This window comes from uncultured Thiohalocapsa sp. (assembly GCF_913062725.1).
Lineage (GTDB): Bacteria > Pseudomonadota > Gammaproteobacteria > Chromatiales > Chromatiaceae > Thiohalocapsa.
On record NZ_CAJXWY010000018.1, the window covers coordinates 1 to 57,671 of the forward strand.

Below are 57,671 nucleotides of genomic sequence, written 5' to 3' on the forward strand. Positions count from 1 at the left end.
ACCTGCGCTGTGCGCAAGCGCTGCTGGCGTTCCAGCGCCTTGCCTTTCCAGCGATCACGCGCGTCGCGATAGAGACGCGCCAGCCGGGACACGGGGGTCTTCAGATCGTTCATGTGCGTCTTCTCCCCCGACGCTCACGACCACGGTCTTCAGCCAAGGCCGCTCGGGGGTGGTTTGGAGCCGACCCCTGCAGGCAGACTCCGGCGGGTCGGTTCCGCCATCGCTTCGGCAGCTTCTCATGCTGCCCGGTTAGCTCCTTGCCAACCGAAACCGCATTGCTGCGGCACACACACTTATCCTGGCACTGAGGGTCGCCGAGCTGGAAGTCTCACAACCCTCATGGGGATTTGGAGCTGGGCTTGCGCGCGGCGAGCTTGGCCTTGACCGAGGCCTCACAACCCCTCATGGAGATTTGGAACTGCTCGCCAACATGGCCGACGAGCTGCGTGCGCTGGCTCACAACCCCTCATGGAGATTTGGAACCGCCGACGCGGCATTCGATGTTGGCGCCTTCGCCTCCTCACAACCCCTCATGGGGATTTGGAACTAGTCAGTGCCGCTGGGGCCTAGCGTGACGACGGGGACTCACAACCCCTCATGGGGATTTGGAACCGAGGTGGGTCGCGACCATGATTACGACTGGGCCGTCTCACAACCCCTCATGGGGATTTGGAACGCTGTCGATCTCGAGGATGATGCGTTCGACCAAGGCTCACAACCCCTCATGGGGATTTGGAACCGATGGGGTCTTCAGTGTTGGCGATAGCCGTCGCGAACTCACAACCCCTCATGGGGATTTGGAACCATCGCTCAGGCCGTGCCCGGGCGCCCAGCCGCTCCACTCACAACCCCTCATGGGGATTTGGAACCTTGCGCCGTCTTCCCCTGGGGGGTTGGGGGGAGTTCTCACAACCCCTCATGGGGATTTGGAACAACATCTGGCTCGGTGAGCCTCGACGCACGGCCGACCTCACAACCCCTCATGGGGATTTGGAACGGGGCGCCACGGCAAGTCGATGTCGAATTGCGCCAACTCACAACCCCTCATGGGGATTTGGAACTTCGACAGGTGAGCCTGCCTGACACCATCACGACGTTCTCACAACCCCTCATGGGGATTTGGAACGATCGTCGCCATCGCGAGTTCGATCGTGGTGCGAATCTCACAACCCCTCATGGGGATTTGGAACCTAACCGGATGGCGATCGATGAGGACGACGACATCTCTCACAACCCCTCATGGGGATTTGGAACCTGGGCGTCGAGGGCGTCCAGATCGGATTGAGTGTACTCACAACCCCTCATGGGGATTTGGAACTAGCGGCACCCATCAACGCCATACCCAACCCAAAGACTCACAACCCCTCATGGGGATTTGGAACGGCGCTCGCAGCGCGGTGCCAGCGCTGCACGGCTTGTCTCACAACCCCTCATGGGGATTTGGAACGCACCGTGATGTCGATCGGCACCATAGACAAAGATCCTCACAACCCCTCATGGGGATTTGGAACGGGTTGGCTGTAGCCGTCGCCCGCCTCAGTGACATACTCACAACCCCTCATGGGGATTTGGAACCGCTGGTAATCTCGCTCTCGAGCATGTCCCGCACGCCTCACAACCCCTCATGGGGATTTGGAACCGGTGCGCAGCTCGCGCTCGCGCTGACGCCGGACGTCTCACAACCCCTCATGGGGATTTGGAACGCGGGCACGCCGCGGGTCTGGCCCTCGCGCAGGACGTCTCACAACCCCTCATGGGGATTTGGAACGCGCGCCGTGCGATGCCTTCTCAACGCCGGCCACCAGCTCACAACCCCTCATGGGGATTTGGAACGTCCTCGTCGTGGGTCCAGATATTGCGCGGTGCCATCTCACAACCCCTCATGGGGATTTGGAACGGCACCCATCGCGGGATGCCATAGCGGCTGCCCCACTCTCACAACCCCTCATGGGGATTTGGAACGCAGACGCGATCAGCCTCGATATGCTGCAGGCAGAACTCACAACCCCTCATGGGGATTTGGAACCGCCGTGCACCTGATCAGTAAGTCCGGCACTGTCGACTCACAACCCCTCATGGGGATTTGGAACGGCAGGGCACCCACCACAAGCGCTGATCGCCGTCAACTCACAACCCCTCATGGGGATTTGGAACGCGGGAGTGGTTCGAGCAGCTGACCGCCGAGAAGCTCTCACAACCCCTCATGGGGATTTGGAACCTGGCAGGGCACCCACCACAAGCGCTGATCGCCGTCAACTCACAACCCCTCATGGGGATTTGGAACGTATGATCCAGTCACCGACACTGGGTATTACGGCGACTCACAACCCCTCATGGGGATTTGGAACTGCCTAATCGCGCTTCATGGCGCGCTTCATGGCGCCTCACAACCCCTCATGGGGATTTGGAACCCGGGCCCATCTTCCGCCGCGCCAACCTGCTGACCGACTCACAACCCCTCATGGGGATTTGGAACCGTGCTTGTAGGCGTAGTCGGTGCGGCCCAGGACGTCTCACAACCCCTCATGGGGATTTGGAACAACCCTCGGTCAGCACGCCGACGTTGCACAATGCCGCTCACAACCCCTCATGGGGATTTGGAACCTTCCAGTCGCGGTGCGCCCGGACAGGCCGCCCAGCCTCACAACCCCTCATGGGGATTTGGAACCGGCGGCGGCACGACATGCCGGCGCGCGCGCGCCATCTCACAACCCCTCATGGGGATTTGGAACACACGTTTCAACGCAATCACATCGTCTATAGCGAGCCTCACAACCCCTCATGGGGATTTGGAACTCAGTGCGTCAAGAATGCCTCGCTGATAGGGCGCCCCTCACAACCCCTCATGGGGATTTGGAACCATCGCGCATCGGTGCGTCCATGTCGATAATCGTATCTCACAACCCCTCATGGGGATTTGGAACCCGCTTCGCCCGGCTCTTCCCAAGGCTCGCCGAGCTTCTCACAACCCCTCATGGGGATTTGGAACGGCTGGCCACCTTGGCGCCGTCTGGCACCACAAGGCCTCACAACCCCTCATGGGGATTTGGAACGGCCTTCGAGCGCCATGGCTTCATCTTTCATTCTGACTCACAACCCCTCATGGGGATTTGGAACCGGGCACTTCATCGGTGCCGGCGTCGCCCCAGTCGGCCTCACAACCCCTCATGGGGATTTGGAACGCGCGGCGCCGAGTAGCCGGTCGGCGCCGAGCTGCTTCTCACAACCCCTCATGGGGATTTGGAACGATGCGGCGAATGAAGGGCTGAATCGCACGCTACTCCTCACAACCCCTCATGGGGATTTGGAACCTCGCGGAGATCCGCGGCCTGCTGCGTGCTGAGATACTCACAACCCCTCATGGGGATTTGGAACTCAAGCTGCGCTATGCGATAGTCCATTGATGCCTCCCTCACAACCCCTCATGGGGATTTGGAACCCGTTGGCGTAGTACACGACGTAAGCGGCGGCAGTCACTCACAACCCCTCATGGGGATTTGGAACGTAGAGCTTGCCGGGCAACGTCAGGCATTCGTCCTTCTCACAACCCCTCATGGGGATTTGGAACGCGAGGCCGCCGAGTACTGCGGCGTCAGTCTTCGCACCTCACAACCCCTCATGGGGATTTGGAACCTCGATGCGCATTTGCTTGCGGGCGCGCAAGCATTTGCTCACAACCCCTCATGGGGATTTGGAACTTCCGTCACGCAGAATCAAATCTCAGGCTTTGAATCTCACAACCCCTCATGGGGATTTGGAACAAAGATGTGACAGGCGCTGATGCGCCCATCAGCATTCTCACAACCCCTCATGGGGATTTGGAACCTCGACATCCCGCTCGACGGCAAAGTCTACGCGGTCACCTCACAACCCCTCATGGGGATTTGGAACAGGCCGAGGTCAATCGGCTGGTGGCGAATGCGCTCGCTCACAACCCCTCATGGGGATTTGGAACCCGCGACGCGGCGCTCGTGGTCGCGCAGGATGATGTCCTCACAACCCCTCATGGGGATTTGGAACCGCCGGCGGCGGTCTCGCTGCCGTCGGCGCCATCCTCTCACAACCCCTCATGGGGATTTGGAACCATCGGGCGGGCCGTTGGCCCATGTCTGCTCCCAGCCTCACAACCCCTCATGGGGATTTGGAACGAAGGCGCGGATGCCCTGCACCTCGTCGGCCATGATCTCACAACCCCTCATGGGGATTTGGAACGCGGGCACGCCGCGGGTCTGGCCCTCGCGCAGGACGTCTCACAACCCCTCATGGGGATTTGGAACGCTTGGCGACCGCCTCATGCTGGTGCGGCAGGAGGTCCTCACAACCCCTCATGGGGATTTGGAACCGGCGACCGTGGCGGTGAGCTCGTGCTTGGGCCGCACCTCACAACCCCTCATGGGGATTTGGAACGTGAGAACGTGCCCGCGCGAGCGGGCTTTTTGTTGGCTCACAACCCCTCATGGGGATTTGGAACCCTCGTTACAGCAGCGAAGTGGGTGCCCCGCGCTGGGCTGAGGGCACGGATGCTTACCGTTCGAGCCTATCACTAGGACGTCGGAGCCACTACATTTTGACTTCAGTGCCGACCGACGTCTCCTCAAAAACATCGTGTCTGTTCAGGTTCACTGGCCAAAGCCCGGACGATCTGCGTGACTTTATACCCAGCCTGAGGTTTCGCTACGTGCGCCCCGAGCGCTTAACGAGTTGCCGCCGGTTGCGGTCGCGGCTGGCGAAGCACAGCCGCAACACCAGCAAGCCGCCGTGCTCGGACCCGTCGTTCATGTGGCCCTTGGCGTGTCCGTCTCGGTATAATAGTGGACGTAAGCCCAGCAGCGGGCAAGGGCATCCCGACATCACACTGACAGTGGCTGACGTGGTGCGGCATACGGCGGTGGCCCCTCCGTGCGCGACAGTGCAGCCCTCCAGCACATCGACGAGCACAAACCGCACCGCTCACGTCATCGAGGCTAGCGCGGTGAAGGGAAGAAACCGCCCAACCTCAAGCATATCGAGAGGATTCAAACACTCTTAGAGTACGTCCGGCGCTCCCCCGCTGATCTGGGCGTACCATTCGATAACACTCAAGCCGAATACGATGTGCGTCTGCCTTAGCTCAAGCAGGAAGTCTCAAACTGCGGCTGTCCGGCCACCGGCGCGCTGGGCCCTTCGCTGTCATCCGCGCCTATCTCTCCACCTCAGGCAAGCAATCGGCCCGTCTTTCCTCCGCCATCCTCGTCACCTTCCACGATAGTCCACCGACGCCCCGGCTGGGCTTGGTGAATGGTTACAGCACATGGAAGTCTGAGCGATGCCTGCGATCCTCCTCGCGTCGAATCTCTCCTTTCCCAGACGCATGCTTGGTCAGATGTACGACATTGACATTGTGACGATTGGCGGCGGTGATCTCTGTGATCCGATCCTCAGGAATCATCAACCCACTCAGTTCTCGGCGCAGCTGAATAGCGGCAGCTTCAGTGATATCGCCCGAAAAAACCGAGTACTGTTCGTGATTGAGATAGCGCCGTAACAACTTCCGAAAGATGTTGGTTCTTTTTGCCTCGACATCATAGGTCACGAGCATGAACATGATCAGGCCTTCCGCTTAAATGCGGCGTACTCTGCAACTCCAAGCACATGTCGCTCGATGCCGAGCGCCTCCCGATAGATCCATTCGCGGTAAGTGCGACCGGAATAGGCCTCTTCGAGCCGCTGGGAGAATTGTTCAGACACATATCTGCGCCCCGTCTCCGTCAAAAGACAGACACCATCCTGCAGCTCAAACCAATTATCGGCGAGCATACGCCGGCGGGCCATCCGGAAAATCAGCATATCGACGATCACCGGCTTGAACGGCTCGCACAGGTCCAAGCCCAACGATGCCCGGCGGTGTCCCGGTGCATGCAGCACGCTGAAGGCCGGCTCCAGGTGGGTCTTGCTGGCCTCATGCCGTGTGACTGCATAAGTGAGCTGATTCAAAAATGAGATCAGGCAATTGACTGGATTATTCGGTGGCCGCCGGACTCGTGGCGTAAAGTCCAGCGCCAGATCAATATGCTTCCAACCGCTGTAATACCACTCGTGAAGGTTGCCCTCGATGCCCATCAAAACCGCAGTGGTCTGGGCGGGACCGATCTTCGGAACCAGTTTCTGCATCCCCGCGATGATGGCGGCCAACGACTCGGCGCCGCGATAACGGTAATACCGGAGGTTTGCGAGCATGTTGTGGGCGGCGCCGCGCACGACTTCGCGGGCAACAGCCATGCGCCGCTTGTCATCCAGCAGCAACTCCGCCTGCTTGAGCTTGACCAGACCCGCAGGGTTATTTTCGATAGGCTCAAAAGCACCTTTACAGTAACCGTAATAGTCAAAAACGGATACCCGCACGCCATGCTTACCGCAAAGGATCAGCAGTCGACTGTTCAACTGCGCCTCGCCGAGCAGCACCAGATGACCGATGGACTCGATGGGTATCGAGCGCGTGCGCTCGCCAATGGTGATTGATAATGTATTCTCCCGCTGTTTCAGCCGTGCCTCGCGTGTAACGAATAGGGTTTCCATTAGTCATATCCACAGAAAGCAACCAGCGAACAGCTGGCACAGAGTCCAATACGCGGGGCATCCGGCACCCGCTCGCTAAGGAACAGCCGTTCGAGCCTCAGACTGTCTTCCCAAAGCCCGTCGAGCAGTGTGTCGTCGAGCCGCACTTCGCGCCAGCGCCGGTTGGTGAGCACCTGTACGCGCCCCGTCCAGGCGCGCCCGGTCGCAATGGATAACATCAGCGCGTAGAAGCCCACCTGGTGGTCTACCGCGCCCTGCGCGCCGCCGGTGCCCTTGTTTTCGAACACGATGGCCTCGCTCCAATCGACGCGATCCGGCGCCAGGCCAAACAGGCCGATCGTCGAGCGGTCACGCTTGTAATGAGTCGCCTGATGCGCAGCACCGGTCGCGACGTGGCTGTTCCACTGCGCGAAGTTGACCCGGTGCAGATACATCCAAGCCCGCCGTTCGCAGAGGTTGACATGCTGGAAATGCAGGCCGTGCAACTCCAAGCGGTCGACCCGCTCAGAGAATGCAGCTGACCGATTCCACTGGAATCTCTGGGTCATGTCCTGGAACCAAACCTGTGAGTTGAATGAGTTTCTGAGCGGCTTCGAAGGCCTCCGGCTCGTCATCCCACTCGACGCGGTATTGGTCGACGTCCGCGAGTGCCTTGCACCAGGCCAACGCCAACCCTTTCAGCGGGAGCAAGCGTGTTTCGCCGGTATGGGGGAAGTAGCAAACCCAGGTGCGCTCGGCGGAGTGCTCCTTGTCCTCGCGCCAGTAGTCGTCGAGATTGCCTGTGATGTGAATTTCGTCGCCATCATGCGTGCCTCGCTCATGGATTGTGGTTTCGCGCTGCAGCCAGACTCGCCCGAATTCGAACGCCTGGCCCCGTTCGTTCACCACCCGCACCCTCGGCTCAATGGTGCGCAGATCGAAGACCTGTTCACGCAAAAGCTTCAGCCAGCGCTCGACGTGCGCTTTGCAACCGGGCTGCGCCTCTAGTCGGCGGACGTCCTGCTCTAGCCGATACAAGGTCTTGCACGCGTCTGGTCGGTGCTTGAACAGGTGATCGCGCCGATGTTTGGAATAGCTCGGATGCGCCATCAGTACGTTCCAGTAGAGCCCGGCGCAGAAGCCGGCGCGCTTGGAAAGCTGGCCGAACGTGCCGGCGGCAAGCGGTTCGTTACCGGCGGCCTGGGTGGCGCGGCTCAACACATCTGTCAGCGCATCGATGCCGACCCGCTCGCCGGCATGAGCCTCGATGAAGGCTTGCACCTGCCGGAGCCAAGGGCTGCGCATCTGCTTGGCGCTATCCACGCGCAGCATGACCCGACCAGCCTCGCCGCGGCGGGCGGCGCGGCCGTAACGCTGCAGGAAGTGCATCGGTTCCAAGCCCGGCTCCATGAGCATGAAGTTGGCTTGACGGAAGGTGACACCCATTTCCACGCTGGCGGTCGCCAGGATCAGCCCGAAGTCATGCGGATTCTGCTTGCGCCCGAAGGCGAGGCCGGCATCGGTCAAGCCACGCGGCACGCTATCGCGGATACTGTTGATCACCAACACGCGCGACAGATCGATACCGCCCTCCGCCAGCTTCCAAGCGAGTGCAGTCAGCTCGCGCTCCAGATTTGCCACGGAATCGAAGATGGCCACGACTTGCCGTCCCTGCTCAAGTTCGTTGGCGACCGCGGGGAGGTATTTCAGGAGGACGGCCGATAGGGTCGCCTCGCCCTCCAAGGAGAGCACGACATCGCCATGGAGCGCGCGACCGTCGTCGACCAAGGTCTCGCTCAACAGCGCCACTTGATGCTCTGGCACACCCACCTGCGTCAGCGTCGGCAGCAGATCCAACGGTGTTGCGGACAAGAAGCTCAGCTTGGCACTACCGTAGCCTCGTACCCCGTCCTCCCGTTCCGCAGTCAGCAGGCGCGCGAAGACCGTCGCGAGCCCGAAGCCGCGCTCCTCGATGGTGTGGAATTCGTCGAAAACGATGTGGTCGAAATTGTCCAGCAGGTCGAAAACACCTATGCCGGCGCTGCCCGCCTGGAGCCGACGGCGGATCAACAAGGCGCTGACCACCTCCGGTACCGCAATGATCATCTCGCCATGGCCGGCGTAGGGTGTCAGCTCCTGCATCTGACGGAGTCGGTGGCCGCTGATGTTCACGACCCCGGTTTCCTTTAATGCCAAGGTCTGGTCGGAACTCCATAGGGCCACGGCGCGCTCGGCGCGCTGCCGGGGCCAGTCGCCGTGTACCAACTCCTGCACCAGGGCGCCGGCGAGGTTCTGCGCGAGGCGCCGGGTCGGTACGATGAACAGGATGCGTGCGTCCTGATCGACCAGGGCGCGCTGAAAGGCATAGCTCTTACCGGCACCGGTGGGTGCGTCGGCCACACGGATGGGGCGCTCATCGTGCAACAACGCCTGTTGCAACGGCGAAAGGCCATCAGAACCCTTGGCCACACAATGGCGAGCGATAGTCAGTTCCATCGGCGTACCTCTTCGGCCGCATCTTTCAGCGGCATTGGCTTGGTCAACTGCAGCCCGTAAAGCAGGAAGCGCTCGACCGCCAGTTCCTGCCCGAACAGCATCGCCGTGGCAGCGTTCAGCCGAACCCTGTCCACGGCCTCGTCTCGCTCGAGCTTTACCATGCCGTTGCGGTGCAGTCCGACGCGAATCACGATCTCCTCAGCGCCCACCACTTCAAACGGGTCCGGGCCGAACAGCGCCCCACGGAACTCGACCGCCGGCGGCACCTCCTGAATACTCCAGAACTGCTTGAGGTTACCCTTACTCACCACGTCGCGGAGCTTCTTCTGGAAACCGCCTTCCTCCTCCAGATTCAACCGTCTGGCGATGGGTGGCAGCAGCCGCGGCTGCTTTGTGGTGAGCACCGAGGCGCGCCAGGGCATTGCCAACCAATCACGCCTGTAGTCCTTCGGCGGCAGAGCGCACCAGGCACGCGCGTGCCCCAACGCGTTGGCCAGCCCGAAGCACAGCGCACTGTCGCTGATCAGCTCCGGCAGGGTCGCGGTACCACCCTGCACCGCCAGCGAGTGATAAGCGAACGGCGTCAGCGTGGTGGCTTTGAGCCCAGTGGAGGAGGTCATTTCTTGCCGCTCTCGAACCAGCCGTCAAACAGCCTAACCATTGCCTCGGCGGCCGCCCGATATTCCTGCTCCAGTTCGCCGCCAGGTGCGTTGAAGCCCTGGATCAGCCCATCCACCCACGCCTGCACATCGGCCCCTGGAATCACGGTCGTGTGCTTGGGCCTGAGTACCTCATCCAGTGCGGTCTTGGTCCGCTCGACGTCAGTCGCGTCATGGCCACCGACCGTTTTCAGCAGTTCGTAGGGTGAAGTCTCCGCTTGCTCGAAATTGTCAGCGTAGATACCGACGAAGTGGGTACGCACGTTGATGCCCGTCACCGATGTCTGCCCGCCATAGCTGCCGGCGAGCCCCACCGAGAGCAACAGGTGCTTGAGCCCGATAGGCGGCAGCAGCTTGCCGCGGGTTGAGAGCACCTGCACCAGCAGCGCGCCTGGGCTGACGAAATGGCGGCTGAACAGGTTGTCGGTGTTCTTCTTCGACTCCGCATCCCACAGGGTACCGTGCTCGAAGCCGCGGTTGTGGAAGCTCTCGCCGACCACGTGATACTTAGGCCGTAGGCTGAGCGCGTCCGAGTAGTTCACGGCGGCGCGCACTGGGAGTACCTTGCTGTCGTGATTGGCCGAGTCGCCAAACACCAGCGTATTCAGATCGAACGCCTCGGAGGCCTTAGATCCTTTCGGAATGGCCGTGCGGTTCTGCGGATAGCGGCCACCGGCGTTCATCGCCCGCAGAATCTGCAAGCCGCGCCCGCGTTCCGGGTATTTGAACTTGTTTGGGATGGCGCGAACCCAAGTGTCTTGGTGGAACTCAATGTCCGTGATTTCCTGCTCCGCGTTGCGGATCACGAGCGGTGCGATGACCTCCCGCAGCAGTACGACCGCAACACAGCCGAGGTTCTTGCGCTTGGGATGCAGATAGCTGTCCTTGTCACCCTGGCTCTCTTCGAGCAGCTGGTCCAGTCGGGGCAGATAGTCGTTCAGGCTTTCCATGGGTTGGCTCCGGTCAGTCAGCGTTCTCGGTCGTGGTCTCGGGCTCGGCGTCGCTCTTTGGACGCGGTGCAGTGAGGAAGGACATGCGATAGATGCCAGCGAGCACCCGCCGGCTGGCTTGTGCGGGCGGACGGCCGTTGAGCACGTCGAACCAGACGGTCTCGACGAAACGCCGCGCGAACGCAACGAAGGCATCTTGAAGGGTTTCCCCGTCGCGATTCTTGGCCGCTGCGATCTTCTGCTTGCGCGTCAAGTTAGTCTCCAACTCGCCAGCAACGGCCATGGTCAAGGACTCGGCGTCTCGCTGACCGAGCTTCCAGGCGCCGATCGCCGTCTCGAGGCTCAAATTGAAGCTCAGCAGTTCCTCGTTGGCCGACGCTCCGCCACGCGGGCGCTGTTGGATGCGCGCCGCGGCGCGGCCCAGCTCGACCAAGGGTGCTTCGGTATCACTCATCAGGGGTTCCTCCATCAATTGCTCAAATTCCCGCCGGAAGCGACCGCTGCGGTCTGCTTGACCGTCCTTCGCGTCGTCGTGAAGTTGCGCCCAGGCCATGCAAACCGCGCCCAAGCGCGTCATCGGCCGGGCGTAGCGATCGAACACCTCAAAGCCGAGTCCATTAGTACTCAGGATCAGATTCGCGCTCTCCAGGCGCTCCAGCGCTGTCGGAATCTGCTCAAGCCGCAACCGGCTGCCGCCGATGAGGTCCGCTAGGCGGCGCGGCATGGCGTCGAATGCAAAGAAGGCACGTTCAGGGCTCGGCAGACCGCGAAAGAGGTGAATGGGTCGACCGAAGCGCAGTGTGGATTGCAGTAGCAATCGCAGTTGATCGACTTGGCCTTCTGTGCGCTCCGGCATGCGCTCAAAGCGGGCAACGCGATAGCGGTGGCGATAGGCGTCGAAGCCCCGATAGACCCGGCCCTTGGAGATTTGCTCTCTGGCTAGGTCATAGACCGAGAGACTGCCGAAGTCGGCCTCGTTGTCCAGCGCGAGCGCAGCGAACAGCCCGGTGGTCGAGGGCGAGGAAAGCAGCGTCGGGATGCCATCCGGCTTACCTCCCGCCGCGGCATGCATGTGCGACCGAAACCGGTGCTCGGCGTACGAAACCGGCGAAACTTGCGCCTCGCCCTGCGCGGAGTCGATGTCTTCCAGCCGTCCGTCTCGCCCGGAGAAGGCGGACTTCTTGACCTCGTAGAGCTTGTCCGCCGGGGTGAAGGTCGCTCGCTGCGTCAGCGGTTGATCGGTGAACAGGCAACGTTTGTTGCCGGCCCCCTCAGCGCAAACCAGGCGGTTCGCGATTGCGGCGGCAAAGTGCTCCGTCACCGCGTCCACAATTGGACCACCTTTACTCGCGATGGTGTCGCGCAGGCCGCGATCCCCCTCCGGCCCTTCAAGCCAGCGTTGAAGCAGACCCTCCTCACCCCAGACGCGCTGCAGGACCTCGGCATCTACGCTGGCGACTGCGACAGCCCAAAGTCCAGTGAAAACCTGCCGCGAGATGCGGTCCGATAGCGCGGCGATCCATTGCGGCCGCTCGGCGCCGACCGCCTCCAAGAGTTGCAGCTCTCGGGTTTCGTAGTCCGGCAACTCCTTAACCTGTTTATGATTGAGCAACACCAGCAGGTGTGCCGCACGCCGCAGGTGCAGCTGCGCCGGCGCCGGCAGCTCGCCCGGCGACGGAAACGGCGTCAGGGTCTGCCCAGTCGCTTTCGGCCACGCCGGCGAGAGACCCAATCCGCCGAGCAACTCATCGAGGTTTGCGGTGTGAACCGCATCGGCGAAGCTCGCCTTGACCAGGAACAGCCGGCTGAAGTCCCGGTCCAGGGACGCCTTCGCCATGTAATCCAGCAGATCCTCGTGATCCGGCTGGGCGTCCAGTAGCTCCGGTACCGCCCGCACCGACACATTGATCCGCAGCTGGAACAGCGCCCGAGTGAGCTTCCTTCCGAGCCGCTTGATTCCCTCTTGTTTGATCTCCTCGGCCTGCTCCGCCGGGATCAGCATCACCAGCCGCCCATCCTGATGGATCTCGATCAGCGGCGGAACCTCCGCCAGACGCTCGCATTGTGCCGACAGGTAGCGCTGCAGCTCATCGACCAAGAAAGGATGGTGTGGATCAAACAGGTCGATTGTTGCCAAGCTCTTCAGAAAATCGGCAGACAGCGTGTCATCCGTGCTCAGTCGCTCGAGTACGGCATCAATACCTTCTTTGAGCCAGAGTCCGTCCAGCTTATCGGCTAGGGCCACATAGCGCATCAGATGTCGGATAGTGCGCGACGGAGCCGTCACAGCGGGACTGCGGTGACCTTGGCTTACCTCGACATGCTCGATCAACGCCCGGACTTGATCCGGCTGCATGGCGTGATCCGGCCCGACAAAATCACCAAGGCCATAGTGACTCCAGCGCGCCGCGAGCGGCTCCAGCGGTAGCGCAGTGTCGCGGGCCAGCTCAAGATCCTTGTCCAGGTCGTGCAAGAAGGCGATGGCTGCGACAACGCGCAGCTGCGACCGGAAGATGTTTCGATCCAGCTCCGGATTGGCCGCCAGCGTATCCAGTGCTGCGAAGGTGACGGCGCCACGCACCACTGACAGCAGGTGATCGAGCAGCGTGACGTTGGTGCTCTCGGCATAGCGCGCGCGGATCTGCGGGTCCGCCGCCCAGCCGCCCTTACCGCTGAGGGTCATGAGCCGCACTGGGCGGACGTCGATGTCACGCGCGGCAGCGACTTTCTTGCGTTTCTGCTCCGATAAGGCACCGACCCGATCCATCAGCACATGCGCTTCGATGACATCCCGCATGAAGGCCTCATAGACCTCTGTTGCCAATGCAATCGCTTCCTGCCGTGTAGCGCTCATCGTCCCACTCCTTCTTCCGCCAGTCCGAGGCAGCCGAAGCCGTTGCGAGTCTTCTCGCCGAGCCCGGCGTACCAGGCCAACAGCAGATCCTCGCGACTCCCAGTCAGCACGAGCGGCGCCTGCATACCGATGACAAACGCAGCACGCCCATTGCGCATGCGCTTGGTGCTCACAAGCACCGAATGCCTGGGGTTGGCCCGCAAGTACAGGCTGTCTGGCTGCACGCTGAGCGCGACTGTGCGCCCGACGATCCTGCTCAGCCTGACGTTGGCTGCGGCGGATAAATCCACTTGGTCGAGTTGGGTCAACCAGCGTTTGCGCTGCGTGCCTGGCGCGCTGAGCGCGATGGGTGAGAGCGTCAGCACGCCGAGACTGCCTGGGTCAGTGCAGACCGGAGGCGGCTCGGTCGACACGGATGCAGCAGAGAAATCGATCAGCTCGCCAGTGGACGCCCGCGCGTAACGCACCGCCGCCGGCTGTAGCGCGGTCAGGGCGTCAGCCAGTACGGTGCTTGGCGTGGAAATCACAAGACCGTGTACTTGCCCCACATGCGCCCGATGGTAGCCCAGCGCTGCAAAGGTCCAGGGCTCCGCGGCGGCGCCGACAACCTGCGCTGATGTTGCACCAGCCGTAATCAGTGCGTTGACAATGGCGTCGTGTAACAGATCTTGGTGCTGGTAAGCGGCCCACCGCCCTCGTGGTAGCGACAGTCGGATCCGATTCATGGCTTCCCCCATCGGTGACTTGCGCTACACTGTAGCCCAGAACTTTCACCATGACGATGGTAGATCTGTCATGAAACATGACATGTTGCGACGATTTGCTTTTATCGAAGCACGCCTGCTCTGGGCCGGCGGGCTCACCGCGAACGAACTGGCGGCCGCGTTTGGCATCGCTCGACAGAACGCTCAGCAAACCATCAGCGCATACGCGAAGCAGCACCCTGGGCAGTTAGAGCACAGCACCCGACAGCGTCGCCAGGTGCCCACGGACGGTTTTAAGGCGCTGTACGTCCGCGAAGACGTCTGTCGGTTTCTCGACTACCAGCGGGCCGCGAGCTATACCGCCCGCTTCCACGATGAGCCTGATTGGGCTGACCTGCCCTTCACCGACGCCGATGCCTTCGCGCGGCCGCTCTACGATCAGCACGCAGCCCGAACTGCCCTCACGGCACTGAGGCGCCAGGCGGTCGTGCTTATCGGCTACTGGGCGATGTCCGGCGCCCGCACGCGACGCATCTCACCGCATCACCTCGTGCACGCCGACGCGCGCTATCACCTGCGCGCTTTCTGCCATGAGACGCAGCAGTTCCTCGATTTCAACCTTGCCCGAATCGTCAATGCTGAACTGTCGAAGGAGGACTGGGTTTCTGCCGCGAACGACACCCACTGGCACGAGCGCGTCGACCTGGAATTTGAGATCAACCCGCAACTGCCCAGCGAGGCACAAGCCGCGCTGAGACAAGATCATGTCAGAGCTGGGGAAACGACGATGAAGGTGCGGGGCGTGCGCAGAGCGATTGCCTACTACGTAAAGCGACGATTCGCGCGTATCGACGAGCGCTATGACATGCGGCTTTGGTGGCCAGTACCGAGGGAACTCGGTACGAACTAACTGGCCGGAGGCGTCTGGATGAACTTGCGCTATTCGTGAACCTTCCGAGCTTCACGCGATTGTCCGCGTTATCATCTCGACAGAAAATACATCGACCGCCAAACACAAACGGTCGATGGCTGTCACGCGCGCTAATCGCCGTGGCTCGCCCTGCCCCGGTTGCCGGCAGGCGACGGTGGCGGCTGGTGCTGCACGGCTTCGGCACAGGTGAGCACAAATCGCCGGGACGGCGCGTCGACCTGGCGGAAGACGTCGAGCAACAGCAATTCGTCTTCCGTAAAGGAGGTGGCTTCGTCTTCGTTCAGGCACAGCAGGTAGGCGGCGCTGACGTTGCCCAGCGCCCGGGCAAGGCTTTGTGCGCCCTCGACGCTGAGGCGTCGGATGCCCTGCTCGTAGTTGCTGATGCGGGATTTGCTGTAGACGCCGTCGGTCAGTTCCGCGAGCTCGGCGAGGCTGAGCCGCCGGGCGTGGCGGGCGGCCCGCAGTCGCAGGCCAATGCGGCGTGTCAGTTCTTGCTCTGAGTCGTTCATTGTCTGTTACCCATATTTGGTTTGCAGGGAGTGACTATTCTACACCAGAGGGGCGCGAACGTACACAATCTATTTTGCCACCGCGATGGCACAACGGTGTCTGGGCGCAGGCTGTCGCGTGCTCTGTCCAGGACTCCGGCTGCGCTCGTTTCGTGTTTCCTTGATGCAAGCGCCATCGGCAGCACTGGGCTGCCCTTCGGCGCTCACGCCCCCCGTGTGCACCCGCGGCGTCCGTCTTGTCCACCGACACCGCCCTCCGGCATTGGCCCCCGGCGACACGCGCACACGTGCACCAGGGCAGGTCAATGTGCACGCTTCATGCCTTGAGCGTAACGGTTCCCTGTTGATTTCAGTGGATTTTCGCCATTGCGCCTCACAGCCCCAGTCCGTACGGTGATATGCCTCCCATGTGTTTTGACCCTGAGAATGACCCATGAGCGATGCCGCCGTTGCCACGCTGGACGAGCCGATATCAGCCCCCACGCCGGTACGCACCATCGCCGCCGGCGCCATCGGCAACGTGATCGAGTGGTACGACTTCTCGCTCTACGGCTACATGGCCGTTGTCATTTCCCAGCTCTTTTTTCCGCACGACAACGCACTGGTCTCTCTGATTGCCACCTACGGGGTCTTCGCCGCGGGTTTCATCATGCGCCCCCTTGGTGCTTTTGTCTTTGGTCATCTTGGTGATCGCTTGGGGCGCAAGTCGGTGCTGGTGATTTCGGTACTGATGATGGTGATGCCGACGATCCTGCTCGGGCTGCTGCCCACCTATGCGCAGTGGGGCGTTTGGGCAGCCGTGGCGCTGGTCGCCATCCGCATGATCCAAGGCCTGTCGGTTGGCGGCGAATTCTCCGGATCTGCAACCTACCTGGCGGAGACGGCGTCACCCAACCGCCGCGGCTTTGCCGCCAGCTGGGCCAACATCGGCTCGCTGACCGGTATGCTCCTGGGCGCTGCCACCCCAGCCATTACCATGGCGGTGCTGAGCGAGACGCAGGTGCAGACCTGGGGCTGGCGTATTCCGTTCTTGCTCGGTGGCCTGATTGGCATCGTCGCGCTGTTACTGCGGCGCGGACTCCCGGAGCCCGAGCCGGGCGACATCGAGCCGAGCACGGATGAGGTCGGGGCCCGCAGCGGCGAGCATCCCTTGATGAGCCTGGTGCGCTCGGAGCCCTGGGTGATGCTGCGGGCGGTGATCTATGCCGCCGGCTATGGCGTGCTCTTCTACATCCCGATGGTCTATCTGCCTACCTGGTTGTCGATGTATACCGCCATCGATCTACATGAGGCCCTGTTCATTGCCACCGCCGCCATGGGCCTGCAGATCATCGTCATTCCCCTTGCGGGCTATGTTTCAGACACCCTGATCAAGCGCACGCATCTGCTCGCCGGCACCTTCGTTGTGATGGCAGCGGTGGTGGCCCCGCTCTACGTGCTCGCCGGCGGCGGCGCCTTGTGGGAAGCCGTCATCGCACTGCTGGTGTTCGCCGCCATCGTCGCCGTGCCGCTCGGGGTCACGCCCGCACTGATGGCCGAATCGTTCAGCCGGCGCCACCGGCTCACCGGCTACTCGGTTTCTTTCAACCTCGGCTTTGGTATCGCCGGTGGCACCGCCCCCATGGTGGCGACCTGGCTGATTCACAGCACCGGCCTCAGGCTGGCGCCGGCCTTTTACCTGGTGGCCTGCGCCGCCATCGGCGCGATAGCCCTATTAACCATGCGGGACTGGAGCCGATCACCGTTGCGCTGAAATCACGTCCCGCGCAGGTCACGAGACCGTGGCGCTGCGATTGGCGCCGCGGTGGCGGCGGGAGGGCAACGGTAACAGTTCCAGTTCTTCGGGCTGCACGGCGCGGGCGCAGGCGAGCACGCGCCGCTGCCAGTCGGCGTCGACCCGGCGAAAGGCGTCGAGGAGTTGGGCTTCATCCGCCGAGAGTGCGAAATCCCCATTGTCTTCGAGGCACAACAGGTGGGTGGCGCTGACGTTGCCAAGGGCCTTGGCGAGGGATCGAGCACCCTCCACGCTGAGCCGACGCAGGCCCTGCTCGTAGTTGCTGATGCGGGATTTACTGTAGAGGTCACCGGTCAGTGCCGCGAGCTCGGCGAGGCTGAGCCGCCGGGCGTGGCGGGCGGCGCGCAGCCGCAGGCCAATCCGGCGTGTGAGGTCGAGTTCTGAATCTGTCATGGTCTTGTCGATGTCTGCGCTAGTCGGCTATTCGGATTGCGGTCCAGTCGGATTGCGGTGGAGGCGGATTGCGGTGGGGGTCACGGAGCTTGCGCTGCCCCTAGGCCGCAAGCGGCACGGGCGGACCGCAGGCGCGTGCGTTCCGCGCTGCCCGGTATCGCCGTAGCCGCTCCCACACGCGTTCGTGAACGTGGTAACCCACGGTATTGACGGCGGGCTCGACGAGTGCAACAGCGCTGCCGACGACGATGTCGCCGGTGAGCGCATAGGTCACGCCGAAGGCAACGCTGAAGTGCATGATTGCGAAAGTGATGGTCTTGGTCATCGGTCGGCCCCATAGGCATCGATTGATCTGAATGCTAACGGTTCTCATCTAACTGAACAGTCGATTCTACCGACGATTCCAATCGCCTTCGCCGATCGTTGGTATTTTAGCCATCGCCTGCAAACATGTAAGCGCCCGTCCCAGGGTACGTTGGGGCGCATCGGGCGCACACCGGGCACAACGCGCCAGCCGCCAGACCTTGGCATCGAGGCGATCGTGCAGACATTGACGGGGATCAGGGCGGCGAGCCGGCGCAGCCGGTGGGGCCGCAATCTCCTCACGCCCCGCGTCCCCAAGCACGGAGGTCACCGCGATGATCGAGCTTCGCGTCAACGGCGAGACACACCAACTGGATATCGACCCGCAAATGCCGCTGCTGTGGGCGCTGCGCGAGCATGTGGGCCTGACGGGCACCAAGTACGGCTGCGGCATCGGCCAATGCGGCGCCTGCACCGTGCACCTGGGTGGTGCGGCGGTGCGCGCCTGCTCGCTGCCGGTGAGTGCCGCGGCGGGACAGGACATCACCACCATCGAGGGACTCGCCGCCGGGCCGCAGGGCCCGGTGGGCAGCGCTGTGCAACAGGCCTGGCAGGACCTGGACGTGGTGCAGTGCGGCTTTTGCCAGTCGGGCCAGATCATGCAGGCGACGGCGCTGCTCGCCGCCAACCCGGCCCCCGACGACGCCGCCATCGACACCAACATGGCCGGTAACATCTGCCGCTGCGCCACCTATGCGCGCATCCGCAGGGCCATCCACAAGGCCGCCCAGGCGCTGGCGTGAGCCCAACGGAGACACCAGCATGAGCAAACCCAAGATCGTCAACCTGAGCCGCCGCGCCTTCCTCACGACCGGCGCCGGCGCCGCCGCGGGCCTCACGCTCGGCGTCTGGCTGCTCACCCGCGGCCAGATGTCGGGGCCCGCCAAGCTCGCCGGCCCCGGCATGGCCGGCGGTGCGCATGCGGCGGCCGGTGACTTTGCACCCAACGCCTTCGTGCGCATCGGCACCGACGACAGCGTCACCGTGGTCTGCAAGCATCTGGAGATGGGCCAGGGCACCTTCACCGGCCTGCCCACCCTGGTGGCCGAAGAGCTGGACGCGCGCTGGGCGCAGATCCGGCCCGAAGGCGCGCCGGCGGACGCCCAGCGCTACAACAACCTGTTCTGGGGCAGCGTGCAGGGCACCGGCGGCAGCACGGCCATCGCCAATGCCTTCGAGCAGATGCGTAAGGCCGGCGCCGCGGCGCGGTCCATGCTGGTGGCCGCCGCCGCCGGCCAATGGCAGGTGCCGGCGGCGGAGATCACGGTGGTGGATGGTGTCGTCAGCCACCCCAAGTCTGGTCAGCGCGCCACCTTCGGCGAGTTGGCGGCGGCGGCGGCCGAGCAACCGGTGCCCGAGGCGCCGGTGCTCAAGGACCCCTCCGAGTTCAAGCTCATCGGTAAGGCCTTCCTGCCGCGCAAAGACAGCAGGGCCAAGTGCACCGGCGTTGCGCAGTTCACCCAGGATGTGCGGCTGCCGAACATGCTCACCGCCTGTGTCGCTCACCCGCCGCGCTTCGGCGCCACGGTGCGCAGCTTCGACGACAGCGCCGCCCGGGCCGTGCCGGGAGTGCGGCAGGTGCTGCAGATTCCCACCGGGGTCGCCGTGCTGGCGGACGATTTCTGGTCCGCGCAGCAGGGCCGCGATGCGCTGGTGGTGGACTGGGACGAGTCCAACGCCTTCAAGCTGGGCTCCAAGGAGATCCTGGCCGACTACCGCAAGCGCGCCGACGGCCCCGGCAAGACCGTCACCAGCACCGGCGATGCGGACGCGGCGCTGGCCAATGCCACCGCCGTCATCGAGGCGGAGTACAGCGTGCCCTTCCTGGCGCACGCGGCCATGGAGACCATGGACTGCGTCATCACACCGGATGCCGACGGCGTGCGCGTCATCAACGGCGAACAGTTCCAAACCATCGACCAGCAGGCGGTGGCCCGGGTGCTGAGGCTCAAACCGGCGCAAGTGCGCATCGAAATGCTGTATGCCGGCGGGTCCTTCGGTCGGCGCGCCAATCCGCAGTCCGACTACCTGGTGGAGGCGGCCCACATCTTCAAAGCCGCCGGCGGCGAGACCCCGGTCAAGCTCATCTGGACCCGCGAGGACGACACCCGCGCCGGCTTCTACCGGCCGCTGTATCTGCACAGGCTCAAGGCCGGTCTGGACGCCAACGGCCGGCCCGTGGCCTGGCAGCACCGGATCGTTGGCCAGTCCATCGCCACCGGCACCGCCTTCGAGCCGGGGCTGGTGGTAGACGGCATCGACCAGACCTCGGTCGAGGGGGCCCAAGAGATCCCCTACGCCATCCCCAACCGGCATCTGGACCTGCACTCCCCGAAGCTGGCGGTGCCGGTGCAATGGTGGCGCGCCGTGGGCTCCACCCACACGGCATTCGCGGTGGAATGCATGATGGACGAGCTGGCCGCCGCCGCCGGCGCGGACCCGGTGGACTTCCGGGTGGCGCTGATGGGCGAGCATCCCCGCGAGCGCGACGTGCTCAAGCTGGCCGCCCAGCAGGGCGGCTGGTACGAGCCGCCGCTGCCCGCCGGCCGCGGCCGCGGTATTGCCGTGCACAAGTCCTTCGGCAGCTATGTGGGCATGCTGGCGGAGGTGACGCTGGACGGCGACAACGGCTTCAGCGTGGATCGGGTGGTGATCGCCGTGGACTGCGGCACCGTGGTGAACCCGGATGTGGTGATGGCGCAGATGGAAGGCGGCATGGGCTTTGGCCTGTCGGCGGCACTCATGAGTGAGATCACCCTGGTGGATGGCGCCGTCCAGCAGTCCAACTTCCACGATTATCTGGTGCTGCGCATGGATAAGATGCCCGCGGTGGAAGTGCATCTCGTGCCGTCGACGGCGCCGCCCACTGGCGCTGGTGAGCCGGCGACCCCCGTCATTGCCCCGGCCGTGGCCAACGCGCTCGCGGCGGCCACCGGGCAGCGTTTCTACGCGCTGCCGCTCAAGCGCGCCGCCTGAGGTCTGCGCCACGGCCATCGCCCCAACGCCACACACGCCGGCGCTGGTGGCCGCCGCCGAGCTGCAGGCGCAGCTCGCCGGCACCCGCGAGCGCCGTCTGCTCTGGCTCGCCGGCGATGCACACTGGACGCTGGCGGCGGCGCAAGCCGTCGCCGGCACTTTGGCACCGCCGGATAGCCGCTGGCTCGGCGCCCGCGGGCGCGCCGCCGACCCAAACCGCCGAACCGCCGAGCTGGGCGCCGAGTGCGGTCTGCTGCTGGTGGATGCCTGGGCGGGGCTGGACCTGGATGCGCTCGGGGCCGCCGCCGGCACCCTGCGCGGCGGCGGCCTGCTGGTGCTGCTGACGCCGCCGGTGCGGGACTGGCCGGCGTGGACCGATCCCGCCGCCGAGCGCTTCGCGAGCTTTCCCCACGGCGGCGAGGCCGTCACCGGGCGGCTGATCCGCCGGCTGTGCGGGCTGTTGGATGCGAGCCCGGCGGTGCGGCGCGTCGACGGACCCGTGGCGCCTTCACCGGAGCCGCCCGCGGCGGCGGCTGCCGCCCGTTGCGGCGCGGCTGCGGCGCCGGCCGGCGCGGGGGCTCGTGCGGCAGCCCGGTCCGACACGGATGCGTCGCAGGTCGGGCCCGCCACCGCGGACCAGGCGCGCGCCATCGACGCCATCGTCGCCACCGCCAGCGGCCGCGCACACCGCCCGCTGGTGATCACCGCCGACCGCGGCCGCGGTAAATCCGCTGCCATGGGCCTGGCGGCGGCGCGGCTCGCCGGCGGTGGTGCGCACATCCTGCTCACCGCGCCCCGCCAGCGTGCAGCGGCGGCCGTGCGACGCCATGCCGGGCGCTTCGCCCCACGCTACCTGGCGCCCGATCAGCTGCTGGCGCAGCACCCGCCGGCGGATCTGCTGCTGGTGGACGAAGCCGCCGCCATCCCGGCGCCGTTGTTGACGCAGATGCTGGCGCACTACCCGCGCATGGTCTTCGCGACCACCGTCCACGGCTACGAGGGGACCGGTCGCGGCTTCGAGCTTCGGTTCCGACGGGTGCTGGACCGCGTCACCCCCGGCTGGCGGGCGCTGCGGCTGTCGCAGCCCATCCGCTGGGCGGACGATGATCCGCTGGAGGCGCTGCTGAGCCGGGCGTTGCTGTTGGATGCGGAGCCGGCGGCGGACGGCGACGCCGAGGCCGCACTGGCCGCCGCCGGTGCCGCCGATGTTCGCTTCGAGACCCCGGAGCGCGATGGCCTGGCCGGCGACGAGCCGCGGCTGCGCCAGGCGTTCGGGCTGCTGGTGCTCGGACACTACCAAACGCGCCCCTCCGACCTGCGCCAGCTGCTGGACGCCCCGGATATGAGCGTGCACTGGCTGCGCGCCGGTGAGACCCTGCTCGCGGTGGCCGTGACCGGCCGCGAGGGCTCACTGCCGCCGGTGCTGCACCAGCCCATTTTCGCCGGCCGCCGCCGCCCCCGCGGCCACCTGCTGGCGCAGACGCTCTCCGCCCACGCCGGTCTGCCCGCGGCCGCCGGGCTCGCCTGCCGGCGCATTCTGCGCATCGCCGTCCATCCCGCAGTGCGGCGGCGCGGTCTCGGTCGCCGCCTGGTGCGCGAGCTTGCGGCCAGCAGCGCCGCCGCCGGCACCGATGCGCTCGGGGCCAGCTTCGGCGCTACGCCCGGGCTGATCCGCTTCTGGCGCCGCTGTGGTCTGCGACCGGTGCACATCGGCAGCCGCCGTAATGCCGCCAGCGGCGCCCACGCCGCCGTGGTGCTGCGCGCGCTGACGCCGGCGGGCGGGCGTCTGCTCCAGCGCGGGCGCGAGCGGCTGGTGCCGCGGCTGACGGTGTTGCTCGCGGGTCCCCTGCGCGGCCTGGAGCCGGCGGTGGTCGCCGAGCTGTTCGCCGCCGCACCGGGCGCCGCCGCGCCGCTCGACGACCTGCAGCAGCGTGAGCTGCACGCCTTTGCCCACGCCGACCGCGGGCTGGATGCCACACGGCCGGCACTGCACCGGCTGCTGCAGGCGGTGCTGCCGGGGGCGCTGGCTGCACACCGCTTGTCTGCCAGCCAAAGCCATGCGCTCATCGCCTGCATCCTCCAGCACGCCGAGCCCGGCGCTTGCGCCGCGCCGCTCGGCCGCAGCGGCGCCGCCGCGGTCCTCGCCGAGCTGCGCGCCGCCACCGCGGTGCTGCTGGCGGCCGCCCCGCACCGGCCGTCGCCCCGCTGACACCGCGCGTGCGACAACAGGACATCCGATCGCAGCGCCGCGGGACATGGGTGAGCATCTGCCGTTAAGCTGAGGAGTTACCCGAAGTGTTGAGGCTCCCGCCATGCAATCCGTCCCGCTGCGTCTCAAGAAGGACCAGGAGCGCCGCCTGCTGGCGGGTCATGCCTGGGTCTACAGCAACGAGGTGGACACGGCGGCCACGCCGCTGACCGGCCTGGAGCCCGGTCAGGCGGTGGAGATCATCGCCCACCGCGGACGCTGGCTGGGCCATGGCTACGCCAATCCCCATTCCCTGATCTGCGCGCGGCTGGTGAGCCGGCGGCGCGGTCAGCCCCTGGGGGCCGCCTTGCTGGTGCAGCGCGTGCGGGCGGCGCTGGCGCTGCGCGAGCAACTCTACGCCGCCCCCTTCTACCGCCTGGTGCACGGCGAGGGCGACGGCTTGCCGGGCCTGGTGGTGGACCGCTACGGCGATCTGCTGGCGGTGCAGATCACCACCGCCGGCATGGAGCGCCTCGCCCCCCTGGTGCTGGCGGCGCTGGAGCAGGTGCTGCGGCCCACCCGCATTGTGCTGCGCAACGACAACCCCATGCGCGCGCTGGAGGGGCTGGCGCAGGGCGTGCACTGGGTGCTGGGCGATGACCCCGGCGAGATCACAGTCGCCGAAGACGACCTGCGCTTTGCGGTGGCGCCCGGCGGCGGGCAGAAGACCGGCTGGTTCTTCGATCAGGCGGACAACCGCCGCGCCCAGCGCCGCTTCGGCCCCACGCCGCGGGTGCTGGATGTGTGCTGCTATCTGGGCGCCTGGGGGCTGCAGGCGGCGGCCGCCGGTGCCGAGTCGGTCACCTTCGTCGACAGCGCCGACGGCGCCCTGGCCGGGGTCACGGCGAACGCCGAGCGCAACGGGCTGGCGGCCCGCATCGACACATTGCAGGGCGATGCCTTCGACGTGCTGCGGGCCTTGCGCGACGACGGCGCGCGCTTCGAGCGCGTCATCCTGGACCCGCCGGCCTTCATCAAGCGCCGCAAGGACGAGCGCGAGGGCGCCCGCGCCTACGAGCGCCTGAACCGCCTCGGGCTGGCGCTGCTGGCGCCGGGCGGGCTGCTGATCACCGCCTCGTGCTCCTTCCACTTGAGCCGGGAGGCCTTCCTGCGCACCGTCCAGTCCGCCGCGCGCCGCACAGAGCACGAGCTGCAGCTGCTGCTGACCGGTGCGCAGGGACCGGACCATCCGGTGCACCCGGCCATCCCCGAGACGGCTTACCTGAAGACCCTGTTTCTGCGCTCGCTGCCGACACCCTGAGGCCGGCGCCGGTCAAGCCAGCGCCCGCCGCCCGCCGAGCCGCACGACCACACTGAGCACGAGCACCGCCAGCACCAGAACCCAGGACGGCGGTCCGGCGCGCCGATCCCGGGTCCGGGTCTACTGCAATGAGCGGTAATAGTCCATCAGGATCTGTGCCACTTCCGGGCGGCTGAATTCCGGCGGCGGCGCGATGCCGTTGCCGAGCATCTCGCGCACCTTGGTGCCGGAGAGCAGCACGAAGTCTTCTTTGGTGTGGTCCGGCGCCTCGCACATCATCACCACCCGGCCGAGCTTCTTCGAGTAGGCGGTGTGGTCCGCCTTGAAGATCTCGATGTCCAGCGCGCCCGCGGGCACCTCCTCTTCGAAGATGGTCTGCGCATCGAAGGGGCCGTAGTAGTCGCCCACACCCGCATGGTCGCGGCCGATGATGAAGTGGGTCGCACCCATGTTCTGGCGGAAGTAGGCGTGCAGCACGGCCTCGCGCGGGCCGGCATAGAGCATGTCGAAGCCGTAGCCCGTCACCATGGCGCTGTTGGGCGGGAAGTAGAGCTCCACCATCTTGCGGATGGCCGCATCCCGCACCGGCGCCGGGATGTCGCCGGGCTTGAGCTTGCCGAGCAGCATGTGGATGACCAAGCCGTCGCACCGCAGGCGCTCCATGGCCATGTGGCAGAGCTCCTCGTGGGCGAGATGCATGGGGTTGCGGGTCTGGAAGGCCACCACCCGCTGCCAGCCGCGCTCGGCGATCTCGTGGCGGATCTCCACGGCGGTGCGGAAGGTGTCGGGGTAGTCATCCTGGAAATAGGAGAAGTGCAGCACCTCGATGCTGCCGGACAGGGCCATGCGGCCCTGGCCATTGAAGGCGGCGACACCGGGATGCTCGGGGTCGGTGGTGCCGTAGACGCGCTCGGTGAGCCGTTGCATCTGCGCATCGGTCACGGTCTCGATGGCATCCACGTCCATGACGGCCAGCACCGGCTCGCCTTCCATGTTCGGATCCCGCAGCGCGATGCGCCGGGCGCCGCCGATGGCTGCCACGTCCGGCACCAGGCACATGACCGGCACCGGGAAAAACAGGCCATCGGTGGTGCGCATGGTCTCGGCGACGCTCAGGGCGTCGGCGACGCCCATAAAACCGGTGAGCGGGCTGAAGTAGCCGCCGCCCATCATCACGGCATTGCCGGCCGCCTGGGAGCTGATGGTGATGGCGGGGAGCCCCTTGGCCTCATGCATCAGGCTGTGGTGGCGATCCGGGTCGTAGACGAAGCGTGGCTTGAGCTCGGTAGTACCGACGGGGTTGATCATGAAAGCCTCGGAGGTTAGCGCTGATGGGTGCCGACGCCGGCAATCTGAGCACTGCGCGGCCGGCGGCGGGCGCATGGTGGACTGCCGCCGCGGCGATAGCGCCCAGTAGGCTACCATAGGGCGCATAGTGGTTTTCCCAGGTTTTTCCTATGACCGTCACAGGAAATTTTTGGCCCGACCGGACTGCTCGCACACAGTCATCAGCGCGCTCAGGAAGCACGTCCGGCGGGCCGCCGCCGGCACCCTGCCTTGCGTTTCATCCGTGATTCTGCGACAACCCGCGCTCGAGTGGCGTCCGCGGCGGATGATGCGCGCCGGCGCTGATGCCGCGCCGTCCGGCATCCAGCGCAGCCGCCCGTCATCGACGCCAGCCCGCCCGTTGCCAAGGCCCCGAGGTGATCCGTATGCCCTATTTCGTCTATCGCGTTGCGCCCAATCTGGAACTGCGCTACATCGACACCAAAGACCGCTACCAAGAAGCGCGCACCCTGGTCAGGAGTCTGCGCGAGCAACGCGCCGAGGACGACGACGGTGACTATCGTCTGATCTTCGCCAGCCAGCAGGGCGAGGCGGAAAGACTGTTATCGACACCCAGGGACGAGCGGGTGATTGGCGAGGACTGACGACCCGGCGCCTCGCGACCGGGAGGTCTCTGGGGTCGCCGCGCGCCTGTTCGTGAGTGGTATTGCCGGTGACGCCCGTGGATGAGCGCCGGCGACGGACGCGATGTCTTCAGGACTGCGGCGCCAACTGTTCCGCCGCCAGGTGCCGCAGCACCTTGCGCACATAGTCCTGGGTCTCGCGATACGGCGGGATGTCGTAACCGTGCTTTTTCACGGCGTTTTCGCCGGCGTTGTAGCCCGCGAGCGCCAGCCGCAGGTCACCGTCGAAGAGGTCCAGCAGAAAGCGCAGGTAGGCCGAGCCGCCGCGGATGTTCTCGGCCGGGTCCCAGATATTGCGCACACTGAAGCGGGCCGCGGTGGCCGGCATGAGCTGCATCAGGCCGCAGGCGCCGGCATGCGACAGGGCGTTGGCCTTGTAGGCGGACTCGGTGCGAATCACGGCATGCAACAGCGCCGGGCGCAGCCCATAGCGCGCCGCATTGGCGTCGATGAGGTCTCGGTACTTGTCCCGGCGCACCGCCATGGAGGCACTCACCGGCGCCGGGGGCCGCACCGCCAGGGCATCCACGGCCGGTTCGTCGAGACGCGCCCGCACCCGCGCCAGGGCCTCGTCGCGGCGCTCGCGCGCCGCTGCGGATTGGGCTTGATTCTGTCTCACCAGGCGCTTGGCGCTGCGCTTCCACTCCAGCTGCAGGTGAGCACCCGACAGGGGCTCGTCGGAGAAATAGACGTTGCCGTCGTTGTCGACGTACTTGTAGACGTCCGCATGCGCCCCGGGCAGCAGGCCCGCGCAGACGACCGCGAGCAGCCACAGGCCGACGGCGCGCCCGCCCATGCTTCGATGCGATCCGATGCGATCGAGGGGTGACATCGCAGGTGTACGGGATTACCCTAGCAGGGTCGCCATAGGGCCAGAAGCCTACCACAAAAGCACGCACACGAAAGCGCTCCCTGCGTTGATTTCCTTTGCTGCAACAGCCGGTTGTGGCGCGGTGGTCAGATCCCGCGTCAGCAATGGCTTACAAGCCTGCAATTTCCGGTATCAAAGGCGTTGCAAATGCGCCGGGTGCGGCTATACTCAAGCTGCACAACAAGCCGATTACTTGGGGGAAATCAATGAATCGCCGATACTTTCTCGGCGCGGGCTTAGCTGTTGCCACCGCACCGGCTTGGGCACGGCGCAACGCCTCTGCCAACACCCGCACGCTGTCTTTGCATCATCTGCACACCGACGAACGGTTGCACATCGCCTATCGCATCGGCGATCACTATCAGCGCAGCGCCCTCGAGCGCCTGAATCATTTCCTGCGGGACTTCCGCACCGGTGACGAAATCCGGATCGATCCGCAGCTGTTCGACCTGCTGTACGACGTCAAGGAGCACCTGGGCCACTCGGATGGCACATTCGAGATCGTCAGCGGCTATCGATCCCCGCACACCAACGCCATGCTGCGCCGAACCTCCTCGGCGGTCGCGCGTCGCAGCCTGCACATGTCCGGCAAGGCCATCGATGTACGCCTCGCCGACCTGGGTAGCCGCAACATCCGCGATGCGGCGGTGACGCTGGGCCGCGGTGGCGTTGGCTATTATTCACGCTCGGATTTCGTGCATCTCGACACGGGCCAGGTACGGCGCTGGGGCGCTTAGGCTCGTGTGGGCGCGTCAGGGCCGCGCCGCCGCGGCCTTGGCGCGCGCCAGATCGTAGGTGTGGTGCCGGTAGGGCACCGCGCCGATGCGGACGCGCGCCGGCGGCGGCGGGTCAGTGGCAGTGCACTCAGGACTGGGCGGCGCGGGCGTCGATGAAGGCGAGCGCCCGATCGATGCGCCGCAATGTGGCCGCCTTGCCCACCAGCCGCAGGGTGACGTCGATGCCCGGTGACGCCGCCCGGCCGACGACGGCCACCCGCAGGGGCTGCGCGACCTTACCCATAGCGACTCCCAGCGCTTCGGCGACCCGCTCCACCACCCGGTGCAGCCCGGCATCCTGCCAGTCCGCCAGCGCCAGCATGTCGAGCTCGGCGCGCACCCGCTGTAAGGGCTCCCGGGCCACCGGGCGCAGATGCTTCTTCGCGGCCGTCGGCTCGTAGTCGTCGAAGTCTGCGTAGCAGAAGGCGCTGATGTCGGCGAGTTCCACCAGCGTCTTGGCACGCGCCGCCTGCGCTTCGACGACCGCCACCGGGTCTGGCCCGGTGCTGGGGTCGATGTCGAGGTGTCCGAGGTGCGGACTCAACAGCCGGGCGATGCGCTTGGCGTCAGCGTGCTGGATGTAGTGCTGATTCAGCCAATCCAGCTTGTCGGTGTTGAAGGTGGACGCGGACTTGTTGACGTCTGTGATATCGAAAAGCTCGATGAGCTCGTCGAGGGAGAAGATTTCCTGGTCGCCATGGGACCAGCCCAGGCGCACCAGGTAGTTGATCAGGGCCTCGGGCAGATAGCCCAGGTCGCGGTAAGCCACCACGCTGACCGCCCCATGGCGCTTGGACAAGCGCATGCCGTCGGCGCCCAGGATCATGGGCACATGCGCGTAACGCGGCGGCTGGTAGCCCAGGGCCGTGAGGATGTTCATCTGCCGGGGGGTGTTGTTGACGTGATCGTCGCCACGGATGACGTGGCTGATGCCCATGTCGGCGTCGTCCACGACCACGGTCAGGTTGTAGGTGGGCGAGCCGTCGCTGCGGCGCAGCACGAGGTCGTCCAGCTCTTCGTTGGCGAAGGGGATGCGCCCGCGGATCAGGTCTTCCACCACCACGACGCCGTCGACGGGGTTGCGAAAGCGCACCACATGCGGCTGCGCCGGGTCCACCTGGCGGGAGCGGCAGTGGCCGTCGTAACGCGGCTTCTGCTTGGCCGCCATCTGCATGTCGCGGACACGCTCGAGGCGGTCTTTGGGACAATCGCAGCGATATGCGAGACCGCGCTCCAGCAGCTCGTCGATGACGGCGTTGTATCGCTCGAAGCGCTCGGTCTGATAGAAGGGGCCCTCGTCGTAGTCGAGCCCGAGCCAGTTCATGCCTTCGAGGATGGCATTCACCGATGCCGCCGTCGAGCGCTCCAGATCCGTGTCCTCGATCCGGAGCACGAATTCGCCGCCGTGGCGGCGGGCGAAGAGGTAAGAGAAGAGTGCGGTGCGGGCGCCGCCGACATGCAGGAAGCCGGTGGGCGATGGGGCGAAGCGGGTACGGACGGTCATTTGGACGCTGGCGGTCTGGGGCTTGCGGGTTTGCGACTGGGGCTTTGGGGCATGCGGTGTGCACAGATCGCGGCGCGGACGACGCAGCGTGCCGGCATACTAGACCCGCCGCATCCGGTTTTTTCGGATCGCAGCGGCGCAGTCTTGGGCCACGACTATAGCAGAGGCCGCTACCCTTGCCCGGCGCATCGGCGAACGCTACATGCCACCCTGCCGCGGATATGCTGGGTGCCCGCATGGGTTGCTTCAGCATACGGCCGTCGCCCTTGCGATAATGGGCATGGCAGCACCCAAGGCGGCGCCGGCACGCCGGGCACCGCGCCTTCACGACTCAATTCAGCACCGAGGATGATCCATGAACACCAACCGTACGCTGGCCCTGGCCCTGGTGGCCGTTGGGCTGCTGCTCATCATCGCAGGGCCCTTACTGCCGGGCGGCGAGCGCGCGGTCGTCAATGACCCGCCGCGCACCGGCCATGTCACGGATCTGGCGCGCGCCGATGACGGCACCATCCTCGCCGGCACCCAGGACGGCGAGCTGTGGCGCCTCGCCGACGGCGTTTGGGGGCGGGTGAACATCGACCTGGACGGCGCACCGGTCACCGCCCTGGCGGCGGACCTGTCCGGCGACCCGAGCGAGGGCCCCATCGGCACCGGCAGCGGTCTGATCAACGCACCGAGCGGCCTGCCGCCGGTGACGGTGCGTATCAGCGATGAGGCGCCCACCGCCGGCGGCCTGGTGGTCGCCACCGGCGACGGGTTGCTGGTGCAGGGCGACAACGCCTGGCGGCGCCAGCTCGCGGGGGTGCACATCTATCGGCTCGAGGCACAAGCCACCGACGGCGGCGATTACCTGCATGCCGGCACCGTCGACAACGGCGTTTTCACGGCAGCGGTGGCCGATCTCGGAAGCTGGGCGCCGAACCGCGATGGGCTGCCGCAGCAGGGCAATGTGTTCAGCTTCGTCATCACGGCGGCCAACCGGCTCATCGCCGGCACCAGCAAGGGCCTGTACTGGCAGGCGGCGCCGATGGAGCCCTGGCAGCAGCTCAAGGTGGGCCTGGAGCAAAGTCGCATGCTGTCGCTGCACCTGGAGCCGCCAGCCGCTGGCACCCAGCGGCTGTGGATCGGCAGCGACGACGGCCTCTTCAGCGTTGCGCTGACCGAAGACGCCTCGGGGCCCGTGGCCACGACCTACGCGACGCCCGCTGCCGGCCCCGACGCCGGGCTACGCTACGGGGTGAGCTGGATCGTGCCCTTCGACGACGGGGTCATGTTCAGCGCCGGCGGGGTGTACCAGTTCGGCAGCTTTGGACTGCCCGGCTGGTACTGGATCTCGCTGCTCGGCGTGGTGTTGCTACTGCTGGGCGGCTGGCTGTTTCCCCCGCGCGAGGCCGCCGCCGGCGCCAGCGCCGGCGCGTGAAGGCCGCGGCGGTGGCGACGGGGCACGACGCGCCGGCGCACCGCACTGTCCCACGACAAAGCCGGCGTGGTATCCGCTGGCGAGTGCCAAAGCGAGGGTTTACACTCGCCGGGGCGAGCACTGTGACGCCGCCGCCGCAAGGCCGTCGGTCGTCTATTCACCGCAGTACACCCCCACCGCCGCACACTCGAGGAGGCCACCATGTCAGAAACAAAAATCTACGAAGTCCCCGCCGACATCGCCGCCAAGGCGCATATCGACGAGGAGCGCTATCGCAGCATGTACCAGCGCTCGGTGGATGACCCGGAGGGCTTCTGGGCCGAATATGCCGACACGTTCGTCACCTGGTTCAAGAAATGGGATCGGGTCATGGACTACAGCTACGACGCCGACGACCTCCACGTCCGGTGGTTCGAGGGCGGCAAGCTGAACGTCTCCTACAACTGTCTGGATCGCCACCTCGAAAGCCGTGGCGAGCAGACGGCCATTATCTGGGAGAGTGACAACCCGGACGAGGACAAGCACATCAGCTACCGCGCGCTGCACACCGAGGTCTGCAAGCTCGCCAATGCCATGAAGGCACGCGGGGTGCAAAAAGGCGACCGGGTGTGCATCTACCTGCCGATGATCCCCGAGGCCGCCGTGGCCATGCTGGCCTGCACGCGCATCGGCGCCGTGCACTCCATCGTCTTCGGCGGCTTCTCGCCGGATTCCCTGCGTGACCGCATCCAGGACTCCGAGTGCCGGCTGATCATCACCTCCGACGAGAGCGTGCGCGGCGGGCGCAATGTGCCGCTGAAAAAGAACGCCGACCAGGCCCTGAGCGAGTGCCCCAGCATCGACACCTGCATCGTCGTCAAGCGCACCGGCGGCGACGTCGCCTGGAGCGAGGGGCGCGACATCTGGTACCACGACGCCATCGCCGCCGCAGACGATGTCTGCGAGCCCGAGCCGATGGACGCCGAGGACCCGCTGTTCATCCTCTACACCTCCGGCTCCACGGGTAAGCCCAAGGGCGTGCTGCATACCACCGGCGGCTACCTCGTCTACGCCGCCATGACGCACAAGTACACCTTCGACTACCAAGACGGCGAGGTCTACTGGTGCACCGCCGACGTCGGCTGGGTCACGGGCCACACCTACATCGTCTATGGACCGCTCGCCAACGGCGCCATCACGCTGATGTTCGAGGGTATCCCCACCTACCCGGACGTTTCGCGCTTCTGGCAAGTGGTGGATAAGCACAATGTGGCCACCTTCTATACGGCACCGACCGCTATCCGCTCGCTGATGCGCGCCGGCGAAGAACCGGTGAAGCAGACCTCGCGCAAGAGCCTGCGCATCCTCGGCTCCGTCGGCGAGCCCATCAATCCCGAGGCCTGGGAGTGGTATCACAACGTCGTCGGCGACGGCCGCTGCCCCATCGTCGACACTTGGTGGCAGACCGAAACCGGCGGCCATCTCATCACCGCCCTGCCCGGCGCCACGGCACTGAAACCGGGCTCGGCGACGCGGCCCTTCTTTGGTGTGGTACCGGCGCTGGTGGATCCGGCGGAGGGCACCGTGCTGGAGGGCGCCGCGGAAGGGGCGCTGGTCATCACGCGTCCGTGGCCGGCGCAGATGCGCACCGTCTACGGCGATCACCAGCGGTTCATCGACACCTACTTCAAGCAGTATCCCGGATACTATTTCTCGGGCGACGGCGCCCGCCGCGACGAGGACGGTTACTACTGGATCACCGGGCGCATCGATGACGTGCTGAACGTCTCCGGCCACCGCCTCGGCACCGCCGAGATCGAATCGGCGTTGGTGCTGCACGACGCCATCGCCGAGGCCGCCGTCGTCGGCTATCCGCACGACATCAAGGGTCAGGGCATCTATGCCTACGTGACGGTGATGGCCGGCATCGAGCCCACCGACGACCTGAAAAAAGAGCTGGTCAAGCTGGTGCGCACGGAGATCGGCCCCATCGCCGGCATCGACATCATCCAATGGGCGCCGGGACTGCCCAAGACCCGCTCTGGTAAGATCATGCGTCGCATCCTGCGCAAGATCGCCGCCAACGAAGTCGACAGCCTGGGCGATACGTCCACGCTGGCGGACCCAACGGTCGTCGATGACCTCATCGAGAACCGCGCCAACCAGTAACCCCCCCTGCTACGTCAGGCGGCTACGTCAGGCGGCTACGTCAGGCGGCTGCGCCGATCCGCGGCGCCGCGCCGGGCAATGCCCGAGGGCTGGGGTCGGCCGGGCACTCAATCCGCCGCGCGCGTGCGCGTATTCGCGCCCGCCCGCAGCAGGTGCCCCGCAACCGACTGCCGCCGCAACCGCCGCCCCCGGGCGGCGGTTTTGCATGACTGCCCACACGCGCCATCCCAAACACCCGCCGCCGCACAACCGAGCCGTGCGGCCGCAGGTGCTCTTCCCCTATGGATAGAAGCGTTTCCAGCCCAGAGGAGCTCACAATCTTGCCATCCCTGCCGAGAGTCGGCGTCTATGTGGACGCCGAGAACATTCGCTACAACGGCGGCTACCAGATGCGCTATGACGTGCTGCGCAATTTCGCCGCGCGTCAGGACGGTATCCTGCAAAGACTCAATACTTACATTGCCTACGATGCACAGCGGGCTGAAGAAGACCCGGAGTACAAGAAGAAATCCCGCGCTTATCAGCAAATGGTTCGCGACTTCGGCTGGAAGATTACGGTCAAGTATGTCCGTCGCTATACCGACGAAGCCGGTAACATCTCCACCAAGGCCAATGCCGATCTGGATATGGCCGTCGATGCCATGCTGCAGGCAGAGAAACTGGAGCAGGTCATCCTGGTCACCGGCGATGGCGATTTTCTGCAGGTGGTCGACGCGCTGCAAAATCGCGGCTGCCGTGTGGAGCTCATCGGTTTCAAGAATGTATCCAGACTCCTGCAGCAAGAGGCCGACGCTTTCTGGTCGGGCTTTCTGATTCCAGACCTGCTGCCTGTGGCCTATGAGCCGCGCAACGAATGGGGCAAGCCCGGGTCCTGCGTTCGCGGCGTGTGCACCAAGTGGTTCCCAGAGAAGGGTTATGGGTTCCTGCGATTCATGAATCACATCTCGCCGAATCTCTGGACCGTCGACCCGCGTGACCCATCCTCGCCCTACGTCAGTGTGTTCTGTCATGCCAACGAAGTCGCCGAAGATGTCAGCGAAGACATGCTGCTGAACCGCGAGACCATCCTCGAGTTCTATCTCGCCGAGAGCGAGCAAAAGGACAATGGCCTGGTGGCGCAGAACGTGCGCCTCGCATTCGGCGTCAACCGCTAGGGCGCGCGCCCGATCACCGCTGCAGCCTCGCCCGCATCCCCCGTATGCCCAACGATCAGGCCCAGACCCTACCCGGCGGCTTGGCCGGACGCTTGATCAGAGACCAGCTGCTGAGCGCCCAGCAGGCACGGCGCGCGCAGACCGAATGCAGCCGCCGCCGCCAGTCGCTGATCCGCTACCTGCTCGCGGAGAAGGTCGTGGACGGCGGTCGTCTCGCCGCGGCAGCCTCCCAGGAGTTCGGCATACCGCTGCTGGACCTCGACGCCATCGACCGGCAGCACCTGCCCTTGTCCCTGGTGGACGCGAAGCTGATCCACAGGCATCGGGTGCTGCCCATCCACAGGCGTGGCAGCCGCCTGTTCGTGGCGGTCTCCGATCCCACCGACGACCGTGCGCTGGAAGAGATCCGCTTCCACACCGGCCTGGCGGTGGATGCCATCGTGGTGGAAGAAGCCAAGCTCGCCGCCGCCCTCGATCAGGCGATCGATGCCCAGGACAGCGCCATGACGGACCTCCTGGACACGGCGCTGGATCATCTGGAGATCAGCAGCGACGACGAAGACGACGTCGGCAACGACGACTCCGATTTCAACGTCGACGATGCACCTGTGGTGCGCTACGTCAATAAGGTGCTGCTGGACGCCATCAGCGCATCGGCGTCGGACATCCACTTCGAGCCCTACGAGAAGTTCTTTCGCATCCGTTACCGCCAGGATGGCCTGCTGCGCGAGGTGGCCAGCCCCCCGCTCAGCATCGCATCCCGGCTGGTGGCCCGCCTCAAGGTCATGTCGCGCATGAACATCGCCGAGCGGCGCGTGCCGCAGGACGGGCGCATCAAGCTCAAGATGAGCCGCAACCGCGACATCGATTTCCGTGTCAGCACACTGCCGACGCTCTACGGCGAGAAGGTGGTCCTGCGGATTCTGGACTCCGCCGCCACCACCGTCGGCATCGACGAGCTTGGCATGGAGCCCGAGCAGAAGGCCGCCTTCCTGGAGTGCATCAGGAATCCCTACGGCATGGTGCTGGTGACCGGCCCCACCGGCTCCGGCAAGACCGTCTCGTTGTACTCGGCCCTGAACATTGTGAACGCCCCGGACATCAACATCGCGACCGTGGAGGACCCGGTGGAGATCCAGGTGCCCGGCATCAACCAGGTCAACATGAACCCGAAGACGGGCATGACCTTCGCCGCCGCCCTGCGCGCCTTTCTGCGCCAGGACCCGGACATTGTCATGGTCGGCGAGATCCGTGATCTGGAAACCGCCGAGATCGCCGTCAAGGCCGCCCAGACCGGCCACCTGGTGCTCTCCACGCTGCACACCAACGACGCCCCCCAATGCCTGACGCGCCTGGCCAACATGGGCGTGGCCCCCTTCAACATCGCCGCATCGGTCTTGCTCATCATGGCCCAGCGGCTGGTGCGCCGGCTCTGTCTACGCTGCCGGGAGCCGGACCACCTGCCGCGGGAAGCGCTGCGCGAAGCCGGCTTCACCGAGGCACAGGTCGCGGCCGGCATCACCGTATACAAAGCTGTCGGCTGCGACCACTGCGTCGACGGCTACAAGGGCCGCGTGGGCATTTTCCAGGTGATCAAGGTCTCGGCTGACATGGGCCGCATCATCATGGAAGGCGGCAGCGCCATGGCGCTGGCGACGCAGGCGGACAACGAGGGCTACCTGGATTTGCGCCAAGCCGGTCTGCGCAAGGTTCAGGCGGGCGTCACCAGCCTGCTCGAGCTCAACCGCGTTACCAAGGATTAGTGCCCTGCCGTCGTGGCGGTCACCGTCGCCACGCATCGACGCAGCTACGCATCCACGTCTTCGCAAACCGAGCCGCCGCCAGAGCCCGCCATGGCCGTGACCACCGCCCGCAAGCCCAAGCCAGCAAAGGCCCATACCTTCGCCTGGGAAGGCATCGACCGCCGCGGCAACCGGGTCAAGGGGGACCTGCGCGCACCCAGTGTCGACCTGGTCCGCGCCGATCTCCGCCGCCAGGGCGTCGCTCCAACCAAGGTGCGCAAGAAGGCCCCACCCCTGTTCGGCACCGGCGAGCGCAGGATCACGAGCCAGGATCTGACCGTCTTCAGCCGCCAGCTGGCCACCATGATGAGCGCCGGCGTCCCCCTGGTGCAGGCATTCGAGATCATCGGCCGCGGCCACGAAAGCCCGGCCATGCAGACGCTGCTGCTCGCAATCAAGCAAGACATCGAAAGCGGTACGGCCATGGCCGCCGCTCTGCGCAAATACCCGCGCTATTTCGACGCTCTCGTCTGTAACCTGGTGGCCGCCGGCGAGAGCGCCGGTGTGCTCGATGTCCTGCTGGACAAGGTCGCCAGCTACAAGGAAAAGACCGAATCCCTCAAGGGCAAGATCAAAAAGGCGATGTTCTATCCGGCGGCGGTGATCCTGGTGGCCATCGTCGTCACCGTCGTCATCCTGCTGTTCGTCATCCCGCAGTTCAAGGCGCTGTTCAGCAGCTTCGGTGCCGATCTGCCCGCCTTCACCCTCGTGGTCATTGCGCTCTCGGATCTGTTGTGGGAATACTGGTGGGCGTTGGTGCTGGCGATCGGTGGCGTTGCCTGGGGCATCGGCCGGCTCAGCACTGGCTCGCAGCGATTCCGCGCCCTCATCGATCGACTGGTGCTGAAGCTTCCCATCATCGGCACTATCCTGCGCAAGGCCGCCGTTGCCCGCTTCGCCCGCACCCTGGCCACCGTGTTCGCCGCCGGCGTGCCCCTGGTGGAGGCCCTCGACTCGGTGGCAGGCGCCACCGGCAACAGCGTCTACGGTCAGGCCGTGCAGCAGATGCGCGAGGACGTCGCCACGGGCCAGAGCCTGCAGCACACCATGCGCCAGAGTCATCTGTTTCCGCATATGGTGATCCAGATGACCGCCATCGGCGAAGAGTCCGGCGCGCTCGACGACATGCTCGCGAAGGCGGCGGATTTCTACGAGGAAGAGGTGGATAACGCCGTCGACAGCATGAGCAGCCTGCTGGAGCCCCTGATCATGGTAGTCATCGGCGGCCTGGTGGGTGCGCTGGTGGTGGCCATGTACCTGCCCATCTTCAAGCTCGCGGCCGTGGTCTGAACAACCACGCCTGCTCCATGCACCGCCCGGCGGCGACACAGGCTCATGCAATTCATAGGCACTTTGCTGGATGCGATCACCGCCACACCCGGCCTGCTGTTCGTCACCGTGCTGCTGCTGGGCCTCATCGTCGGCAGCTTCCTCAACGTGGTCATTCTGCGGCTACCACGGATCATGGAGCAGGAATGGCGGCGGGAGTGCGCGGCGCTGGCCGCCGCCGAGGCCGACCCCGCGGCCAACCCGGCACCGGAGGCGGTGGGCGCCGATGCATCCGCCACCGCCACGCTCAGTCTCGCTCACCCGGCTTCCCATTGTCCCCACTGCGGCCATCGTCTTCGCCCCTGGGAGAATATTCCGGTGCTGAGCTGGCTGCTGCTGCGCGGTCGCTGCAGTGCCTGCTCGCGCGCCATTTCCTGGCGCTATCCCGCCGTGGAAGTCTTCACCGCCCTGCTCTCGCTGCTGGTGGTCTGGCATTTCGGGCCGACAGCCCAGGCGGCGGCGGCCCTGGTGCTCACCTGGGGACTGGTGGCGCTCGCCGTCATCGATGCCGACACCCAGCTCCTGCCGGACGATCTCACCCTGCCGCTGTTGTGGCTCGGGCTGCTGCTGAGCTTGTGGGACGTGTTCGCCGACAGTCAGGCCGCCATCCTCGGCGCCGCCGCCGGCTATCTCAGTCTGTGGCTGGTATTCCACGCCTTCCGGCTACTGACGGGCAAAGACGGTATGGGCCACGGCGACTTCAAGCTGCTGGCGCTGTTCGGCGCCTGGATGGGCTGGCAGACGCTGGCGCAGATCATTGTGCTCTCGGCGGTGCCTGGTGCGCTGTTCGGGATCGCGCTCTTGCTGACGGGGCGCGCCGAGCGCGGCACACCCCTGCCCTTCGGGCCGTTCCTGGCCATCTCCGGCTGGGTCAACCTCTTGTGGGGCCCGGACATCGCCGCCGCCTATCTCGGCTGGAGCGGGCTCGGCGCCTAGCGCCACCATGAGCGCGTGATAGTGTGCCGCCTGGCCCGTGGCGTGCGATGCCCTGGGCACCCCTGCACGATGAGAGGAAACTGATGATGAGCCAGCGCTCGAGCCCCGGGCCCACCGGCCGCACGCGTGCGTTCACCGTGGCGCTCACCGGCGGCATCGGCAGCGGCAAGAGCGCCGTGGCGGAGCTGTTTGCGGCACACGGCGTTACCGTCGTCGATGCCGACGTCATCTCCCATGCGCTGACGGCGCCCGGCGGCGCGGCCCTCGCCCCCATCAACCAGGCCTTCGGCGCGGCGGTCATCACCGCCGACGGCGCCCTGGACCGGGCCGCACTGCGCGAGCGGGTGTTCACGGACCCGCAGGCCCGCCGCCGACTCGAAGGCATCCTGCACCCGCTGATCCGCACGCGCATGCAGGCCGCGGTGGCGGCGGACGACGGCCCCTATGTGGTGCTCGCCATCCCGCTGCTGGTGGAGACGGGCCAGACCGACATGGCCGACCGCGTGCTGGTGGTGGACGCCCCCGAAGCCCTTTGCATCGAGCGCGTGGGCCGACGCAGCGGCCTCAGCCCCGAGCAGGTGCGTCGTATCATGGCGAGTCAGGCCAGCCGCGCCGAGCGGCTCGCCATCGCCGACGATGTCATCGAGAACACCGGCACGCGTGCCGACCTCGAGCCCGCCGTGCGCAGGCTGCACACCCGCTACCTCGCCCTCGCCGCCACCTGAGTCCCTGCCCCATCGCGCTCACCCCCAGCCCCGGGAATCCGCCGCCATGACACCCGCGGCCCCCAGCTGGCATCGGCGTCCGGTTAGAATGGCTGCGCATGGACCACGACCATGCCGCCTCACTGCGCCTCACCCTGCTCGGTGCCATCAGCGGGCTGCTCGCCGCCCTGGTGGTCCTTGCCTTCCGCAGCGCCATCGAGTGGGGGCACTGGCTGTTACTGCCGGGCGCCGCGGCCGACGGCTACGAGGCGCTGCCGGCGAGTGCACGCCTGGCGCTGCCGCTGGCCGCGGGCCTGCTGCTGGGCATCGCCTTCGACCTCCTGCCCCGCCGCCAGCGCGAGGTGGGAGTCACCCATGTGCTCAAGCATCTGCAGCCACCGGGCCGGGAGCGACTGCCGCTGTCCAACATGCTGGTGCAGTTCGGCGCCGCCGTGGTGGCCATCGTCGGCGGGCATTCCGTCGACCGCGAGGGGCCCGCGGTCCATCTGGGTGCCGGCAGCGCAAGCTTCGTCGGCTCCTGGCTGGGCCTCGACGCCGAGGAGGAGCGCACCCTGCTCGCCGCCGGCGCCGCCGCAGCCATCGCCGCCGCCTTCGACACACCACTCGCCGGCGTCGTCTTCAGCATCGAGGTGCTGCGCATCCGCTACCAGGTGACCCGCTTCCTGCCGGTCATCGTCGCCGCCGTCACCGGTGCCATGGCCAGCCGTATGCTGTCGCTGCAGCACCCGGGCGTGCCCGTGGTGCCCGAGCACCTGGGCGCACACTGGGAAATCCTGGCCATGCTCGCCCTCGGCGGCGGCATCGGCTTGCTGGCGGTGGCCTTCTCGGCATTGGCGATCCGCCTGCTGCGACGCACGGGTGGCTGGCCCTGCAGTGTCACCTTTACCCTGGCCGGTCTGGTCACCGGCATCCTGGCACTGGCAACCCCGCAGATCATGGGCATCAGCTACGACACCCTGGCGCTGATGTTACTGGGTCAGGCGGAGTTGGTCGTGGTATTGCCACTCGTGGCCACCAAGCTCATCGCCACCGCCGTGAGCATTGGCCTGCGGGTGCCGGGCGGCCTGATCGGCCCGACGCTGTTCATCGGCGGCGCCGCCGGCTCCACACTCGGCCTGCTGCTGGCCGCCACCGGTGTCGAGCAGGCCGCATCGGCGGGCTTCTACGCCACCATCGGCATGGCGGCCATGATGGGCGCCACACTGCGGGCACCGCTCGCGGCCCTGACGGCGCTGCTGGAGCTGACCGCCAATCCCAACATCATTCTCCCGGGGATGCTGGCCGTGGCCACGGCGGAGCTGGTCAGTCGCGCCTGGCGCGGCGAGCGATCGGTGTTCGAGCTGTTATTGAACGCGCAGCCGACGGATACCCCTAAACACTAGAAACTTCAAGGGATTACCGCTCAGCGGACAAGACTTGATCTGCGTCGGAAAACTGGGATAGGTTCTTTGTACACGTCGCTGTCTGTCACGGGATTCGACGTGTTCGGCCAACCACCGACAGGAGATGAAAGTCATGCACATCCCTCTCATCAGCCGGTCTCTCGTCGTGACCGCTGCCCTACTGCTCGGCGCAGTCACACCTGCCATGGCCGCAGAGTGCAAGGGCATGGAAAAGAACAGCTGCGAGCGCAATGAAAGTCGATGTACGTGGGTGAACGGCTATACGCGCGGTGATGGTGTCAAGGTGAGCGGTTACTGCCGCAGCAAGGGTGGGAAGAAATCCAGCAGCACCACCAGCAGTACCGAAAGCTAAGCATCGCTCCTGCCCATGGGCAGCGGCCCGGGCCCTGTGCCGGGCCGTCAATGCGCACCCACAAGGACCGCCGGAAGGGCGTTGCGCAGTCCGCGCGCCGCTGTCAACCGCCCCCGGACCCGGCGAGGGCATCGGCGAGTCGCTGCCCTTCGCCAAAGTCCAGCGTGCCCTCGTAAATGGCCCGGCCGGTGATGGCGCCGAGGATGCCTCCACCGGCGCCGCGGTCGGCGACGGTGGCCAGTGCCCGCACATCCTCCAGACTGGTAATGCCGCCGGAGGCGATGACGGGCACGGCGATGGCATCGGCGAGCCCGACGGTGGCCTCGACGTTTGGACCCGTCAGCATGCCATCGCGGCCGATGTCGGTGTAGACGATCGCCGCGACGCCGTCGCTCTCGAAGCGACGCGCCAACTCCTGTACGCGGTGGTCGGTGACCACGGCCCAGCCGTTGATGGCCACTTGTCCGTCTTTGGCGTCCAGCCCGACGATCACGTTGTTTGGGAAGGCGTGGCAGGCGCGGGCGACGAAGTCGGGCTCTTTCACCGCCTGGGTGCCGATGATGCACCAGGTCACGCCCGCGTCCAGATAGGCGGCGATGGTGCGCTCATCACGAATACCGCCGCCCACCTGGATGGGCAGGTCGGGACAGGCGGCGGCGATGGCGCGGATGGCGTCACCGTTGACGGGCGCCCCGGCGAAGGCGCCGTTGAGGTCCACCAGGTGCAGCCGGCGGGCGCCGGCATCGCGCCAGCGCACGGCGACGGCGACGGGGTCGTCGCCGAAGACCGTTTCGTCGTCCATGCGGCCCTGGCGCAGGCGCACACATTTGCCGTCTTTGAGATCAATAGCCGGGATCAGGAGCATGGCGGACTCGGGCGTTTGGGAGTAGGCAATCGGGCTAACGCCGGTGCTGGGCGTGGAGCGTGCTGCTTGTGCTGCGTGTGCTTTAGAGGGCGCCTTTCGTCGACGGCGTCATATCACCCATGCGTGGGTCCGGCTCCACCGCCATCCGCAGCGCCCGACCGAAGGCCTTGAACACGGTCTCGGCCTGGTGGTGGGCGTTGAGGCCGCGCAGATTGTCGATGTGCAGGGTCAGCGCCGCATGGTTGGTGAGCCCCTGAAAGAACTCCCGCAGCAGGTCCACATCGAAGTCACCGATGCGTGCACGCGTGTAGTCGATGTTGTAGGTCAGCATGGGCCGCCCGGAGAGATCCACCACCACCCGCGACAGGGCCTCGTCCAGGGGAACGTAGGCGTGGCCGTAGCGGCGGATGCCGCGCTTGTCGCCGAGGGCCTGCGCCAGCGCCTGCCCCAGGGTGATGCCGACGTCCTCGACGGTGTGGTGGGCGTCGATGTGCAAATCGCCGTCGGCTTCGATGTCGAGGTCCAGCAGGCCATGGCGGGCGATCTGATCCAGCATATGCTCCAAAAAGGGCACGCGGGTGCGGAAGCTCCCGCGGCCGCTGCCGTCCAGATCCAAGGCGACGCGGATCTGGGTCTCGAGGGTGTTGCGCTCGACTTGGACGGCGCGACGGGGCGCCGGGGAATGCGCGGTATGCTCGTTCATGGGGTGTCAGACGGCGGTTGCATCCGGACATTTAACCATAGCGGGCGGGCTGCCCGCAGCCGCTCGCCTGCGAGCACCGAAACCCCAGCGATCGCTTGTATATACTCAGGGAAAGGCTCGATAGAAGCAGACGACGAGGAGTGATCCAATGGCGATTGACGAGCGCCCGCAGACGTCATGCCCGCCGCTGCTCGTCGACTATCGCCAGGACGATGCCATCTTTACCCTCGACCCACAGGGCCGGGTGCAGAGTTGGAGCGCCGCCGCCCAACGCCTGCTTGGCTACTCGACGCGGGAAGCGATCGGTGCGCGCTGCGAGCGCTTCTACACCGCGGAGGATATCGCCGGCGGCGTGCCCGCCCGGGAACTGCGCCAAGCCCTGGCAACGGGCCAGGCGGCGCAGGCCCACTGGTACGTCCGCAAGGACGGCTCGCGTTGCTGGTGTGGCGACGTAACGACCCTGCTCGCGCGCGGCGATGGCAGTCCGCACGGCTTCGTGAAGTGCCTGTGCAGCTCAGCGGCCGCGGCGCAGCCGGCAGATCTGCGCGGCGACGCCATCGCCTACGCCGAGGGTATCGTGGAGACGGTGCGCGAGCCGCTGCTGATCCTCGACGGCCAGCTCAGGGTGCGCAGCGCCAACGGCGCCTTTTACCGAACCTTTCACGTCTCACCCCAGGACACCGAGGGGCGGCGCCTGTACGACCTCGGCAACGGGCAATGGGATATTGCGCGCCTGCACGCCCTGCTCGAAGAGATCCTGCCCCAGCACGCCACGTTCGACGACTTCGACGTGGAGCACGACTTCCCCGGCATCGGGCGCAAGATCATGCTGCTGAATGCCCGCAAGCTGCGCTACGCGGATGCAGCGCTGATCCTGCTGGCCATCGAGGATGTGACCGAGCGGCGGCGGGCGGAGACGCAGCGCCAGGCCCTCGAGACCCGCTTCACCGCCCTCGTGAAGAACGTCAAGGACCATTCCATCTTCACCCTGGATCCCGAGGGGCGAATCACCAGCTGGAATATCGCCGCCGAGCATGTCCTCGGTTTTACCGAAGCCGAGGTGCTCGGTCAGCACTTTGCCATCATCTTCACCCCCGACGATCGACGACGGGGCCTGCCCCAGGCGGAGCTGCGCATGGCGCGGGCGCAGGGCCGGGCCGAGGACGAGCGTTGGCACCTGCGCAAGGGCGGGGAGCGGTTCTGGGCGCTTGGAATCGTCAGCGCCCTGTACGACGTCGATGGCCGGCTCACCGGCTTCTCGAAGATCCTGCGGGACATGACCGAGCGTAAGCGGGCCGAGCAGGCGCTGCGCGACAGCGCGGCCAAGTACCGTTCCCTGTTCGAGTCCATCGACGAGGGCTTCTGCATCATCGCACTGATATTCGATGACGACGCGCAGCCGGTGGACTATCGATTTCTGGAAGTCAACCCGGCATTCGAGCGCCAAACCGGCCTCGTCGACGTGCCGGGCAAGACGCTCCGCGAGGTCCTGCCGGCGAGCGAGGCATATTGGATCGAGACCTATGCGCGCGTGGCGCTCACCGGCGAGCCGACGCGCTTCGTCAATTACGGCGCCCCCCTCGGGCGCTGGTTCGACGTCTACGCCTGGCGCCATGGCGAGCCGCAGGACCGCCAGGTCGCCATCCTTTTCAACGACATTACCAGCCGCAAGCGGGCCGAGGAGGCGCTGCGCGAGCGCGAGGAGCAGCTGCGGGCCCTGGCGAGCCGGCTCAGTGAGACCGAGCAGCGTGAGCGCAAACGGCTCGCGGCGATCCTCCACGACCATATCCAGCAGCTGATGGTGGCAGCGCGCATGCAAGTCGGTGCGCTGCGGCGCAACATCAGCAGCCCCGAGCGCGCCAGCACCATCGCGCAGGGGGTGGAGGATATTCTGAACGAAGCCCTGGAAGCATCGCGCTCCCTCGTCGTTGAGCTGAGCCCACCCGTGCTGGCAGAGGCCGGGCTGCTGGAGGCACTGAAATGGCTCGCCGCGCGGATGCAAAAGCAGCATGCGCTGAGCGTGCGCCTGCACACGCAGATGGCGGTGGAGCCCGTGGCAGAGGATGTCCGGCTGCTGATCTTCGAATGCGTGCGCGAGCTACTGCTGAACACCGTCAAGCACGCCGGTGTTACCGCGGTGGACGTCTCCCTCAGGCGCAGCAGCGAGACCGAAATCACCGTGGTGGTACGCGATGCCGGCAAAGGCTTCGATCCGGATCTCCTCAGCCAGCGCCGCGTCGACGAGCGCGGCTTCGGTCTGTTCAGTATTCAGGAGCGCTTGGCTCACCTCGGGGGCTACATGGCGATGGAAAGCACGCCCGGCCGCGGTACCCGGGTGACGCTGTGCGTGCCCGTGGCCAAAGCGGAGTCGCCGGCGGATGGGCCGGCGACCGGGGCCGCGACGACACCGGCGAAGACGCTGCGCATCACCCACCGGCCACAGGCGTGCCGGGTGCTCATCGTCGACGACCATCCGCTCATGCGCGAGGGCCTGGCGCGGTTGTTCGAAGGCGAGCGCGACATCGAGGTGATCGGCCAAGCCAGCGACGGGCCCGAGGCCATCGCCGCCGCTGCGGCCCTGGCGCCGGATGTGGTGCTGATGGACGTGAACCTCGGCGACATGGACGGCATCGAAGCCACGCGTCGAATCCTCGCCCGGCAGCCCGAGGTCAAGGTGATTGGCTTGTCCATGCACATCGATGCCGCCGTGGCCGCGGCGATGCGCGCGGCGGGCGCCGTGGCGTACCTGCACAAGGGCGAGCACGCAGAATCGCTCATCGCCGCCATCCGCGCTTGCCGGGCGGGGCCGGCGTCGGCCGAATAGACCACTTCAGCGCTTGTGATCGGCCATCATCCGATGATCGCCGCGACCGACGTCTACCCATTGATGGGCACTGCCTCAACCTTCCAGCCAGAAGGTCACAGGCCCGTCGTTGATCAGTTGCACCCGCATATCGGCACCGAAGCGCCCGGTGGCGATGGGCTCGTGCATGTCCTTGGCATGGGCCACGAGATGGTGGAACAGCCGCGCCGCCATCGCCGGCGGCGCCGCGGACGTGAAGCTGGCGCGGGTGCCCTTGGCGGTGCTCGCGGCCAGCGTGAACTGCGGCACCAGCAGCAGACCGCCGCCAACCGCCCTAAGACTCAGATTCATCTTGCCGGCGTCGTCGGGGAACACGCGGTAGCCCAGCAGGCGCGCGAGCAGGCGCTCGGCACGGGCTTCGTCGTCGTGGGGCTGCACCCCGACCAGCACCAACAGGCCACGCTGGATGGCGCCGATGACGACGCCGTCCACCGCCACGCTGGCCTCGCTCACCCGCTGCAGCAGGCCGATCATGCCGGCGCCGAAAGGCGGTCCGCAAAGCCCTGGGTGGCCGCCACCAAAGCGGCGGCAATCCCCGGCTCGAAGGCGGCGTGTCCGGCATCGGCGATGACCTGGAAATCTGCCTTGGGCCAGGCCTGGTGCAATTCCCACGCGGACTGGAGCGGGCAGATGGCATCGTAGCGCCCGTGCACGATGACACCCGGGATATCCGCCAGCCGCGGGGCATCCCGCAGCAATTGCTCGGGCGCCAGAAAGGCATTGTTGACGAAGTAGTGACACTCGATGCGCGCAAGGCTCAGGGCCAGGTGGTGGTTGGCGAAGGCGCCGCGGATGCCGGCGTCCGGCAGCAAGGTGGCGCAACGCCCCTCCCAGATGGACCAGGCCTGGGCGGCGCGGTGCATGGCCGCGGCGTCGTCGCCGGTGAGCCGGCGGTGGTAGGCCTGTACCAGATCGCCGTGCTCAGCCGCCGCAATGGGTGCCAGGAAGTCGCGCCAGTAGTCCGGGAACAACAGGCTGGCGCCATGCTGGTAGAACCACTGGATCTCCCAGGGCCGGCACAGGAAAATGCCGCGCAGCACCAGGGCCGTCACCCGCTCGGGATGGGTCTCGGCGTAGGCCAGCGCGAGCGTCGAGCCCCAGGAGCCGCCGAACACCAGCCAGCGCTCGAGGCCGAGATGGGCGCGGATACGCTCCATATCCGCCACCAGGTCCCAGGTGGTGTTGTGCTCGAGGCCCGCGTGGGGCGTGGAGCGTCCGCAGCCGCGCTGGTCGAAGAGCACCAGGCGCCAGCGCGAGGGGTCGAAGAAGCGCCTGTGGGTGGGCCCGCAACCGGCACCGGGACCGCCGTGCAGGAATACCGCGGGCAGTCCTTCGGGGTTGCCACACTCTTCCACATAAAGCGTATGGCCCTCCCCCACGGCAAGCCGATGCTGTGCATAGGGCTCGAGGGGCGGGAACAGCGGATTGGGTCGTGAGGCGTCTTGCATGCGAAGCTCGGGCTCGGCGACGAGGTGAGTATGAGAGTTGGGCCGTCGGCCACTGATCCCACCCCGCAAGCCCAGCGGTCCAGCCTTCCGCATAGTGGCCCTGCATCAGCAGCAGCATGCCCATCGGCGCCCGGTGATTGCCTTGGCGGCCGCAGTGCAGTCGCCCCCGCACCTGCTCGCCGGTCAGCCCCAGCGAACAGCGCCTCGCCGTAGGGCTAGCTCAGCCCGGGCAGGTTGCTGATCCAACCTGGGAACTCCTGCCAGGGAATGCACCGGTTGTTCCCCGGGAGTGAGCGAGATTCCGTGCTGGTGCAGACCAGGATGCCTTCGCTGGCGGCCTGCTCCCCTAGCAAGGTCTTAAGACGGTTGAGGGGCGCGACATGACGGACGGTGGGCGTGGCCGTGAGCTTGATCTCCACCAGATGCAACCGACCACCCGCCAGGATCAGCAGATCGACTTCCAGTCCGTCCTGGCTGCGCCAGAAATAGAGGTCGGGCTTGCGCCCCACCGCAGCAAAGGCCTTGATGGCCTCCGCGACCACCCAGCCTTCCAACAGCGCCCCACCCATGGGGCCGGCCAGGGCCGCGGTGCCGTCTGGCTGGCGGGTCAGGGTCGTGACCAGCGCCGAATCCAGAAAGTAGAGCTTGGGTGTCTTGATCAAGCGCTTACCGAGGTTGCGGAAGTAAGGCGGCAGCAGGCTGATGACGAATGAGGCTTCCAGCACGCCCAACCAGGCGGCCACGGTGGGCTGAGAAATCCCACAATCCCGTGCCAGTCCCGCCTTGCGACTCTCCTGGCCGTGCAGGGATGCGCACAGACCCAGGAACTGCTCGAAGGCACGCAAATCCCCTATGGTCTTGATTTGTCTCACATCCCGTTCCAGGTAGGTGCGAACGTAAGAACGCACCCAGAGATCACGCCGCGCAGGGTGCAGGGCGGGGATCGGGTAGCCGCCCAACCAAATCGCCTCGCTCAGGCTGGCGGGGGCATGTTCCCGGGCGCTCAAGGGATAGAGGTCCAGGATGGCAACGCGCCCGGCGAGGGATTCGGTCAGGTTGCGCATCAGCTCGAATTGCTGGGAGCCGGTGAGCAACCAACGTCCCAGACGCCCAGCGTTGTTCAGCAAGTCAGCGTCGATGCGCATCTTCAGGTAAGGCATCAACGCTGGCACATACTGGATTTCATCCAGGATCAGAGGCTTGCCTTCAAATTGGTCGAGGAAGCCGTTGGGGTCACTGAGGGCGAAATCCCGTTCCAGGGGATCATCAAAGGTGACATAGGCATAGGAGTCCCCGTAAACCTGGCGCAGCAGGGTGGTCTTACCGGACTGGCGCGGCCCCGTGAGTAACACGGCGGGGAAGGCGTTAACTGCCTCGCGGAGGATGGGCGTGAGAATGCGCTCGACATACATGTTGACCAAACTAAAATCGAATTTTCATTTGGTCAAGGATTCATCGCCCAGAAATCTGGGCGACGCCGCGCGCTGCGGCCTTGCCAGGTCATTCGGGACTGACACGCGTGACCGTCACTGCTCGCCTCAGCGCCACCGCCGCTGCCGCCAGGCGCCGAACAGCCCCAGCAGGCCCGCGCTGCCGAGCAGGGCCCAAACGGAGCATCCCTGGCGGCAGAAGAGATGAATGCTGACGAAAACTGCCACGCAAAACCTTGGGGGTCAGGTGCCACCCAAGAGCGGCTGTCACGCCCTGGATCTGCGCTCCCTGACGAGCGATGTCGATGATATGCCGCGGGCCAACGCCTCTGCCATCGCCTTGATCACGGGCGTCCAGTCCCCCAAACGCCGTTGGCGAAACAGCCGCAGGCTGGGATACCAGGGCGAGTCCGTGCGCTCAAGCCCCCAGCGCCAGTCGGCGTTGAAGGGCAGCAGCAGCCAGGTAGGCACGCCCAGCGCACCGGCCAGGTGCGCCACCGAGGTATCCACGCTGATCAGCAGATCCAACTGACTCAGCGCCGCGGCGGTGTCGCCGTAGTCCCGCAGCAGCGGGTCCAGATCGTGCAGGCGATCCGCGACGGCCAGCGTTGCCCGCTGCTGCGCCGCCTCGCCCTTTTGCAGGCTGCACCACAGGGTGTCGTCCCCGCTGGCCTCGATCAGCGGCGCCAGTGTCTCGAGGGCGATGGAGCGATGCCGGTCGTTACTGAAGGTGGGGCTGCCGGCCCAGACCAGCCCGATGCGCCGTCGTCCACCGACCCGGGGCAGTGTCAGGCGCGTGGGGTCGGCCTGCAGATAGGGCGTCTGGTTGGGAATCTCCGCCTCGGCATTCACCCCCAGCACCCGCGGCAGGCTCATGATGGGCAGATAGGCCACGAAGGCATCCGCCGCCAGAGGACCGGGTGGTATGACGGTGAGATTCGCCGCCAGTCCCTCGATGAGCGGATGCAGCGCCGGCGGCGCCACCACCAGGAGTTGCTCGCAGCGCGCGGCCACCGTCGGCAGAAAGCGCAGGCACTGGATGGCATCCCCGGCGCCCTGCTCGGTGTGGATCAGCAGGGTGCCCGCGGGTAGCGGCGCGCCGTCCCAGCGCGGGTGCGACTGGGGATCGAAGGGCGTGAAGCCGGCGGTCTTCCAGCGCCAGTCGAACGCGCGCCAACCTTCCGCATAGTGGCCCTGCATCAGCAGCAGCATGCCCAGGTTCAGATGCGCCTCGGCGAAGTCCGGGCGGATGCTGATGGCCTGGCGCAGGTGGTGGATGGCGGCCTCGATGTCGCGCAACTGGCTATGGGCGAAACCCAGCGCGCGGTGGGCGTCGGCGTGGCTCGCCTCGTCCGCCACCACCTGCTCCAGCTCGGCGATGGCCTCGGCGAAGTGCTCGAGGTCGTTGAGGGTGACGCCCAGGTTGTAGCGCGCCGGCAGAAAGTCCGGCTGTACCGCCAGCGCCTCGCGGAAGGCCGCGGCGGCCGCCTCCAGCTCGCCGGCCTGATGATGGGCGACGCCCTTATCCTGATGGGGCTGGGCCCTGGGCCGGGGCGTTGGCATGGCGGCGTCCTTGAGCGCCGCATCCGGCAGCGCATAGCTCAGGCCCATCAAGGTCGCATCGTGGTTGATGACATCCGGAAAGCGGATGCCGGGCAGGACCGAGACGGCGAAGATTTCCTGCACCGCGGCCTCGAAGCGCAGGAAGGCGACGATCTGGCCGTTGCGCAGGTCCACCACCCAGACGCCGCAGTTGCGCTCCTTGAGGGTGCGGGTCAGGGGGATGCCGCTGAAGGTGGCGCTCTCGCGGACCTGGGAGACGCCGACGAAGGCGAAGGGGCCGGCGAAGTCCAGCCCGCGGGTGAAGCCCGGCAGGGTGGTCAGAGTATTGAGCCTGCCGCCGTCGGGGTCCAGCCAGCCGATGCCGCCGCGGCCGGACTCCAGCACCCACAGCCGATCCTGATACCAGCGCGGGGAGTGGGGCATGGACAGCCCCTCCAGCAGCACGGCGTTGCTGTCGAGATCCATGAGCACGCCGCCGTCGGCCTTGCGTGCACGCCAGCCCTGCTCGGTGTCGGCGGTGCCGAGCGCGGTGACATAACGCGGGCGCCCGTCGCGCAGGGCCAGGCCGTTGAGGTGGCAGCGGTCGCTGGGGGCGTAGGCGCTGATGAAGGGCGGGCGCCAGTGCGGCACGAAGCTGTGCTCCGCATCGAGTGTGCAGAGGCAGGAGAAGCGGGTGTTGATGAACCAGAGCTGACCGTCGTCGGCGTAGTCCATCTCGTGGATGTCGATATCGCCGGTGACGTGGCTGCGCCGGGGCAGGAAGGCGGCATCGTGCTTGCCGGCCGGTTCGAGCTTGGCGGCGACGGCGGCCATGTTGCGAAATTCCTCCACCTGGCGCTGGGTACCGATGGCGAAACGCTCGCGCCGGGCGGCCAGGCCCATGGGGCGGGGGAAGACGCGGAAGTGGGTATTGATCACCTCGCCGTCGGCGCGCACCACCACCAGCTTGCCGGCCTGGTAGGTGGTGACCAGCAACGAGGCGCCGAGTTGGCGCAGCAGCGGCGGGAAGCTGCCGGTGTGGACGCTGCGCAGGGGTTGCTCGGCGGTGGTGGCGGAGGCGTCGGCGGGTGGTCCAGCGGGGTCTGTCGGGCTCATGGGGTGACGTGGGGCAGCGATGGGCCAGCGCGCAGTCTAGCCCATCGGCGCCCGGTGATTGCCTGGCGGCCTCAGTGCAGTCGCCCCCGCGCCTGCTCGCCGGTGAGCCCCAGCGAACAGCGCCCCGGCGTGGGGCCAGCTCAGCCCGGGCGCACCGCCGCGCGCGGCACTCACTGTGCGGTGAGCGCGCTCAGGCGGGTCACCGGCGGCTCGCAGCGGTTGCCGCGGCAGCGGTACGCCAGGGCGCCGACCTCCGCCGGCGCCATGGCGCCGAGATTGCCGGGCAGGTTCGGCGCGGAGCTGGGGATGGCCAGCACCAGTCGCCGCGGCTGATAGCCCTGTTGGGCGGCGGCCTGCCAGACACCGAGATCCGGCGGCTCGGCGCGGATGATGATGGTGTCCGGCGGCGCGTGATACTCGTCCAGCGCCGCCAGCAGCGTCGCATGGGCATAGGGGACCCGCCGCATGGGCTCGGCGGCAAAGCGCAGGGTCGCCGCGGCCGCGTCCAGGTAGCGCGGCTCGCCGAGCAGATGTCCCAGGCGCTGCAGGGCGTGGGCGGCGATGCCGTTGCCGGCGGGGATGGACTCGTCCCCCAGGGGCTTGGGGCGGGTGATGAGCGCCTCGTGGTCGGCGGCGGTGAAGAAAAAGCCGCCGTGCTCGGCATCGAAGAATTGGCTCAGCAGCAGCTCTGCCAGCGCCACGGCCCAGTCCAGATCCTGACGCCGCCAACGCACCTGCAGCAGCTCGAGCAGCGCGTCCAGCAGCATCGCATGGTCGTCCAGGTAGGCGTTGAGATGGCCGCGGCCGTCTTTGTAGGTGGCAAGCAGCCGGCCATTGCGCCAGAGCTCGGCATGCAGGAAGCCCAGGGCGCGCTCCGCGGAGCTCAGCAGGTCCGGGCGGTCCAGGGTGCGGGCGGCGCGGGCCATGCCCTTGATCATCAGCGCATTCCAGCTGGTCAGCACCTTCTCGTCGCGGCCCGGGTGCACGCGCTTGGCGCGCGCCGCCAGGAGCTTGGCCTTGGCCGTCGCCAACAGGGCCATCGCCTCTGCGTCATCCAGCCCCTGTGCCGCGGCGACCGCCTGCGGGGTGCGGTACTGGTGCAGATGCCAGCGGCCTTCGAAGTTCGCCGCGCGGTCCAGCCCGAACACCGGCGCCACCACGGCCAGTTCCGCCGGTGTCAGTATCTCGGCGACCGCCTGCTTGTCCCAGACGTAGAAACGCCCCTCCTCGCCCTCGCTGTCGGCATCCAGGCTGCTGTAGTAACCGCCCTCGGGGCTCTGCATGTCGGCCATGGCCCAGTCGGCGGTGGCCGCGGCGGCATCGCGGAAGACCCGATCGCCGGTGATCTGCCAGGCGTCGCAGCAGAGCGCCAGCAGCGGACCGTTGTCGTAGAGCATTTTTTCGAAATGCGGGATCATCCAATGATCGTCCACGCTGTAGCGGCAAAAGCCGCCGCCGAGCTGATCGTTCATGCCGCCGCGCACCATGCGCTCGAGCGTGAAGCGGGCCATGTGCAGCGCCTGTTGGTCCGGCTGGCCGTCGGCGGCGGTCGCCGCCCAGTGCCGCAACAGCAGTTCCAGGTTGGTGGGGTGCGGAAATTTGGGCGCCGAGCCGAAGCCACCGTGCTCGGTATCGAAGCTGGCGGCGAGCTGGCGGCGGGCGCCTTCCAGCGGCTGGGTGTCCGGCACGGCGGTGTCGGCCTGCGGCTCCAGCGACGCCAGGGCCTCCATCAGGGAGTGGTTCTGCTGGCGAATGGCATCGCCCTGCTCGCGGTAGGCGCGCTCGATGCTGGCCAGCAGCTGGGTGAAGGCGGGCAGCCCGTGGCGCTGCTGCTTCGGGAAATAGGTGCCGGCGAAGAAGGGCTTGCGGTCTTCCGGCGTCAGGAACACCGTGAGCGGCCAACCCCCCGGACGGCGTGCGAGCAATTGGTGCGCGGTCTGATAGATGCGATCCAGGTCCGGGCGCTCTTCACGGTCCACCTTGATGTTCACGAACAGGCGGTTCATGAGCACCGCGGTGTCCGGGTCCTCGAAGGACTCGTGGGCCATCACGTGGCACCAATGACAGGCGGAATAGCCAATGGACAGCAAAATGGGCTTGTCCTGCGCCTGCGCCTGCGCCAGCGCCTCCTCGCACCAGGGCCACCAGTCCACCGGGTTGGTGGCGTGTTGCTGCAGGTAGGGACTGGTGGCCTCGGCGAGGCGATTGCTCGGGGCGGCGTCGGTCATGGTGTGGTCTCGTTCACTTGCACGTGTGTTCAGGGAGCATGACGGCGGGGTCCCGGCTTTTCCAACCCGATCGCACTTGCGCCGTCGGTGTCGGCTCGGGTGGCGGGGGGCGCGTCGCGAAGATACGGCTTCCGCTCAGACGCCGATGACCGGACAATGTGCAAATTTCGGGTCCGGCGAGGAATCACACCATGCGACACCAGAGGGCAGCACAGGCGAGCCCGGATAACGTCTCCGCATCCACCAGCAAGGCCAACCGCAAACGGCCCGCCAGTGCGTCGATCCGGCTGCGCAGTCTGATCTTCGTGGTCTTGTCCGCGGCGCTCGCCGTGCTGCATGCGCCATTGGTTTTCCTGGTCGCGCCCTTCCTGAGCTTCGAGCAGCGCTACCGCTTCGTGAACGTCTGGAGCCTTGTCGTCATGTGGCTGTTGCGTCACCTGAACGGTGTGCACATCGAGGTGGAGGGACGCGCGCACATTCCCCGGGATCGTGGTGTCGTGCTGATGCCGAATCATCAAAGTCCCTGGGAGACCTTCTACCTACAGCTGCTGGTTTCGCCGCAGGCGACCATCCTCAAGAAAGAACTGCTGTGGATTCCTTTCTTCGGCTGGGGGCTGGCGCTGCTGAAGCCCATCGCCATCAATCGCTCGATGGGCTCGCAGGCCCTCAAGACCATCCTGCGCGAGGGGGCGGCACGGCTCGCCGAAGGCATCAGCGTGACGATTTTTCCCGAAGGCACCCGACAGCCCCCCGGCACCATCGGCCGCTTCAGTTCCGGCGGTGCCATGCTCGCCACGCGCACCGGCGCCGATGTGCTGCCGGTGGCGCACAACAGCGGCGACTGCTGGCCGGCACGCTCGCTCATGCGCTATCCGGGCACGATCCGCGTCGTGATCGGTGAGCCCATCGCCTCCAGGGGCAAAACCGCCAAGGCTCTCACCGCCGAGGTGGAGCAATGGATTCACGCGCATTACCCGGTAGCGGCGGCGCCCGCGGGGTGAAGTGCGCCGCTGGCCATCGGCGGCGGGCGGCGGCGGGCGGCGGGACCGATACGGTGCGGGGTCTGGGTGAGATCGAAACGTCTGGCCGGACGGCGACCCGGCGGCGCTGGGCGGGCAGCAGCAGCGGCGGCGCTGCGCGTGGCGTCAGCCGGCGGCCGTCTTGAGCGGCGCCGCTTCTTCTTGCGTCTGCGCCTCCAGTTCCGCCTGGTAGGCGGCATTGACGCGGTCGCGCAGTTCCTTGCCGGGCTTGAAGTGGGGCACGTACTTGCCCGCGAGGGCCACGGAGTCGCCGGTCTTGGGATTACGGCCGATGCGCGGCGGGCGGTAGTGCAGGGAGAAGCTGCCGAAGCCGCGGATTTCGATGCGCTCGCCGGCGGCCAGGGCCGCACTCATCTGCTCCAGGATGCAGCGCACGGCGAGCTCGACGTCCTTACAGGCGAGATGGCTCTGCTGTTCGGCCAGGATCTCGATGAGCTCGGATTTCATCATGTTGGATCACCCCGAAAAATCTGGGCAGATGCAGCCCAGCCGCCGGCCGTGCTTGGCCGACGGCGGAGCCGGACGGGCGGGGGCGGCCGGGCTGGTATGAGCCCGACGCCGGGCCGTCAGTCCTCTTTCGCGGCTTCTTCCATCTGCTGCTTGAGGATATCGCCGAGGGTCGCGGTACCGGCCTGCGCCTCGCGGGCATAGCCCTTGATGGCGGCCTGCTCATCGGCCATGTCCTTCGCCTTCACGGACAGCGAAATGGTGCGGTTCTTGCGGTCCACACCCATGAACTTGGCCTCGATCTCTTCGCCGGGCTTGAGCACCTGCCGGGCATCTTCGACGCGGTCGCGGGAGATCTCGGAGGCACGCAGATACCCTTCCACGCCTTCGCCCAGGTCCACACTGGCGCCTTTGGCGTCGACTTCGGTGATGGTGCCCTTGACGATGCTGCCTTTCTCATTGAGCGCGACGAAGCTCGAGAAGGGATCTTTGTCCAGCTGCTTGACGCCCAGGGAGATGCGCTCGCGCTCCGGGTCCACGGACAGCACCACGGTCTCCACCTCGTCGCCCTTCTTGAAGCGACGCAGGGCGTCTTCGCCGGACTCGTCCCAGGAAATGTCGGAGAGGTGCACGAGGCCGTCGATGCCCCCTTCCAGGCCGATGAAGATGCCAAAGTCCGTGATGGACTTGATCTGGCCGCTGACCCGGTCACCCTTCTTGTAGGTGGCCGAGAACTCGTCCCAGGGGTTGGACTGGCATTGCTTGATACCCAGCGAGATACGCCGGCGCTCCTCGTCGATGTCCAGGATCATCACCTCCACCTCGTCGCCGAGGGCGACCACCTTGGAGGGATGGACGTTCTTGTTGGTCCAGTCCATTTCGGAGACGTGCACCAGGCCTTCGACGCCCTCTTCGATCTCGACGAAGCAGCCGTAATCGGCGATGTTGGTGACCTTGCCGAAGACGCGCGTGCTCTCCGGGTAACGGCGCGAGATATTGACCCAGGGATCCTCGCCCATCTGCTTGAGGCCTAGGGAGACGCGCTGGCGCTCACGGTCGAACTTGAGCACCTTGACCATGACTTCCTGGCCGATTTCGACCACTTCCGACGGATGCTTGACGCGACGCCAGGCCATGTCGGTGATGTGCAGCAGGCCGTCGATACCGCCCAGATCCAGGAAGGCGCCGTAGTCGGTAAGGTTCTTGACCACACCCTTGAGCTCCAGGCCCTCTTCGAGCCGCTCCAACAGGGCCTCGCGCTCGGCGCTGTACTCTTCCTCGACGACGGCCCGGCGGGAGACGACGACGTTGTTGCGGCGGCGGTCCAGCTTGATGACCTTGAACTCGAGATCCTTGCCTTCGAGATAGGTGGTGTCGCGCACCGGGCGCACGTCCACCAGTGACCCGGGCAGGAAGGCCCGCACGTTGCCAAGCTCCACGGTGAAGCCGCCCTTGACCTTGCCGTTGATCAGGCCCGTGACCGTATCGCTCTGCTCGAACGCATGCTCCAGCTTGTCCCAGGCGGCGAAACGCTTTGCCTTCTCGCGCGAGAGCCGGGTGGTGCCAAAACCATCCTCGACGGCGTCCAGTGCCACCTGCACGTCATCGCCGATGGCCACCTCCAGCTCGCCATCGGGCGAGATGAACTGGTTGCGAGGGATGATGCCCTCGGTCTTCAGCCCGGCGTTGACGATGACAACGTCCGGTGTGATGTCCACCACCTCTCCGGTGATGACGGTGCCCGGCTGCAGCTGGGTATTGGTAAGGCTCTCTTCGAAGAGTTCGGCGAAGCTTTCGGTCATGAGGTTGGGTTTTTCCTGGCCGGGCGGGCGTCTGCGTGCGCTGCGGGAGCAACGCCGTGACGACTCGGCCGGCGCTATGCACACCGGTACGACACGTCACCGAGCACGTTGCCCGGCCTCTTCCTGTGTAAAGGCATGGGTGAATGACACGCCGGCGATAAGCCGCCGGCAACTCGTTGCGGTGCGAGGCACCGCCGGTGTCGGCCGAGGCCGACGGGTCGCATACGATTCAAGCCCTATCATCCAGCGGGGCCCAATCGATTCGCGCAGTCGCGCGTGTCGCACTCCTGGGAGCCGGGCGATGCCGCACCCAAGGGAACGCTCAGCGCGCTGTCGGGCAGTCACCGGCGCCGAGTGCCCGGGGTCTGCTGACGCGCGCGCCGCCGCGCGGCGCTGGCGGGGACGCGCCAGGCTCGTGCCATCTGGCGCCGTGCGGCGGGCCAGACGACTATGCACCGGGTCCGACCAACACCGCGCCCGAGGACTAGTTGGACGGGCGCTCGGGCTGCGCCGTCGACAATGTGCCCGGGAGCGCGTTTGGCAGCATCCGCCGCACGGTTGTGCTCACGCGCTCGAGCACCGCGTCGATGCCGAGCTCGGAGGTGTCGATGACCACGGCGCCGGGGGCCGGCGTGAGCGGACTCGCAGCGCGCTCTCGATCACGTCGGTCGCGCTCGGCCAGTTCCCGCGCGAGAATCTCCAAGTTAGCATCCATGCCTTTGTCTTTCAACTGCTTATAGCGACGCTGCGCACGCACATCCGGGCTGGCATCAAGGTAGAGCTTGAGCAGGGCTTCCGGGAAGACGACGGTGCCCATATCGCGCCCGTCGGCGATGAGCCCGGGCGGGCGGACGGCGTCGCGCTGTAACCGCCACAGCGCCCGTCGCACGGCGGGCTGCGCCGCAACACGGGAGGCGTGCTCGCCGGCGGCGGCGGTGCGTATGTCGGTACTGACATCCAGCCCGTCGAGCAGCACGCGCTCGCCGTCGAATCGGATGCTGAGCCCCGCCGCCAAGGCGCCGAGGGCCGTGTCGTCGTCGAGAGCGACGCCGCGCCGCACGGCCGCCAGGCCGACACAACGATAGAGCGCGCCCGTGTCCAGCACATGCCAGCCGAGCATG

At 66.3% G+C, this 57,671-nt stretch carries 43 protein-coding genes and 1 CRISPR repeat array (1 of these 44 running past the window's edge); of the genes, 19 read left to right on the top strand and 24 right to left on the bottom strand.

Annotated features, from left to right (window positions below):
* Nucleotides 1–327 precede the first annotated feature (327 nt).
* Nucleotides 328–4,471: direct repeats of the CRISPR family, unit length 28 nt; unit sequence CTCACAACCCCTCATGGGGATTTGGAAC.
* Nucleotides 4,472–5,281: 810 nt separating this feature from the next.
* From cas2 to QZ588_RS06835, 8 genes are read right to left on the bottom strand one after another with little or no spacing between them, the layout of a single operon-like run.
* On the bottom strand, nt 5,282–5,584 hold the full coding sequence (gene cas2, locus QZ588_RS06800) for a CRISPR-associated endonuclease Cas2 (RefSeq protein ID WP_295541155.1): 303 nt from the start codon (nt 5,582–5,584) through the stop codon (nt 5,282–5,284).
* A gap of 2 nt (nt 5,585–5,586) precedes the next feature.
* On the bottom strand, nt 5,587–6,555 hold the full coding sequence (cas1, locus tag QZ588_RS06805) for a CRISPR-associated endonuclease Cas1 (RefSeq protein WP_295541157.1): 969 nt from the start codon (nt 6,553–6,555) through the stop codon (nt 5,587–5,589).
* A complete protein-coding gene (locus QZ588_RS06810; RefSeq protein ID WP_295541159.1) occupies nt 6,555–7,103 on the bottom strand; it encodes a Dna2/Cas4 domain-containing protein in 549 nt (182 codons plus the stop codon). The genes cas1 and QZ588_RS06810 overlap by 1 nt, the downstream gene beginning before the upstream one ends.
* Nucleotides 7,060–9,030 carry a DEAD/DEAH box helicase gene (locus tag QZ588_RS06815; protein ID WP_295541161.1) on the bottom strand — a complete coding sequence of 657 codons (1,971 nt, stop codon included), beginning with the start codon at nt 9,028–9,030 and terminating at the stop codon, nt 7,060–7,062. Before QZ588_RS06815 ends, QZ588_RS06810 begins: the two co-directional genes overlap by 44 nt.
* On the bottom strand, nt 9,021–9,650 hold the full coding sequence (locus QZ588_RS06820) for a hypothetical protein (protein WP_295541163.1): 630 nt from the start codon (nt 9,648–9,650) through the stop codon (nt 9,021–9,023). The genes QZ588_RS06815 and QZ588_RS06820 overlap by 10 nt, the downstream gene beginning before the upstream one ends.
* The gene (locus QZ588_RS06825) at nt 9,647–10,639 is read right to left on the bottom strand and encodes a type I-D CRISPR-associated protein Csc2 (RefSeq protein ID WP_295541165.1); all 993 of its coding nucleotides are present in this window, start codon (nt 10,637–10,639) and stop codon (nt 9,647–9,649) included. Before QZ588_RS06825 ends, QZ588_RS06820 begins: the two co-directional genes overlap by 4 nt.
* Before the next feature lie 13 nt (nt 10,640–10,652).
* A complete protein-coding gene (locus tag QZ588_RS06830; RefSeq protein WP_295541167.1) occupies nt 10,653–13,436 on the bottom strand; it encodes a hypothetical protein in 2,784 nt (927 codons plus the stop codon).
* A gap of 53 nt (nt 13,437–13,489) precedes the next feature.
* Entirely contained in the window at nt 13,490–14,230 is a 741-nt protein-coding gene (locus tag QZ588_RS06835) for a CRISPR-associated endoribonuclease Cas6 (protein ID WP_295541169.1), read from the bottom strand.
* Nucleotides 14,231–14,288: 58 nt separating this feature from the next.
* Between QZ588_RS06835 and QZ588_RS06840 the strand changes: the two genes are divergently transcribed.
* On the top strand, nt 14,289–15,107 hold the full coding sequence (locus QZ588_RS06840; protein WP_295541171.1) for a WYL domain-containing protein: 819 nt from the start codon (nt 14,289–14,291) through the stop codon (nt 15,105–15,107).
* Nucleotides 15,108–15,238: 131 nt separating this feature from the next.
* Here QZ588_RS06840 and QZ588_RS06845 read toward each other — a convergent pair whose 3' ends face one another.
* Nucleotides 15,239–15,637: a helix-turn-helix domain-containing protein gene (locus QZ588_RS06845; RefSeq protein ID WP_295541173.1), complete on the bottom strand. Its 399-nt coding sequence runs from the start codon at nt 15,635–15,637 to the stop codon at nt 15,239–15,241.
* 433 nt (nt 15,638–16,070) lie between these two features.
* Here QZ588_RS06845 and QZ588_RS06850 point away from each other — a divergent pair, with 433 nt between their 5' ends.
* Nucleotides 16,071–17,390 (top strand): MFS transporter, encoded by a 1,320-nt coding sequence (locus QZ588_RS06850; protein WP_295541175.1) that lies wholly within the window; start codon nt 16,071–16,073, stop codon nt 17,388–17,390.
* Between the two features lie 18 nt (nt 17,391–17,408).
* On the opposite strand, the gene QZ588_RS06855 is transcribed toward QZ588_RS06850, so the two are convergent.
* Nucleotides 17,409–17,825: a helix-turn-helix transcriptional regulator gene (locus QZ588_RS06855; protein ID WP_295541176.1), complete on the bottom strand. Its 417-nt coding sequence runs from the start codon at nt 17,823–17,825 to the stop codon at nt 17,409–17,411.
* A gap of 100 nt (nt 17,826–17,925) precedes the next feature.
* On the bottom strand, nt 17,926–18,150 hold the full coding sequence (locus QZ588_RS06860) for a DUF2061 domain-containing protein (RefSeq protein WP_295541178.1): 225 nt from the start codon (nt 18,148–18,150) through the stop codon (nt 17,926–17,928).
* Nucleotides 18,151–18,463: 313 nt separating this feature from the next.
* Here QZ588_RS06860 and QZ588_RS06865 point away from each other — a divergent pair, with 313 nt between their 5' ends.
* The 4 genes from QZ588_RS06865 to QZ588_RS06880 all read left to right on the top strand — a co-directional run bounded on the left by QZ588_RS06865 (nt 18,464) and on the right by QZ588_RS06880 (nt 24,673).
* Nucleotides 18,464–18,931 (top strand): (2Fe-2S)-binding protein, encoded by a 468-nt coding sequence (locus tag QZ588_RS06865; protein WP_295541180.1) that lies wholly within the window; start codon nt 18,464–18,466, stop codon nt 18,929–18,931.
* A gap of 19 nt (nt 18,932–18,950) precedes the next feature.
* Complete coding sequence (locus QZ588_RS06870) at nt 18,951–21,164, top strand: xanthine dehydrogenase family protein molybdopterin-binding subunit (RefSeq protein ID WP_295541181.1); 2,214 nt, start codon at nt 18,951–18,953, stop codon at nt 21,162–21,164.
* A 46-nt stretch (nt 21,165–21,210) separates the two neighbouring features.
* The gene (locus QZ588_RS06875; RefSeq protein ID WP_295541182.1) at nt 21,211–23,373 is read left to right on the top strand and encodes a GNAT family N-acetyltransferase; all 2,163 of its coding nucleotides are present in this window, start codon (nt 21,211–21,213) and stop codon (nt 23,371–23,373) included.
* Between the two features lie 103 nt (nt 23,374–23,476).
* Entirely contained in the window at nt 23,477–24,673 is a 1,197-nt protein-coding gene (locus tag QZ588_RS06880) for a class I SAM-dependent rRNA methyltransferase (RefSeq protein WP_295541183.1), read from the top strand.
* 120 nt (nt 24,674–24,793) lie between these two features.
* Here QZ588_RS06880 and sat read toward each other — a convergent pair whose 3' ends face one another.
* On the bottom strand, nt 24,794–25,981 hold the full coding sequence (gene sat, locus QZ588_RS06885) for a sulfate adenylyltransferase (RefSeq protein WP_295541185.1): 1,188 nt from the start codon (nt 25,979–25,981) through the stop codon (nt 24,794–24,796).
* Nucleotides 25,982–26,385: 404 nt separating this feature from the next.
* On the opposite strand from sat, the gene QZ588_RS06890 reads away from it, so the two are divergent.
* Nucleotides 26,386–26,604: a hypothetical protein gene (locus tag QZ588_RS06890; protein WP_295541187.1), complete on the top strand. Its 219-nt coding sequence runs from the start codon at nt 26,386–26,388 to the stop codon at nt 26,602–26,604.
* Between the two features lie 109 nt (nt 26,605–26,713).
* Here the strand turns inward: QZ588_RS06890 and QZ588_RS06895 are convergent, their stop codons facing one another.
* Entirely contained in the window at nt 26,714–27,439 is a 726-nt protein-coding gene (locus QZ588_RS06895; RefSeq protein ID WP_295541188.1) for a transglycosylase SLT domain-containing protein, read from the bottom strand.
* A 131-nt stretch (nt 27,440–27,570) separates the two neighbouring features.
* Between QZ588_RS06895 and QZ588_RS06900 the strand changes: the two genes are divergently transcribed.
* Nucleotides 27,571–28,251, top strand: a complete 681-nt coding sequence (locus tag QZ588_RS06900) for a DUF882 domain-containing protein (RefSeq protein WP_366929537.1) — start codon at nt 27,571–27,573, stop codon at nt 28,249–28,251.
* Between the two features lie 127 nt (nt 28,252–28,378).
* On the opposite strand, the gene gltX is transcribed toward QZ588_RS06900, so the two are convergent.
* Entirely contained in the window at nt 28,379–29,794 is a 1,416-nt protein-coding gene (gltX, locus tag QZ588_RS06905) for a glutamate--tRNA ligase (RefSeq protein ID WP_295541190.1), read from the bottom strand.
* 355 nt (nt 29,795–30,149) lie between these two features.
* On the opposite strand from gltX, the gene QZ588_RS06910 reads away from it, so the two are divergent.
* The 9 genes from QZ588_RS06910 to QZ588_RS06950 all read left to right on the top strand — a co-directional run bounded on the left by QZ588_RS06910 (nt 30,150) and on the right by QZ588_RS06950 (nt 41,066).
* Nucleotides 30,150–31,217: an ABC transporter substrate-binding protein gene (locus tag QZ588_RS06910; RefSeq protein WP_295541191.1), complete on the top strand. Its 1,068-nt coding sequence runs from the start codon at nt 30,150–30,152 to the stop codon at nt 31,215–31,217.
* Between the two features lie 201 nt (nt 31,218–31,418).
* Nucleotides 31,419–33,365 carry an acetate--CoA ligase gene (acs, locus tag QZ588_RS06915; protein WP_295541193.1) on the top strand — a complete coding sequence of 649 codons (1,947 nt, stop codon included), beginning with the start codon at nt 31,419–31,421 and terminating at the stop codon, nt 33,363–33,365.
* A gap of 320 nt (nt 33,366–33,685) precedes the next feature.
* Nucleotides 33,686–34,519, top strand: a complete 834-nt coding sequence (locus QZ588_RS06920; protein WP_295541194.1) for an NYN domain-containing protein — start codon at nt 33,686–33,688, stop codon at nt 34,517–34,519.
* A gap of 44 nt (nt 34,520–34,563) precedes the next feature.
* On the top strand, nt 34,564–36,282 hold the full coding sequence (gene pilB / locus QZ588_RS06925; protein WP_295541195.1) for a type IV-A pilus assembly ATPase PilB: 1,719 nt from the start codon (nt 34,564–34,566) through the stop codon (nt 36,280–36,282).
* Between the two features lie 90 nt (nt 36,283–36,372).
* Nucleotides 36,373–37,611: a type II secretion system F family protein gene (locus QZ588_RS06930; RefSeq protein WP_295541197.1), complete on the top strand. Its 1,239-nt coding sequence runs from the start codon at nt 36,373–36,375 to the stop codon at nt 37,609–37,611.
* A gap of 45 nt (nt 37,612–37,656) precedes the next feature.
* The gene (locus QZ588_RS06935) at nt 37,657–38,586 is read left to right on the top strand and encodes an A24 family peptidase (RefSeq protein ID WP_295541199.1); all 930 of its coding nucleotides are present in this window, start codon (nt 37,657–37,659) and stop codon (nt 38,584–38,586) included.
* Between the two features lie 83 nt (nt 38,587–38,669).
* Nucleotides 38,670–39,311 carry a dephospho-CoA kinase gene (gene coaE, locus QZ588_RS06940; protein ID WP_295541200.1) on the top strand — a complete coding sequence of 214 codons (642 nt, stop codon included), beginning with the start codon at nt 38,670–38,672 and terminating at the stop codon, nt 39,309–39,311.
* A 98-nt stretch (nt 39,312–39,409) separates the two neighbouring features.
* Nucleotides 39,410–40,693: a chloride channel protein gene (locus QZ588_RS06945; protein WP_295541201.1), complete on the top strand. Its 1,284-nt coding sequence runs from the start codon at nt 39,410–39,412 to the stop codon at nt 40,691–40,693.
* A 133-nt stretch (nt 40,694–40,826) separates the two neighbouring features.
* Nucleotides 40,827–41,066: a hypothetical protein gene (locus QZ588_RS06950; protein ID WP_295541203.1), complete on the top strand. Its 240-nt coding sequence runs from the start codon at nt 40,827–40,829 to the stop codon at nt 41,064–41,066.
* A gap of 103 nt (nt 41,067–41,169) precedes the next feature.
* Here the strand turns inward: QZ588_RS06950 and hisA are convergent, their stop codons facing one another.
* Nucleotides 41,170–41,931: a 1-(5-phosphoribosyl)-5-[(5-phosphoribosylamino)methylideneamino]imidazole-4-carboxamide isomerase gene (hisA, locus tag QZ588_RS06955; RefSeq protein WP_295541205.1), complete on the bottom strand. Its 762-nt coding sequence runs from the start codon at nt 41,929–41,931 to the stop codon at nt 41,170–41,172.
* An 82-nt stretch (nt 41,932–42,013) separates the two neighbouring features.
* On the bottom strand, nt 42,014–42,634 hold the full coding sequence (gene hisB, locus QZ588_RS06960) for an imidazoleglycerol-phosphate dehydratase HisB (RefSeq protein WP_295541207.1): 621 nt from the start codon (nt 42,632–42,634) through the stop codon (nt 42,014–42,016).
* Nucleotides 42,635–42,782: 148 nt separating this feature from the next.
* On the opposite strand from hisB, the gene QZ588_RS06965 reads away from it, so the two are divergent.
* Nucleotides 42,783–45,458, top strand: coding sequence for a PAS domain S-box protein (locus QZ588_RS06965; RefSeq protein WP_295541209.1), 2,676 nt, complete (start codon nt 42,783–42,785; stop codon nt 45,456–45,458).
* 75 nt (nt 45,459–45,533) lie between these two features.
* Here the strand turns inward: QZ588_RS06965 and dtd are convergent, their stop codons facing one another.
* The 5 genes from dtd to QZ588_RS06990 all read right to left on the bottom strand — a co-directional run bounded on the left by dtd (nt 45,534) and on the right by QZ588_RS06990 (nt 53,261).
* The gene (dtd, locus tag QZ588_RS06970; RefSeq protein ID WP_295541210.1) at nt 45,534–45,971 is read right to left on the bottom strand and encodes a D-aminoacyl-tRNA deacylase; all 438 of its coding nucleotides are present in this window, start codon (nt 45,969–45,971) and stop codon (nt 45,534–45,536) included.
* Nucleotides 45,968–46,945: a prolyl aminopeptidase gene (pip, locus tag QZ588_RS06975; protein ID WP_295541212.1), complete on the bottom strand. Its 978-nt coding sequence runs from the start codon at nt 46,943–46,945 to the stop codon at nt 45,968–45,970. Before pip ends, dtd begins: the two co-directional genes overlap by 4 nt.
* 215 nt (nt 46,946–47,160) lie before the next feature.
* Nucleotides 47,161–48,357 (bottom strand): ATP-binding protein, encoded by a 1,197-nt coding sequence (locus QZ588_RS06980; RefSeq protein WP_295541231.1) that lies wholly within the window; start codon nt 48,355–48,357, stop codon nt 47,161–47,163.
* 285 nt (nt 48,358–48,642) lie between these two features.
* A complete protein-coding gene (locus QZ588_RS06985; RefSeq protein ID WP_295541214.1) occupies nt 48,643–51,033 on the bottom strand; it encodes a TIGR03032 family protein in 2,391 nt (796 codons plus the stop codon).
* A 170-nt stretch (nt 51,034–51,203) separates the two neighbouring features.
* Entirely contained in the window at nt 51,204–53,261 is a 2,058-nt protein-coding gene (locus QZ588_RS06990; protein WP_295541215.1) for a thioredoxin domain-containing protein, read from the bottom strand.
* Nucleotides 53,262–53,452: 191 nt separating this feature from the next.
* Here QZ588_RS06990 and QZ588_RS06995 point away from each other — a divergent pair, with 191 nt between their 5' ends.
* Nucleotides 53,453–54,262 (top strand): 1-acyl-sn-glycerol-3-phosphate acyltransferase, encoded by an 810-nt coding sequence (locus QZ588_RS06995; protein WP_295541217.1) that lies wholly within the window; start codon nt 53,453–53,455, stop codon nt 54,260–54,262.
* Nucleotides 54,263–54,406: 144 nt separating this feature from the next.
* Here the strand turns inward: QZ588_RS06995 and ihfB are convergent, their stop codons facing one another.
* The 3 genes from ihfB to cmk form a co-directional block, all read right to left on the bottom strand.
* Nucleotides 54,407–54,751, bottom strand: coding sequence for an integration host factor subunit beta (gene ihfB, locus QZ588_RS07000; protein ID WP_295541218.1), 345 nt, complete (start codon nt 54,749–54,751; stop codon nt 54,407–54,409).
* Nucleotides 54,752–54,867: 116 nt separating this feature from the next.
* Nucleotides 54,868–56,634 (bottom strand): 30S ribosomal protein S1, encoded by a 1,767-nt coding sequence (rpsA, locus tag QZ588_RS07005; RefSeq protein ID WP_295541219.1) that lies wholly within the window; start codon nt 56,632–56,634, stop codon nt 54,868–54,870.
* 400 nt (nt 56,635–57,034) lie between these two features.
* Nucleotides 57,035–57,671 carry the 3' portion of a (d)CMP kinase gene (gene cmk, locus QZ588_RS07010; RefSeq protein WP_295541220.1) on the bottom strand. It continues 95 nt past the right edge of the window, so the window shows 637 of its 732 coding nt (coding positions 96–732); its start codon lies beyond the right edge, outside the window — the gene reads right to left on this strand; it ends in the stop codon at nt 57,035–57,037.

Excerpts from the sequence above, each read along its gene's own strand:
- cas2 (WP_295541155.1), bottom strand. The coding sequence starts at position 5,584 with ATGTTCATGCTCGTGACCTATGATGTCGAGGCAAAAAGAACCAACATC.
- cas1 (WP_295541157.1), bottom strand. The coding sequence starts at position 6,555 with ATGGAAACCCTATTCGTTACACGCGAGGCACGGCTGAAACAGCGGGAG.
- QZ588_RS06810 (WP_295541159.1), bottom strand. The coding sequence starts at position 7,103 with ATGACCCAGAGATTCCAGTGGAATCGGTCAGCTGCATTCTCTGAGCGG.
- QZ588_RS06815 (WP_295541161.1), bottom strand. The coding sequence starts at position 9,030 with ATGGAACTGACTATCGCTCGCCATTGTGTGGCCAAGGGTTCTGATGGC.
- QZ588_RS06820 (WP_295541163.1), bottom strand. The coding sequence starts at position 9,650 with ATGACCTCCTCCACTGGGCTCAAAGCCACCACGCTGACGCCGTTCGCT.
- QZ588_RS06825 (WP_295541165.1), bottom strand. The coding sequence starts at position 10,639 with ATGGAAAGCCTGAACGACTATCTGCCCCGACTGGACCAGCTGCTCGAA.
- QZ588_RS06830 (WP_295541167.1), bottom strand. The coding sequence starts at position 13,436 with ATGCGGGATGTCATCGAAGCGCATGTGCTGATGGATCGGGTCGGTGCC.
- QZ588_RS06835 (WP_295541169.1), bottom strand. The coding sequence starts at position 14,230 with ATGGGGGAAGCCATGAATCGGATCCGACTGTCGCTACCACGAGGGCGG.
- QZ588_RS06840 (WP_295541171.1), top strand. The coding sequence starts at position 14,289 with ATGAAACATGACATGTTGCGACGATTTGCTTTTATCGAAGCACGCCTG.
- QZ588_RS06845 (WP_295541173.1), bottom strand. The coding sequence starts at position 15,637 with ATGAACGACTCAGAGCAAGAACTGACACGCCGCATTGGCCTGCGACTG.
- QZ588_RS06850 (WP_295541175.1), top strand. The coding sequence starts at position 16,071 with ATGAGCGATGCCGCCGTTGCCACGCTGGACGAGCCGATATCAGCCCCC.
- QZ588_RS06855 (WP_295541176.1), bottom strand. The coding sequence starts at position 17,825 with ATGACAGATTCAGAACTCGACCTCACACGCCGGATTGGCCTGCGGCTG.
- QZ588_RS06860 (WP_295541178.1), bottom strand. The coding sequence starts at position 18,150 with ATGACCAAGACCATCACTTTCGCAATCATGCACTTCAGCGTTGCCTTC.
- QZ588_RS06865 (WP_295541180.1), top strand. The coding sequence starts at position 18,464 with ATGATCGAGCTTCGCGTCAACGGCGAGACACACCAACTGGATATCGAC.
- QZ588_RS06870 (WP_295541181.1), top strand. The coding sequence starts at position 18,951 with ATGAGCAAACCCAAGATCGTCAACCTGAGCCGCCGCGCCTTCCTCACG.
- QZ588_RS06880 (WP_295541183.1), top strand. The coding sequence starts at position 23,477 with ATGCAATCCGTCCCGCTGCGTCTCAAGAAGGACCAGGAGCGCCGCCTG.
- sat (WP_295541185.1), bottom strand. The coding sequence starts at position 25,981 with ATGATCAACCCCGTCGGTACTACCGAGCTCAAGCCACGCTTCGTCTAC.
- QZ588_RS06890 (WP_295541187.1), top strand. The coding sequence starts at position 26,386 with ATGCCCTATTTCGTCTATCGCGTTGCGCCCAATCTGGAACTGCGCTAC.
- QZ588_RS06895 (WP_295541188.1), bottom strand. The coding sequence starts at position 27,439 with ATGGGCGGGCGCGCCGTCGGCCTGTGGCTGCTCGCGGTCGTCTGCGCG.
- gltX (WP_295541190.1), bottom strand. The coding sequence starts at position 29,794 with ATGACCGTCCGTACCCGCTTCGCCCCATCGCCCACCGGCTTCCTGCAT.
- QZ588_RS06910 (WP_295541191.1), top strand. The coding sequence starts at position 30,150 with ATGAACACCAACCGTACGCTGGCCCTGGCCCTGGTGGCCGTTGGGCTG.
- acs (WP_295541193.1), top strand. The coding sequence starts at position 31,419 with ATGTCAGAAACAAAAATCTACGAAGTCCCCGCCGACATCGCCGCCAAG.
- pilB (WP_295541195.1), top strand. The coding sequence starts at position 34,564 with ATGCCCAACGATCAGGCCCAGACCCTACCCGGCGGCTTGGCCGGACGC.
- QZ588_RS06930 (WP_295541197.1), top strand. The coding sequence starts at position 36,373 with ATGGCCGTGACCACCGCCCGCAAGCCCAAGCCAGCAAAGGCCCATACC.
- QZ588_RS06935 (WP_295541199.1), top strand. The coding sequence starts at position 37,657 with ATGCAATTCATAGGCACTTTGCTGGATGCGATCACCGCCACACCCGGC.
- coaE (WP_295541200.1), top strand. The coding sequence starts at position 38,670 with ATGATGAGCCAGCGCTCGAGCCCCGGGCCCACCGGCCGCACGCGTGCG.
- QZ588_RS06945 (WP_295541201.1), top strand. The coding sequence starts at position 39,410 with ATGGACCACGACCATGCCGCCTCACTGCGCCTCACCCTGCTCGGTGCC.
- QZ588_RS06950 (WP_295541203.1), top strand. The coding sequence starts at position 40,827 with ATGCACATCCCTCTCATCAGCCGGTCTCTCGTCGTGACCGCTGCCCTA.
- hisA (WP_295541205.1), bottom strand. The coding sequence starts at position 41,931 with ATGCTCCTGATCCCGGCTATTGATCTCAAAGACGGCAAATGTGTGCGC.
- hisB (WP_295541207.1), bottom strand. The coding sequence starts at position 42,634 with ATGAACGAGCATACCGCGCATTCCCCGGCGCCCCGTCGCGCCGTCCAA.
- QZ588_RS06965 (WP_295541209.1), top strand. The coding sequence starts at position 42,783 with ATGGCGATTGACGAGCGCCCGCAGACGTCATGCCCGCCGCTGCTCGTC.
- dtd (WP_295541210.1), bottom strand. The coding sequence starts at position 45,971 with ATGATCGGCCTGCTGCAGCGGGTGAGCGAGGCCAGCGTGGCGGTGGAC.
- pip (WP_295541212.1), bottom strand. The coding sequence starts at position 46,945 with ATGCAAGACGCCTCACGACCCAATCCGCTGTTCCCGCCCCTCGAGCCC.
- QZ588_RS06980 (WP_295541231.1), bottom strand. The coding sequence starts at position 48,357 with ATGTATGTCGAGCGCATTCTCACGCCCATCCTCCGCGAGGCAGTTAAC.
- QZ588_RS06985 (WP_295541214.1), bottom strand. The coding sequence starts at position 51,033 with ATGAGCCCGACAGACCCCGCTGGACCACCCGCCGACGCCTCCGCCACC.
- QZ588_RS06990 (WP_295541215.1), bottom strand. The coding sequence starts at position 53,261 with ATGACCGACGCCGCCCCGAGCAATCGCCTCGCCGAGGCCACCAGTCCC.
- QZ588_RS06995 (WP_295541217.1), top strand. The coding sequence starts at position 53,453 with ATGCGACACCAGAGGGCAGCACAGGCGAGCCCGGATAACGTCTCCGCA.
- ihfB (WP_295541218.1), bottom strand. The coding sequence starts at position 54,751 with ATGATGAAATCCGAGCTCATCGAGATCCTGGCCGAACAGCAGAGCCAT.